Origin of the sequence: Oceanicaulis alexandrii DSM 11625 (genome assembly GCF_000420265.1) — a bacterium.
Classification (GTDB): Bacteria; Pseudomonadota; Alphaproteobacteria; order Caulobacterales; family Maricaulaceae; genus Oceanicaulis; species Oceanicaulis alexandrii.
Genome location: NZ_ATUP01000001.1, coordinates 2,369,393 through 2,425,237, shown reverse-complemented (window position 1 = coordinate 2,425,237; position 55,845 = coordinate 2,369,393). Strand labels below are relative to the sequence as shown.

Below are 55,845 nucleotides of genomic sequence, written 5' to 3'. Positions count from 1 at the left end.
CGGCAGATCGAGCACGCCGCCCTTCAAGACCAACACAGAGACGACAAAGCTCACCAAGGCGGCGGTGAGCGCCATGGCGAACAGCGCCCCGCTCACGCTGCGCCCCCGAACACCACAGCGCGGCTGGTCCAGTCCGGGTGCTCGCCTGCGATCATACGGGACGCCCTGTCCGCGGACTCCGGCGTTTCGAACATCGCAAAACAGCTCGCCCCTGACCCGGACATGCGCACAAGGCGCGCGCCAGGCTGACGCTTCAGCGCCGCCAGCGCCGGCTCGATAACCGGGCAATGCGCGATCGCGGGCGCCTCAAGATCATTGCCGTCCAGCGCCAGACGATTGAGCGCCGCCTCCAGATCGCCCGCCAGCATGGGCGCTCCGGGAGATAGCGGCTGCGGCGCTGTCGCATCATAGGCCTTGAACACGGGCCCAGTGGGCACCGGCGCCCCGGGATGCACGATCACCCCATGAAGGGCCGGCCAGGCGATCAACGGGGTGACGCGTTCGCCGATGCCTTGCATCCGTAAGGGGCGAGCATGAACACAGGCCGGCACGTCCGCGCCGACCACCGTGCCGATCTCTGCAAGTTGCTTGAGGGAAAACCCCAGATCCCAGACCCGGTTCAACACGCGCAGCGCCGCCGCCGCATCTGAAGACCCACCGCCGAGCCCCGCCGCGACCGGCAAATGCTTGTCCAGCGTCAGATGGGCGCCCAGCTCGGGCTGGTCCGCCGCAGCGCGCAAGGCGTAGGCGGCTTTCAGCACCAGGTTTTGCGGATCCGACTGCAGGCCATCAGCCCCCGGCCCCGTAAGGCTGAGCGTCAGTGTGTCAGCGGGCTGCGCGCTCAACGCATCGCCCCAGTCCGCGAACACCACAAGGGAGTCGAGCGGATGGTAGCCGTCAGCGCGCGGCGGACCGACGCGCAGGCTGAGATTGACTTTGGCGGGGGCGAATTCACTGGCTGCGTCTGTCATGACGCCGCTCTCATGGCAGATCGGGCGGCCCGGCGTCCAGTCCCAGCTCCAGCCGGCGCTCGATCAGCTCACGCTCGCCCTCATCCAGATCCAGCTCCAGCGCCCGGCGCCATTGGAACTCCGCCTCCAGCTGACGGCCGGCGGCGGCGTAGGCGTCGCCCAGATGCCAGTTATTGGTGGCGCTGTCCGGGCTCAAGGTGACTGCACGCTCCAGCCAGTAGATCGCATCACGCAAATTGCCGAGCTTGTAATGCCCCCAACCCAGCGAATCCGTAATGGCGCCGTTGGACGGGTCCAGCGATACGGCCCGCTGGACCATGCGCAGCCCGCGTTCGAGCTGCTCACCCTTCACGATCAGATTATAGCCCAGATGATTGAGCACCAGCGGCTCGTCGGGCGCCTGCTCCAGCGTGCGTTCGAACAAGGGCTCCGCCACGTCCCAGCCTTCGACGATTTCGGTGCAGGCCGCCTGGTAGAACACATAGCGCCAATCCGCTTCGCCACGCTCTTCCCGCGCTTGTTCAACCACATGCGCGTAAATCGGTATGGCGTCGCTACAGCGATCGGTCACGCGGAGCATATCCGCCAGCAAGAGCTGATGCGGGATGGTTGGACTTTGCTCGACCAGCGCGCGCGCCTCATCCACCAGGCTCTCGCGCTCCTCCATCCGGAATTGCAGCCAAATCCGATTGACCTGGACGCCCTCATACAGCGGGCCGTCGTCGATCTTGGCGTATTCAGCCAGCGCCGCCTCTTGCAGATCGAGACTGTCGAGCATCTGGGCGATGGTCAGGGTGTTGTAATGAAAATTCGGGTCCAGACGCTGGATCACGCGCAGGAACAGCACCGTATATTCGCCGCCCGCCCGGTTGCTGACGATGGAGGCTGGCGGAAACAGCGCCCGCGCGGCGGCTTCCCGCGCACGCGGAAACCGTGGCGGACGGCCGCCATGGTCCAGACGCGCCAGCGCCGCTTCCACATCAGGGCGCTCGACTGAGCGGATCTCCAGCGCCTCTTCATAAAGCGAGCGCGCCGCATCCACTCGTCCCTGACGCTCCAGAAATGCGCCATACATCAGGGTATTGAAAGTGATCAGGCCAGGCATGCCGGCGCGGGCGTTCTGATAGGCGGCGTCCGCCGCTTCATCCTGGCCCAGATGCTCGAGAACGAGCGCGCGATGCAGCCAGTGCTCGGCTGAGGGTGTTTGCGGCGTCGCCAGACTGATATCGCTTTGCGCCCAGGACACCTCCTGCCCCCGCGCAATGGCGTCCCAGTCTTGAAGAATATCGGTGACGAGGTTTGAAAACACGCCGACGGCGTTGTTCTCCAGCTCAACAGGCTCCCGGCCGTGTCCAAGGCTCAGGGCGCGCCAGTATATGCCGGCGATCTGAGCGGTCTCCGGATCATTGGCGGCCTGCTCGGCCACCTGATCGGCGCGATCGAAATCTCCCGCCACCAGGGCGGCGAAGAAAGCGCGCTGCGAGATCAGCGTCGAGTCCGGCGCCCGGTCTAGCGCCTGAGCGTACAGCTCGGACGACGCTTCCAGATCGCGAGACGAGCCGGCGTAGCGCGCCGCCAGATAGGAGCCGTAGACCGAACGTTCTTCATGACCGAACCCGGCGTCAGGCAAGCTGGCGCACGCGCTCACGCTCAATCCAAGGCCCAGGCCCAAGATCGAGGTCAGCGCGGCGCGAAAGCCGGTGTCGGGGCGCATCTTCGCCCCGCCCTTACATGTTCGGATAGTTGGGACCGCCACCGCCTTCAGGCGTGGTCCAGTTGATGTTCTGGTTGGGATCCTTGATGTCGCAGGTTTTGCAGTGGACGCAGTTCTGCGCATTGATCACGAAGGTCGGCTCTCCGCCTTCGTCCGGCGTCACCCATTCATAGACCGCCGCCGGGCAATACCGCGCGGACGGGCCGCCATAGACATCATATTCGGACGACTTCTGCAGCGCCGGATCCTTGAGTTTCAGGTGGATCGGCTGGTCTTCCTCATGATTGGTGTTCGAGATGAACACCGAGGACAGACGGTCAAAGGTCAGAACGCCGTCAGGCTTGGGATAGTCGATCTGCTTGCATTTGTCGGCGGGCTTGAGCGCCTCTGCGTCACTGCCGCCATGGCTGAGCGTGCCGAAGATCGAGAACCCGAACAGATAGTTGGTCCACATGTCCATACCGCCCAGCGCGACGCCCAGCACCGTTCCGAACTTCGTCCAGAGCGGCTTGGCGTTACGGACGGTCTTGAGTTCTTTTTTCACCCAGGACTTGTCATAGGCTTCAGCGTAAGCGGTCAGCTCGTCGCCCTGACGCCCTTCGGCCAGCGCGTCGAACGCAGCTTCAGCGGCCATCATGCCGGTCTTCATGGCGTTATGGCTGCCCTTGATGCGCGGCACGTTCACGAACCCGGCCGAACAACCGATCAGCGCGCCGCCCGGGAAGGTCAGCTTGGGCACGGACTGATAGCCGCCCTCGGTGATCGCCCGCGCGCCATAGGACAGACGCTCGGCGCCTTCAAAGATCGGCGCGATGTCAGGGTGGGTCTTGAAGCGCTGGAATTCGCCGAACGGGAACAGGTGCGGGTTCTTGTAGTTGAGGTGCACCACAAAGCCGACCGAAACAAGATTGTCACCGAAATGATAGAGGAAGGAGCCGCCGCCCGTGGAATTGTCCAGCGGCCAGCCCATGGTGTGCTGCACGCGGCCCTTCTTGAAATTCTCCGGCTTGATGCGCCAGAGCTCTTTCATGCCGATGCCGAATTTCTGCGGGTCGCGGCCTTCGCTGAGTCCGTATTTGTCGATCAGTTGCTTGGACAGCGAACCGCGCGCGCCTTCGCCGATCAGGGTGTACTTGCCGCGCAGCTCCATGCCGGGCTGGTACATGTCCTTGTGACCGCCATCGCGCGCGACGCCCATATCGCCGGTGATCACGCCTTTGACGACGCCGTCTTCCTCGATGAACTGGTCCGCCGGGAAACCGGGATAGACCTCAACGCCCATGGCTTCAGCTTTTTCAGCCAGCCAGCGGCACATGGTCGCCAGCGAGCCGACATAGCAGCCATGATTGTGCATGAAGGGCGGCATGCCGAAGCCGGGGATCGTGGCGGAGCCCGCCTCGCCCAGCGCCATGAAGACGTCTTCGGTGACTTCCGTGTCGAACGGCTGGCTTGGATCATTGCGCCAGTCCGGCAGCAACTCGTCCAGCGCCTTGGGATCGAAAACGACGCCTGACAGGATGTGCGCGCCGACTTCGGAGCCTTTTTCAAGGACGGCGATGGTCAGATCCTGCCCGGTTTCTTCGCAGCGTTGTTTCAGACGAATCGCCGCCGCAAGACCGGCTGGGCCAGCCCCTGCGATGACCACATCGTATTCCATGGATTCGCGCTCAATCGCCCCGTCGGCCATGTCGTCTCCTCAAGTCTCAGCCCCTGCCGCGCTCATTCGCTGGCGCCGCATTCTCTTTCGTATTAACCCAGGCTTGCGTTATGAGCTAGGGTGAAGCCTCACACAGTCCATATCGGAAAAACACGTTCCATGACCGCGCCCCTCTCCCCCGAAGATGTCCGTGCTCTGAAGAGCCTGATCGGATGGTGGGATCAATCGGGCGTCGAGGCGCTGCCGCCCCTGCCCGCGCCCAAAGCGGCTGCATCCTCCAGCATCGCGCCGCCGCCCGCCGCCTCTGAAGCGCGCGCCACCGGCGCCCAGGCGCGTCAGGCCGGCTTTGGCGCCGCGCCGACTCAGGACGGTCGCGCCCTGGCGCAGGCGACCCAGTCCGTGGACGAGCTCAAGCAAGCGCTCGACGCTTTTGACGGCTGCCCGCTGAAAGCCACCGCCACCCAGCTGGTGTTCGCACGGGGCAATCCCCAGGGCGATGTCATGGTGGTGGGCGAAGCGCCAGGCCGGGATGAAGACCGCGAGGGCGTCCCCTTCGTGGGGCCCGCCGGGCATTTGCTCGACAAGATGCTCAGCGCCATCGGCCTGGATGACACGCGCGCCCTGATCACCAACGTGGTCTACTGGCGTCCGCCGGGGAACCGCAAACCCACCGACGCCGAGATCGAGGCCTGCCGCCCGTTCGCCGAGCGCCATATCGAGCTGGTGAAACCCAAAGCCCTTGTCTTTGCCGGCGGCATCGCCGCGCAAAGCCTGTTGCGGTCCAAAGACGGGATCATGACGCTGCGCGGACGCTGGCATGACTACACGCTCAGCGACGGGACGGTGATTCCGGCCCTGCCGATGTATCACCCCGCCTTCCTGCTGCGTCGCCCGCAGGAGAAAGCCAAAAGCTGGCAGGATTTGCTGAGCCTGAAGGCGAGATTAAATGCTTAAAAACAAGACTTGTTTCATTATTGGCGCTGGAGCGAGCTTGTCGCTAAAATTTCCCTCCGGGAAAGAACTCCTAAATGACATTTGGACATCAAGCCATATAACATTTGAGCTTAATAATGTTGTGGAGAGCAAAACTAGAGATCCCAAATTTGCCTATATAATAAAAGAGGCAGCAATTAGAAATTTGATACCATCAGATTCAGCAAATATTTATCGTGAATTTAAGACAAGTCTAAAAGGCATGCCGTCGATAGATGATTTTATAGAAACAAGAAAAGATCAACACATCACAACTTATGGAAAAATTTCAATTATTCATCATATTAGGGAGCGAGAAAGAAAATCAGATTTATATTTAGAAAATCATACCCACCCGATCTTTACAGAAAAAATGAGAGAAACTTGGCTTTATAGCCTATGGCTTTTACTCATACGCGGCCACGACAAAACAACAATAGAAAAAATATTTGAAGACTCATATTTTATTGTTTTTAATTACGACAGATGCATTGAAGAATATTTCTCCCAAGCTCTAATGTCTACATATAGTTTAGATCTAAATACAGTTAAACGAATCATGTCGACTATGAATATAGTGCACCCATACGGCGTCGCCGGTAAAGATCACAACGAAATACCTCATTATGTGCGCTCAGATTTTGGTCAATCTCTATCTGCTGACGAAACCATTGATCTATCGAATAAAATATTGACCTATTCTGAATCGATTAACAGCGATACAGAACATGAAATTCAATCATTTATCGAAAATTCTGAGGTAGCAGTTATACTTGGATTTGGCTTCCACGATCAAAATTTGCGCCTTATGAGAACAGCTTCGAATAATGTAAAAGAAATTTATGGGACAGCTTATGGCGAGTCTGATTTCTCAATTTCGCAAATAAAATCAGCTCTTTCTGTATTGTTTCCAAAATCAAAAACAGCAATACTTTCCAAAATAACTTGCGAAGAAATGATGTCTTCACATTTTCGAGGACTGGCCCTTTACGACCTCTAAGTCTGACGCCTCGTCCACATCCCGCAAGGGACGCAGCCTCTTCACCCGCTCCAGACCATGCAAGCTCAGCTGCCGCAGCAGATCGCTGCGCGTCTCTTCATGGGACCAGCGCATGCCGTCAAAAAGCATGTCCGGGGCCGGACCGTTCAGCGCCAGCAGCCAATAGCCGCCATCTTCCGCGGGGCCGATCACGGCGTCATTGCGTTTCAGACCTGAGAAGGCTGCGGCGATGTCGTCGCGAGTAATTTGCGGCGCGTCCGATCCGATGACGCAGACCGGCGCGCGATGCGCAAAAACGCGGGCCTGACGCGCGCCCAGATCGCCGCCGCCCTGCAATGCACGCGGCAGATCATCCGGCCAGACATTGGGAAAGCGGCGGTCAAGCGCCCGGTCCGGGCTGAGGGTGATCACGGTCTCCCAGCGCGGATCCTGCAGACGGCGCAGCACCGTCGCGGTCATGGCGCGATGCCGACGCCACGCCTGCACCTTGCCGATGCCCTTGGCGAGGCGGGTCTTGGCGCCGCCGATCACCGGCGCCTTCACGAAAACCACCAGAACAGGGCGCAGCGTCATCGGTAGGCTTTCGCGAGGTCAGAGGGTTTGGCGCCCAGATAATACCGCGCCAGCAGAACAAGATTTTTCAGGGAGCGGCGACGATAGCCTTCCGCCCGGAACTTCTCGGCGCTGGTCTCCGCCCGCGCGTTCAAAGGCCAGAGCCGGTGCTTGCCGATGCGCCGCACCAGATCCACGTCCTCAAACAGGGGCCAGGGCTTGTACCCGCCCAGACGGTCATAAAAATCAGCGCGGATCAGCAGGCCCTGATCGCCATAAGGCAGGCCGAACGTCTTGCAGCGCCAGGCGACCGCGCGTTCCAGCCGCCGGGCGCGATGGGACATGTCATCCAGCGTGAAGCGGAAATACGCCGCCCGGTCCCGGTGCGCATTGGCCGCCATGTAGGCTTCGACCTCATTGGACCAGCCCGGCGACAGGCGGGTGTCCGCGTGCAGGAAGAGCAGCCAGTCCGACGCCGCGATCTGACGCCGCGCCAGGGCCGCGCCCTGCGCCAGCTGAGCACCGCGCCCCTTGGCGCCGGTCACCACCTGGCATCCGGCGCGGCGAGCAATCTGCACCGTGCCGTCCGTTGATCCGCCATCAGCCAGAACCCAGCCCGCCGACAGCCCCGCGCGTTCGGCCTCGGTCAGGCTCTGCAGCGTGCGCTCAAGATGGGCGGCGGCGTTCAAGGCGGGGAGAATGGTGATGATCTGACTCATGAGGGTGAGAAACTCCGGTGGGCGGCTTGAGTCAACATGAAAATGTTCTTGCTATGTTCCACTCGGTGAGTCACCGTCAGCCCATGACCGCACGCTTTGTTCCCGCCCGGGGCATGAGCCCCCTTCCCGAGCCGCTGCAACCGCGCGGACGCGCCGCCACATCCAATGCATCGGGGCGGTTCGAGCGCGAGACCCGCGAACCCTTTGACGATGGCTGGAGCGAGACCGACCCCGCGCCCAAACAGATCCGCACCACGCTGATCAAGGATTCCAGCCGCACCATCATCTCCACCAATGACAGCCCGGACATCTCGTTTAACCGGTCGATCAATCCGTATAGAGGCTGCGAACATGGCTGCATCTATTGCTATGCGCGGCCCAGCCACGCCTATTGGGGCTATTCCGCCGGCGTCGATTTTGAGAGCGTCCTGTTTTTCAAGGCGGGCGCCGCGCGTCTGTTAGAACAGCAATTTCGCAAGCCCGGCTACCAGGTTGAACCCATTGTGATCGGCGCCAACACCGACGCTTACCAGCCGATCGAGCGGCAATTGCGGCTGACGCGCTCCATCCTTGAAGTCTGCCTGCGTTTCAAGCATCCCGTCAGTCTGATCACCAAATCCGCCGCCATCACGCGCGATCTCGACATCCTGTCCGAGCTTGCGGAACTGGGGCTGGTCAAAGCCGCGATCTCGCTGACCACCCTCGATCACAAACTCGCCCGCGCCATGGAGCCGCGGGCCGCCACTCCCAAACGCCGCCTCGAAGCGATGGAGGCGTTGTCAAAGGCCGGAGTGCCGATGACAGTGATGACCGCGCCGGTCATTCCAGGCCTCACTGATCACGAAATCGAAGCGTTGTTAAAGGCGTCCGCCAACGCCGGCGCGCAAACGGCCGGCTATGTGCTGCTGCGCCTGCCGCTGGAGGTGCGCGACCTGTTTTACGACTGGCTGAAAAAGGTCAAACCGGACGCCGCCGACAAGGTGATCAACATGGTGCGCGATACGCGCGGCGGCGCCGATTACAGTTCGGACTTTCATATCCGCGGGCGCGGCGAAGGCCCCATCGCGGAGATGATCTCCAAACGCTTCCGAGCCGGGGTGCGCCGCTACGGCCTTCAGAAAGACCGGGTCAAACTGCGCTGCGACCTGTTCGAACGCCCGCTCGACACCGAAGATCAGCTCAGCCTGTTTTGATGGACTGACCCGGAATGATGTTTTCTCCTCCCCTTATCGCTGGCGTCGACGAGGCCGGACGCGGGCCGCTGGCGGGGCCGGTGGTGTGTGCGGCGGTGATCCTGCCCGACGGGTTCTCGGCGCTTGATCAACTTGATGATTCAAAAAAGCTCAGCGAGAAGCGCCGCACGGCGCTGGCGGCGATCATTCGCGCCGAAGCGCGGGTGGGCGTCGGGGTCGCCGAACCTGTGGAAATTGACCGGCTGAATGTGCTGCACGCCACTATGGCGGCGATGGTGCGCGCGGTGGAGAGCCTCGGCGTGCGGCCCGATGAAATCCTGATCGACGGCAATCGCGTGCCGGACGGATTAAAATCTCCGGCGCGGGCGATTGTGGGCGGCGACGGGCTGGAGGCGTGCATCGGCGCGGCCTCGATCATCGCCAAGACCCTGCGCGACCGGATCCTGGTCGAATCAGAAAACCGCTTTCCCGGCTTTGGCTTGGCCGGGCACAAGGGCTATCCCAGCCCCAGCCATAAAGCCGCGCTCGAAAATCTGGGACCCACGCCCATCCATCGGTTAAGCTATGCCCCGGTACAGTCGGCCAGACAGGCGCGCGGCGTCTGGCGCAGCACATAATGAATCGGCCTTAACCATCGGGTAAGCCGAAACGATTCACCCCTCAGGGAATCAGCGCTGTTGCGAACAGAAGGGCGATTGAGGTGTCAGTCATTCCAAATAACAAAATTCCTGTCGATACCATCCTGGAAGGCGATTGCGCCGAAGTGATGAAAACGCTCCCGGACGAAAGCGTGGATCTGATCTTCGCCGATCCGCCCTACAATCTGCAGCTGGGCGGCGATCTGCACCGGCCGGACAATTCCAAGGTGGACGCGGTCGACAATGACTGGGACCAGATCGGCGATTTCGACGCCTATGATCTGTTCTCCTGCGCCTGGCTGGAAGAGGCCCGACGGGTCTTGAAACCCAATGGCGCCATGTGGACCATCGGCAGCTATCACAATATTTTCCGCGTCGGGTCTTTCTTGCAGGATATGGGCTTCTGGATCCGCAATGACGTGATCTGGCGCAAATCCAACCCGATGCCGAACTTCAAGGGCACGCGCTTCACCAACGCGCACGAGACCCTGATCTGGGCGTCCAAGACCAAGGACGCCAAGCCGACCTTCAACTACGCCGCCATGAAGGCGCTGAATGATGGCGTGCAGATGCGGTCTGACTGGACCTTGCCGATCTGCGCCGGCGGCGAACGCCTGAAAAACAAGGAAGGCAAGAAAGCCCACCCGACCCAGAAGCCCGAAAGCCTTCTGCATCGGGTGCTACTGGCCACCTCCAACCCCGGCGACCTGGTGCTCGATCCGTTTTTCGGCACCGGCACCACGGGCGCGGTCGCGAAGAAACTCGGCCGTCATTACATCGGCATCGAGGCCGACCCGACCTATGCCGACGTGGCGCGCAAGCGCATCGCCGCGATTAACCCCACCAGCGAAGACCTGTTGCAGGTCACACAGTCCAAGCGCGCTTTGCCGCGCATCGCCTTCGGGTCGCTGGTTGAGGCCGGCCTTCTGAAGCCGGGCGACACGCTGTACTGCGCCCAGGGCCGGCGCACCGCGCAAGTGCGCGCGGACGGCACGGTGATTGCAGGCGGCCAGGCCGGCTCGATCCACCAGATGGGCGCCCATGTGCAAGGCGCGCCGTCGTGCAATGGCTGGACCTTCTGGCATGTGCGCCAGGGCGGCGCCCTCGCCCCGATCGACGTGCTCCGCGCCCGCATCCGGTCCGAACTGCAGGTCTGAACAGAAGAACGACGCCGACACCCCTAAACGCCCGCACGGCTCATCGCCGCGGCGGGCGTCGTGCTGTCAGAGCAGCCGCGTCTCAAGCCCCAGCTTCGCCGCTTTCATCATCACGCTGGGCAGCCCCGCCTCTTTCAGGTCGCGCACGGGCGCCCAGACGCCCTCGTCCGGCGTCCAACCCTCAGGCGCGGTCGCGCACAAGACATCCAGCTCCAGCGCGAAATGCGTGAACACATGGCGCACCTGTCCAGCGTTTCGCCAGTCCGCCTCAAACGGCGCCGCGCTCTCAAGCTCCGCCTCTGACGGCGCGTTGTCGCCCCAGTCCGTGCCCGGCACTTCCATCATGGCGCCCAAGAGCCCGGTTTCAGGGCGGCGACGCAGCCAGATTGCGCCCTCGCGCAGCACATGAAAACAGGCGCCGCGGCGCACCGGCTTGGGTTTCTTCTTCTCTTTCAGCGGGTAGCGGGTCTGATCGCCTTCAGCGCGCGCCGCGCACCAGCCCGACCACGGACAGATCGCGCAATCAGGTGATTTGGGCGAACACACTGTGGCGCCCAGATCCATGATCGCCTGGGCGTAATCTCCCGGACGCTTCGGCGAAGCCAGGCCCGAAGCGATTCCCTTGATCTGCGGTTTGGCTTTCGGCAGCGGCGTCGGCATCCGCACCAGCCGGGTCAGCACCCGTTCCACATTGCCGTCCACCACGCTGGCGGGTTGGTCAAAGGCGGCGGCGCGAATGGCGTTGGCGGTGTAATCGCCCACCCCCGGCAGCGCCAGCAACGCCTTGAGGTCGGATGGAAAAACACCGTCCAGCTCAAACGCGACGACCTGCGCGCAGGCGTGAAGATTGCGGGCGCGGGCGTAATAGCCCAGCCCCGCCCAGGCCGCCAGGACATCCTCTCGCGGCGCCGCCGCCAGATCGCTCACCTGTGGCCAACGCTCTAAAAACCGCTCCCAATAGGGCGTGGCGTGAGGAACCGTTGTCTGCTGCAGCATGATTTCCGACAGCCAGATCGCATAGGGATCAGCGATGGCGCCCGCCGCCCGGTCGTCAGGCCGGATGCGCCAGGGCAGGCTGCGGCCTTCGCGGTCATACCAGTCCAGCAGTGCGGCGCGCATGGGGGCTGCGGGCAGATCCGGGATTTCAAACTCGGGCACGGCGTGTTCTCTCATGCTTGCCAGCAGCGGCTGCGGGCGCGATGCTGCGCACCATGAAGCGACCGCCCCGCACGTCAACGCCTAACCGGCATCTCATCGCCCGCCGCACCGGCGATCCGCGCGACCAGGCGGAGGCGGCGGAGTGGATGAAAGAGCATCGGGGGCGCCCGGCCATCAAGCCGCCGCCCACGGCCGGCCGCGCCGTCAACGCGCTGATCAAACCGCTGGCGAAACAGTTTTCCGGTCCCACCCGGCATGAGCTGGACGCGCAGTGGAGCGAAATCGTTGGTCCCCAGCTGGCTCAATTCACCCGTCCCGAGAAATATCAGGGCGGCGCTCTGGTGATCCGCGCCCGCGGCCCGGCGGCGGCGCTGGTGGAAGCGCAATCGGCGCAAATCCTGGCGCGAGTGGCGACCTATTCAGGAAAAAAGCCCCAAAAACTCAAGATCATTCAAGGTCCGCTCAACCCAGAACCGAAGAAGGCCAAAGCCCGACCTGACCGGATTGTGAAGGTCAAAGCTGAGTCAAAACGAACGCTGACCCTTGAAGAAACGCTGGAAAACTGGCGCAAAGAGATTGAACGCCGTGAAGGCGTGCGCTTGCCGCCTACATCATCAAGCGACTGACGCAAACTGGAGACGCCTCGTGCTTTCACTCACTCGCCGCAGCCTGACTGCGCTCGCCGCCGCCCTGGTTCTCTCTGGCGGCGCTCTGGCGCAGAACGCCACCACACTGACCGAAGCCCAGGCCGGACTGGTGCGCGACACCGACCATGTGAAAGGCGACGCCGACGCGCCGGTGACGTTTATCGAATACGGCTCGGTCGCGTGCGGCCATTGCGCGACATTTCAAGAGACCGGCTACCCTGCCGTGCGCGAGGCGATTGAAGCAGGCGATGTCCGCTTTGTCTTCCGCGAGGTGATCACCGGCCCGCCCAATATCGCGGTTGCCGGTTTCGCGCTGGCCTATTGTGCGCCGGATGATCAATATTTCGAGGTGGTCGACACCCTGTTCGCCAATCTGGGATCGATTGTGGCCGCCATGCAGGAGGGGACGGCCCAGTCTCGCTATGAAGAGATCGCCGCCGGCTTCGGCTTCAGCCCGGAAGACGTCACCGCCTGCTTCTCCAATGAGGACGCGATCGGATCTGTGCAAACCGCCAACCGCATGGCTGCGGAAGACGGCGTGCGCTCCACTCCGTACTTCATCATCAATGGCGACCGGCTGATCGCCGAGCAAGGCGAAGCCGGCTATGTCTACACGGTGAACGGCGCGCCGCTGACCGATTCAGACGGCGAAATCCCGGCCAATCTCGAGGCTGACACCTTCCGTCGCATTATCACGCTGTATAAGGGCGGCTGAGACCGCTAAGCTGCCGCAAACGCAAGACCCCGGCGCCCCAGGGCCCGGCCAGACACACCGATTGGAGTTCAACCCGTGACGACTTTCACCCGCCGCGCCCTCACCCTCGCCGCCGCCGCTGTCGGCGCCGTGATGCTGACCGCCTGTTCAGGCGGCGACGCCCCGGATGGACGCTCCTCTTATGAGCGCGAAGGCGACCGCGCCGTTGGGGCGGTCGATGCGCCGGTCACGATCATCGAATACGCCTCCACGTCCTGCGGGGGCTGCGGCGCGTTTTACGAACAGGGCAAACCCGCCATCGATGACGGCGTTGAGCGCGGTGATGTGCGCTTTGTCTTCCGCGAAATGCTGACCGGCCAGCCCAATCTGGCCCGCGCCGGCTTCATGCTGGCCCGTTGCGCGCCCGAAGATCAGTATCTTGATGTGATCGACTTGTTGTTTGAGCAGCAACGCGCCCTGTTCAGCGCCATGCAGCAAGGCAACGCCCAAGGCCAGTTTCAGACCATCGCCCGCACCGCCGGCTTCACGGACGAGGAATTCCGCGCCTGCATGACCAATCAGGACATTCTGCAAGCGGTGGAAGACGCCAATGACCAGGCCGTGCGCGATGGCATCGGCGCGACCCCTTCTTTCATCATCAACGGTCAGATGCTCGACGCCCAGAACAGCGCCAATGGTCAGGTCTACGCCGTGAACGGCGAAGTCCTCACGGACGACGAGGGCGAAATCCCGGCTCAATTTGACCGCGACACCTGGGACCGAATCATCGCCCTATTCAAAGCGCGTGCGGAGGGCTAGCCTTCCCGCGCAGACCTTTTGCAGGCGGTCTCCCCTCAGATCGCCTGCGAAAGGTTTGAGCCGAAAACGCTTTCGGCAGGGATGGCGGCGACTGACAGACCGGAAAACCGGCGATCAGCGCCAGTGGAGGTCTGAGGTTGAAGTTCACCCAGCTGCGCCTGGCCGGCTTCAAATCGTTTGTTGACCCGACCGAGCTGCGGATCGACGCCGGACTGACCGGCATTATCGGTCCCAATGGCTGCGGTAAATCCAACCTGCTTGAAGCCCTGCGATGGGTGATGGGCGCCACCTCCGCCAAATCCCTGCGCGGCGGCGGCATGGAAGATGTGATCTTCTCCGGCACCGACAGCCGGCCCGCCCGCAATCACGCCGAAGTCACACTGGTCGTCGACAATTCCGACCGACGCGCGCCCGCCCGCTTCAACGAGCATGACACGCTTGAGGTCGTCCGCCGCATCACACGCGGCAAGGGCTCTGGCTATACGATCAATGACGAGGACGTCCGCGCCAAGGACGTGCAGTTGCTGTTCGCAGACGCCGGCACGGGCGCGAACTCGCCCGCCCTTGTGCGGCAGGGCCAGATCAGCGAGCTGATCAACGCCAAACCTGAAAACCGCCGCCGCGTGCTGGAAGAGGCCGCCGGCGTCGCCGGTCTGCGCGCCCGCCGCCGTGAAGCGCAACTCAAGCTCAACGCCGCCGAGACCAATCTCGACCGGCTGCTGGAGATCGTCGAGGATCTCGACAGCCGCCACAACGCGTTACAGCGTCAGGCCAAGCAGGCGGGCCGCTATCGCGACCTATCCCAGACGATCCGCAATTTTGAAGCCCTGCTCTGGATGCGGCGCTGGAAAGAGGCCGGTGAAGCCGTCGAAACCACTCGCGCGCGCCTGAAAGAAACCGAGGCCGAGGCCGAGCTTGCGCTGCGCGCATCTGCGGGCGCCATGATCGAAGCGGAAAAAGCGCTAAGCGCTGTCCAGCCCCTGCGCGAGGCCGAGGCCGAAGCCGCCGCGGCGCTGCGTCATACCGAACGCGCACGTGACCAGCTGGACCGCGATATCGAGGCCGCCCGCGCCGCCATCGAGCGCAACCAGGCGCGCCTTGTGGAACTGAGGCAGACCCAGAGCCGCGAAACCGAACTTCTGGATGAAGCGCGCACCGCCCGCGAACGCCTGCACGGTCAGCTCAAACAGGCGCGCGATCAGGCCGCCCATGACGCAGACGCTCAGAGCCGCGCCGAAGCGGTGCTGGATGATGCGGACAAGGACCGCGCCAAGGCGGAACACGCGCTCGACGCCGCCGCCAACGCCGTCGCCCAGATCAAGGCCAAGCGCGACGGCGCTCAGCGGGAACTGGATCAGGCCGAGCGACAGGTTCGCACGCTGGAAGCGGAAGCGGATAACGCAAAAGCGACGCTTGACCGGTTTGATGATGTGGTCGGCCCCGATCTTGACGGGCTTCAAGGCGCCGTGGATGACGCGACCCGCAACGCGGAAGCGCTCGCCGGTCAGCTCACCGAGCTTGAAGCGCAGGCGGACACAGCACGTGAAAGCGCCCAGACCGCTCGCGAAGAGGTGCAGCTGGCCCAGGCCGATGCACGCGCGCTGGAGCGTGAGATCGCGGGGCTTGAGCGCCTTCTAGACACCTCTGACGCTGAAGACCGGGCGCTCGATCAGGTGCGCGCCAAAGCGGGGTATGAGCAAGCGCTGGCGGCCGCGCTCGGCGACGATCTGGAGGCGGGCCTGAGCGCCAGCGCCGCCCGGCGATGGCAAGGCGCAGATATTGATCCGCCCGCCCTGCCCGAGGGCGCATCGCCCTTGCTTGATCATGTTGAAGCCCCTGCCGCGCTGCAGGCGCGTCTGAAAGCGGTGGGCGTGGTCGAAGCCGAAGCGCTGGATGCGCTGGCGGCCCGGCTGTCGCCCGGTCAACGGCTGGTTACGCTGGACGGCGCCCTGCGCCGCTGGGACGGCTTCGCCAGCGAGGCGGGCGCGCCCTCCGCGGCGGCTGTGCGGCTGGAAACCCGCAATCGGCTCTCTGAACTGACGCCCCAGCTTGAGACCGCGCGTCGGGGCGCTGAACGCTCTCAGACCGCCGCCGAGGAGGCGCAACAGGCCCGCCTGAACGCGGATGCGGCGTTGAACCAGGCGCGCTCCACCCTCAAACAGGCTGAAAACCAGCGCCGGGACGCCGAGCAGGCCCTGTCCGCCGCCCGCGCCCAGGCGGCGCGCGCCGAGGCGCGGCGCGCCGGTCTGGTGGAATCGGTCGGACGCGCGCAAAGCCGGCTTGAAACCGCCCGCAAGCTGCATCTCGCGGCCCAACAGGCCCAGGCCGAGATTGCGCAAGATGATGACGGCCAGGACGCGCTGACCGCCGCCCGTGCGCGCGCAGATCGCGCCCGCGGCAAAGCCGCCGACGCCCGCGCGGCGCTTGAATCGGTGAAACGCGAAGCCCAGGGGCGCCGTCATCGCATCGCCTCGCTGGAGCGTGAAGCCGCGGACTGGGACCGCCGTCATACCCGGTCGTCCGATCAGGTCGAGGCGCTGAAAACCCAGATCGCCGACACCGAAGCGGCCCTTGAAGCCGCCTCCACCCAGCCTGAAACGCTGGAAGGCCAGCGCGACGCCATTCTGGATGCGCTGACCGAAGCCGAATCAAAAGCCGCAACCGCACGCGAAGCCGTTCTGAACGCCGAATCGCTGCAGCGCGAAGCCGACGCCGCTTTACGGGAAGCGGAAAAGATCAGCGCCACCGCCCGTGAAGCGCGCGCCGCCGCCGCCGCTCGCCTGACAGCGGCCGAAGAACGGCTGACCGAAACGGTAGAACGGCTTGAAGACGCCACCGGCGAAGAGCCGCGCGTGCTGGAGCGCCGCGCGGCGGGCAGCGAGTTTGCGGAGCTGTCGTCCGATGAGCTGGAGCGCCGTCTGGATGACGCCCGGCTGACCCGCGAGCGCCTGGGCGCGGTCAATCTCCGCGCGGACGAAGAAGCGCGCGAGCTGGATGCTGAACGCACCCGGTTGTCCAAGGAGCGTGACGATTTGCTGGAAGCGGTCGCGCGCCTGCGCAAGGCTGTCGACACCCTGTCACGGGAAGGCCGGGCGCGGCTGCTGGACGCCTTTGAAGTGGTCGACGGCCATTTCCGCACCCTGTTTGAAACCCTGTTCGGCGGCGGCGCGGCGGAGCTGCGCCTGACCGAGAATGATGATCCGCTGGAAGCCGGGCTTGAGATCTTCGCCTGTCCGCCGGGCAAGAAGATGGAGACGATGAGCCTGATGAGCGGCGGCGAGCAGGCGCTGACCGCCACGGCGCTGATCTTTGCGGTGTTCCTGGTGAGCCCCGCGCCGGTCTGCGTGCTCGACGAGGTGGACGCGCCGCTCGATGACGCCAATGTGGATCGTTATTGCGCCATGCTCGAACAGATGCGGACCATGACCGAAACGCGCTTTCTGGTCATCACCCACAACCCGGTGACCATGAGCCGGATGAACCGTCTGTTCGGCGTCACCATGGGCGAAAGGGGCGTCTCGCAGCTCGTCTCGGTCAATCTGAGCTCGGCTGAAGAGATGCTGGCTGCGGAATAATAGTGAAGCCCCTTAAAAATCAGCGCGTTAACTTGTCCGCAACCTTGCTTGACAGGGTCTGGGACCGCTTATAGGGTGCGCGCGCCTACCGGGACTACCTCCTGGTAGCCGTCTGTCATCATGGCTCATCGAGACGAACTGAACCAGAACGCACCCGATCCCAACGACTTCGAGCGGCGTTTGAACGCCAAGCTTGAGGCGCGTCGGGTGAAGGAAGCTGAGACCAAAGCCTCGGGCTGGGGTCAGGGCGTTCGCTACGGAACGGAGTTCGCTGGGGGGGTTCTCGTGGGGGCTGGTCTGGGTTATTTGACCGACCAGTTCTTCAACTGGACCCCTTGGGGCCTGCTGACGGGTGTATTATTGGGTTTCGCAGCGGGCACTTTAAATGTAGTTCGCGCTGCGCAGAGCATGAACCAGAGCGACGACGCCTCATCCTGAGGCATCCGGCGCACGGGTTTGAAGTTAGAAACGCGGCGCGCGCGCCGTAGCACAAGGGGCCGGGTGTGGCTGACGCGACGAACCCGATCAAACAGTTCGAGATCCATTCGATCGCCGATTTTTCCATCGGCGGCTGGAATCTCTCATTCACGAACTCCAGCTATTTCATGGTTGTGTCCGTGGTGATGGTAGCCGGGCTTTTGTCCCTGGCCATGTCCAAGCGCGCGCTGGTGCCGGGCCGGTCCCAATCAGTCGCCGAGCTTCTGTATGAATTCGTCGCCGGCATGATCCGCTCAACCGCGGGCGACGCCGGTCTGAAATTCTTCCCCTTCGTGTTCACCCTGTTCGCCTTCATCCTGATGGGCAACATGCTGGGCATGCTGCCGTATTTCCCGGCTCCGGGTTTCCACGGCTTCACCTTCACCTCCCACATCATCGTCACCTTCGCGCTGGCGCTTGTGGTGATGGCGATCGTGATCGGCTATGGCGTCTACAAGCACGGCCTGAAATTCTTCTCGCTGTTCTTCCCGTCCGGCGTGCCGTGGCCGCTTTACATTCTTCTGACCCCGATCGAGATCATCTCGTTCCTGTCACGTCCGGTGACCTTGGGGGTTCGTCTGTTCGCCAACATGCTGGCGGGACACATTCTTCTGAAAGTGTTCGCCGGCTTTATCATCATGCTGGGATCTGTGGGTGCGCTGGGCATTCTTGGCGCTGTCGCTCCGCTGATCATGGTCGTGGCGTTGACCGCGTTGGAATTCCTGGTGGCGTTCCTCCAGGCCTACGTGTTCGCCGTTCTGACCTGCATCTACCTTTCGGACGCATTGCACCCTGGTCACTAGGGCGTTCGACAAGACCTTACCTATCCATCCGCACCGACCACCTACGAGGAGTATCAACATGGAAGCGGAAGCCGCGAAATACATTGGCGCTGGCCTGGCCACCTTCGGCATGCTGGGCGCCGCTCTGGGCGTGGGCAACATCTTCTCCAGCTTCCTGGCTGGCGCCCTGCGCAACCCGTCCGCAGCTCAGGGCCAGTTCGGCAACCTGATCTTCGGCTTCGCCGTGACTGAAGCGCTGGGCATCTTCTCGCTGCTCATCGCGCTGCTGCTGCTGTTCGTGGTCTAAGACCACCGACCAAGCAGTCCTCGTTCCGGCCGGAAGGCGCACGATCCGTCGTTGCGTCATTCCGGCTTGGAGCGTTTTACAGGCTACGAGCTTACGGTAAGCTCGGGCTAGTTTAGCCTTTGCGCAAGGGAGGCCGCCGTGCTGGCGCCGGAGTCCCAATCTGAATACGCCGAAGGCGCCGGACACGCAGCGGAAGCCGCGTTCCCGCCCTTCGACCCGACCTATTTCGCATCGCAGCTGTTCTGGCTGGCGATCAGCTTTTTCGTCCTGTACGTCCTGCTGAGCCGCTTTGTCCTGCCCCGTATCGGCGGGGCCATTGAAGAACGCCGCGATCGCATCGCTGACGATCTCGACACCGCCGCGCAACTGAAAGCGCAGGCTGACGAGACCGTTCGCGCCTACGAGAAATCCCTGGCGGACGCCCGCGCCAAGGCGCATTCGGTGGCTGCAGAAGCGAAAGCCTCAGCGGACGCTGAAGTGGCTGACGCCATCCGCAAGGCGGACGCCGAGCTGGACGCCAAGCTGGACGAGTCAGAGACCCGCATTCGCGCCTCTCGCGACGCGGCTCTTGGCGAAGTGCGCTCCATTGCGGCTGGCGCCGCCCTGGTCGCCGTCGAGCACCTGGCCGGTCTTGAGGTGTCTGATGATGACGCCGCCAAAGCCGTCGCAGCGGTGAAGGAGTAAGTCATGAACTACCTCCTGTCTGACACCAGCTTCTGGGCCTTTGTCGGCCTGATCCTGTTCTTCGTCGTGATCATCTTTGTGGGCGCGCCGAAAATGATCGGCAAGGCGCTCGATGACCGCGCGGACCTGATCCGCAAGGAACTCGATGAAGCCCGCCGCCTGCGCGAAGAAGCGCAGGAGCTGATGGCCACCTATGAGCGCAAGCAGACTGAAGCCGCGGCTGAAGCTGAAGCGATCATCAAGCAGGCCAAGGCGGAAGCTGAATATCTGCGCGAGAACGCCAAGAGCGAAATCGCCCAGCGCGTCGAGCGTCGCACCGCCATGGCGGAACAGCGCATTGCTCAGGCCGAGGCTCAGGCCGCCAAGGAAGTCAAAGCCCTGGCCGCCGATCTGGCGATCGAGGCCGCGCAGCACCTCTTGTCCAAGAAGCTGAGCAAGACCCAGCGCAACGCCCTTCTGAAAGCCGACACCGCGGCCCTGAAGGACCAGCTGAACTAACAGCCTCGACATGACGATCTTAAAAAGCCCGCGAAATGCTCGCGGGCTTTTTTGTGTCTGAAATCATCCGGTGTGTATCGAAGCAGCCCGCTCAGGCGCGCTCAAACCCCAAGGCTTCGTAGAACGCGATCGCTCCCAGATTGCCGGGAACGACCTTGAGGCTGATCTCTTCTAGCCCCCTCGCCGCCAAGCGCTCGCCAATCTCGGCCACCAGGGCCGCGCCGACGCCTTGTGTTCGCCAGGCGTCATCGACAGCCAGATCCTTGATGAACCCTGTGGTCCACGCCTGTATGACGCCTGCAAGCGTTTCAGAGCCCGTGTCTATCGCCACAAGGCATAATTCAGGATCAAATTCTGCGTCGCTCTGCACAGACTGGCGCCAGTCCTCGGCCTCCAGACGTTCCCCCTCTCCGCCACGATAGGCGTGATTGAGCAAGGCTCTGGCGGCAGCCGCTTCGTGCTGGAAGTCGAGAGGTCGTATGACGAGGTCAGGCGAAGACGTCGGGGAGAGTGGGATATCCTCAAGCGACCTCACCAGCCGCAAGCCGGTAAAGCCCATCTCTCCTAGTCCTTATGGAACCGGTCGAAGATGTGCTTGACCCGCTCCCAGACACCGGGATGGCGCTTGAGCCAGTCGGTGATGAAGGTGTGGGCGCGCTTGGACGTCATCGCCAGCAGGATCAGACCAATGATGGCCAGCGGCAGACCAAGCGGAATAGGCAGGAAAAACAGCGGGATGGAGATCGCCAGCAGAAAGATCGCCAAAGCCACGGCAATCGCGCGCAACACCACCAACAGAACGCTGGTCACGCCATTGACGCCGTTTCGCGCCCAACCGTTGGGGGTGTCGTTCATCGCCACCTTGGGATCTACCTTGTCGTTTTCCACGCTCAATCCATACCTCGTACGCTAATGTCGAGGCGGCCGCCATCCGGTTCAACCCGTACCGGATGGCGACTCTCACATTCTTGCAGCTGGAAATGTCGATTTCAGGGCAGTGTGGCGCAATGCCCTCATATCGAGTTCGGTCTTACTCCGCTGCCTGCACCTCATCAGAGGGCGGCGTCCAGCGCAGGACAGGCTGACGGGCGGCCCGGGTCTCATCCAGACGTTTGGCTGGCGCAAACCGCGGCGCAGCGGTGAAGCGCTCGGTTTCACCCGCTTTCGCCGCGTGAGCCAATGCCTCCAGCGTGTCACAGAACCGGTCCACGCTGGCCTTGGATTCAGACTCGGTCGGTTCAATCAGCATGGCCCCGTGCACGACCAGCGGGAAGTACATGGTCATGGGGTGATAGCCCTCATCGATCATGGCTTTCGCAAAGTCGAGCGTGGTGACGCCGGTGTCTTTCAGGAAGCGGTCGTCAAACAGCGCTTCGTGCATGCACAGCCCGTCAAAGGACGGCGTCATGACGTCTTTCAGGCGCGCCAACACATAGTTGGCGTTCAGCACGGCATCCTCGCTGGCCATTTTCAGGCCATCCGCGCCATGGCTGAGCATATAGCTCATCGCGCGGGTGAACATGCCCATCTGACCATGGAAAGCGACCATGCGGCCGAACGGCTCAGCGCCCTGGGCCTTGGCGTCCGCCTCGTCCTCGACCATGCGCCAGCTGTCGCCATCCTTGATGACGAACGGCAGCGGCGCGAATTTCGCCAGCGCGTCAGACAGCACGGTCGGGCCGGAGCCGGGACCGCCGCCGCCATGGGGCGTGGAATAGGTCTTGTGCAAGTTGAAGTGCATGGCGTCGACGCCCAGATCGCCCGGGCGCACCCGGCCAGAAATGGCGTTGAAGTTGGCGCCGTCGCAATAGAAATACCCGCCCGCCTCGTGCATCAGGTCGGCGATCTCGCGGATGTCGCGCTCAAACAGGCCGCAGGTGTTGGGGTTGGTCAGCATGATCGCCGCCACGTCATCCCCAAGCTTGGCCTTGAACGCCTCCATATCCACGCGGCCATCAGGGCCAGCGGGGATGTCGTCGCAATGGAAACCGCACTGGACGGCGGTGGCCGGGTTGGTGCCGTGCGCGCTCTCAGGCACCAGCACGCGCCGGCGATGGCTCTCGCCGCGGGCGTCGAGCGCCGCGCGGATCGCCATCATGCCGCACAGCTCGCCATGGGCGCCCGCTTTCGGGCTCATGGCGACGGTGGGCATGTTGGTCAGCGTCATCAGCCAATGGGCCAGCTCGCCGATCAGCTCGAACGCGCCCTGAACCGTGGATTGCGGCTGCAGCGGGTGAATGTCGGAGAAGCCCGGCAGGCGCGCCAGCTTCTCGTTCAAACGCGGATTGTGCTTCATCGTGCACGAGCCCAGCGGGTAGAGCCCGATATCAATGGCGTAATTCTTCCGGCTCAGGCGCACATAATGGCGCATGGCTTCAGGCTCGGACAGGCCCGGCAGGCCCAGATCGCCCTCGCGCTCCAGCGCGCCCAGACGCGAGGGCTTGCCCTTGGGCGCCTCGAAATCAACGCCGGTCTTGTCATAGGTCTGCCGCTCAAAGATCAGCGGTTCCGCCTGATCAAGCCCTTTGGAGCCTGAGAACGTGTCCTCGTATGCGCCGGGATCAGGCGTATGCAGCGGACGGGACGGACGGCCTTGAGTATTCATCGCCATGATTACAGCACCTCTTTCAGAGCCGCTTCGAATGCGTCGAGATCGCTTTCGGTGTTGGTTTCAGTGGCCGCGACGATCAGCAGATCGTCATAGCCCTCGCCCGGATACAGCCGGCTGGCGGGAACCCCGCCCAGAACGCCTTTGTCCGCCAGCGCTTCCACCACGTCCGCCGCCTTCTTCGGCAGGCGCAGGGTGAACTCGTTGAAGAAGGCGTCGGTGACCAGCTCCACGCCGGAAATCGCGCTCAGACGGTCCGCCAGCTCGCAGGCTTTCTCATGGCTCAGCTGGGCCATGGTGCGAAGCCCGGTATCGCCCAGAAGCGACATGTGGATCGTCCAGGCGAGCGTCATCAGGCCGGAATTGGTGCAGATGTTGGAGGTCGCCTTGTCGCGGCGGATATGCTGTTCACGCGTGGACAGCGTCAGCACATAGCCCCGGCGTCCGTCCGCATCCACGGTCTCGCCCGCCAGACGGCCGGGCAGGTTGCGGATGAAATTGCGATCGCCGCGGCAGGCGAACAGACCCACATGCGGGCCGCCGAACTGCAGGCCGACGCCGATGGACTGGCCTTCGCCGACCACGATGTCCGCGCCCATGGCGCCGGGCGTTTTCATCAGGCCCAGCGACACCGCCTCGGTGAACACCGCGATCAGCAGCGCGCCTTTCTCGTGGGCGGCCTTGGCGATCGGCTCAAGATCATGGACCTGGCCGAACACGTCGGGGTTCTGCACCACGACGCACGCCACATCATCAGGGATATCGGCGGCGATATCGTCCAACCCGCCCGGCTTGGCCGCATCGTCGCGGATCTCGATATCCATGTATTTGGCCAGCGTATGGGTCGCGGCGGCGTAGTGAGGATGCAGATTGCCGCTGAGGATCGCCTTGGAGCGCTTGGTGATCCGGCACGCCATCAGCACCGCCTCGCCGCACGCGGTCGAGCCGTCATACATGGAGGCGTTCGCCACTTCCATGCCGGTCAGGAGCGCGACCTGGGTCTGAAACTCAAACAGGGTCTGCAGCGTGCCCTGGCTGATTTCCGGCTGATAGGGCGTGTAGCTGGTGAGGTATTCCGAGCGCTGGATCAGATGATCCACGCTGGCGGGAATGTGGTGCTTGTACGCGCCCGCCCCCACAAAGAACGGCGCTTCGGACGCGGCGACGTTCTTGCGCGACATCTTTGTCAGAAGGCGCTCGACCTCCATCTCGCTCTTGTGGAGCGGCAGGTCCACCGGCCCGTCCAGGCGCACCTTCTGGGGCACGTCCTCAAACAGGGCGTCGACAGAATCCACACCGATCGTATCGAGCATCTCGGCCCGGTCAGCGTCGGTCAGCGGGAGATAGCGCATGGCGATCCACCTTCCTTCATAAAGCAGGTCGGACGGCTCTGAAGTCGAGCCGCCGGTCTAGTCGCTGCATGTAGATCGACGCCGTCCGGCGTCGAGGCTTAACTGATGTGTTCGGCGTAGGCCGCGTCATCCATCATGGCGTCGAGCTGGCTCTTGTCAGACAGCTTGATCTTCACGAACCAGCCTTCGCCGTCCGGCGCTTCGTTGACCTTGGCGGGCTCGCCTTCCAGCAGCTCGTTGACGGCGATGATCTCGCCCGACACCGGCGCATAGACTTCAGAAGCGGCTTTCACGCTTTCCACAACGGCCAGCTCATCGCCCGCCGAGACGGTCTTGCCCACTTCGGGCAGCTCGACAAACACCACATCGCCCAGCTGTTCGGCGGCGTAGGCGGTGATGCCCACGACGCCTTCTTCGCCGTCAACACGGATCCATTCATGGTCTTTGGTAAATCGGGTGCTCATCAGACGTCTCCTCCAGAGCGAAATCGTGCGGGATCAACCGCGATAAAAACGATGCGGCGCGAAGGGCGTTTTCACCACTTCAGCCGGGCGCGCCTTGCCGCGCACCATCAAATCAACCTGCGTGCCGGGCGCCGACAGATCGGTGCGCACAAAGCCCATCGCGATGGGAGCGCCGACAGTCGGACCAAATCCGCCCGAAGTGACGACGCCGACAATCTCGCCATTCACGGCGATCTCGGTGCCTTCACGCGCCGGGGCGCGGTCTTTCAGCGCCAGACCCACGCGCTTTTTCGCGGGCTTTTCGGCGATGTCTTTCAGGATGCGCGCAGCGCCGGGGAAATCGGCGCGCTCGCGACGCGATTTGGCCACCGCCCAGATCAGACCGGCCTCGATGGGCGAAGTCGTCTCATCCATGTCATGGCCGTACAGGCACAGACCGGCTTCCAGACGCAGGGAATCGCGCGCGCCCAGACCGATCGGCTTGACCCGCTCATCACTCAGAAGCTTGCGGGCGAAATCGCTGGCGTGTTCGTTGGCGACGGAGATTTCAAACCCGTCCTCGCCGGTATAGCCCGAGCGCGAAATCATCAGGCGCAGGCCGTCGATTTCAAACCAGCCCGCCTGCATGAACACCATCTTCGCCGCGTCCGGGCAAAGGTCGGCCATCACGGCGCCCGCCTGCGGGCCCTGCAGCGCCAGAAGCGCGCGGCCATCAAGCTCGACCAGCTCGGCGACGCCTTTAGTCGCCTCGATGATGTAATCAAAGTCAGAGCGCTTGCAGGCGGCGTTCACCACCAGGAACAGCCCTTCATCATCGGGGCGGGAGACCATCAGGTCGTCCTTGACCCCGCCTTCAGGGTTCAGGAGCAGCGTGTATTTCTGTTCGCCCTGCGGCAGCGCCGCAAGGTCCGCCGTAATCAGCTTCTCAAGCGCGCTTTCATCGCCGATCAGCCGCGCCTGACCCATATGGGAGACGTCAAACAGGCCCGCAGCCTCGCGCGTATGATTATGCTCGGCCATGACGCCGTCATACTGGACGGGCATCTCATAGCCGGCGAACGGGACCATTTTGGCGCCCAGTTCGACGTGAAGATCATAAAGCGGCGTGCGGTTGAGCGTGTCGGTCATGTCTGGCCTCAAGCATGCGGGTTGCGTGCGTCGCGCGGCTCATGCCGGCTCCGAATCGCCCCCGCTGTCTTGATGACCTGAGAGATTCCCGCGTCGCGCCTTCAAAAACAGGCGCGCGCATTGCTCCTTCGGTGGGGCGTCTGAACGTCAGCGCCCGCTTTCCAGCGTTAGGTCTTAGGCTTGCGGTCCGTTAGCCTGAGCGTTTCCGGGGCGGTTGCGCCTTCGGCGCCGGCGTCTTCGGCCGGTCTCTCCCGCAAGTGACCTCATGTATCCCCGCTGCAGCGCGCCTCACGGCGGGTCTGCACCGACGCGCAAACCTAGCGTTTGACGGATATGAGTCAATCGCGATTGGGCGCTGCAGCATAAGCTTTTGTTCCCGCAGCTGCGCATGAAACGGCCCGCCAGAAGACGGGCCGCAATTCATGTCTGGCTTGACCTTGCTTCGGTCCGGGCGGGATCGGACAGGCCCTGCAAAAGCCGAAAGTGGGCCGCGCCTTCTCTGACCTAAGGGTGGGTCTTTGAAGAGAAGAAGGCGCGGCCCACACAGCGCGCGCGGGGAGAACCGGACGCGCTGGAACCGCACCCGGATCTAGGTCCGCTCGATGACGTTCTGACGGCGCACCCGCTCCTGATGCAGGGCGACAACGCGCGGATCATTCATTTGCTGAAGCGCTTGCGCCGTGGTGCGCGCCTGGCAATCGCGGGCGATCCGCACATCCAGCAGCCCACGTGCGTCATGGACATTGCAATAGCGCTCGACCTGGTTTGCGAGCCGGTCCAGGACCATTTCGCGTCCTTCCGGTGATGACAGCATCCAGCGATCATACTCAAAGTTGAATGTCTGGGCGTTTGAGGGGGCGCAGATCACAACAGCCGTGACAGCGGCGGCGACAAGGGTTCTGACAGAGATCATTCGGTACTCTCCTGCGTTTGTTGAGCCGGCGAGAGCGCGGCCTGTCCAGATGACGAGAGCGAGACTGGTCTGAGCCACGCCACAAATCCTGAGCGTGATATGCGCCAGTCCTGAAAAATTATAAGATGCTATTTTAATTGAGGTTTTTTTCTAATTATGAGGAGCAAAAACCGTGCATCGCCCTGCACTCTGACTACAATCGCCGAACATGCTGACTTCAGGGGGCGCGGCGTTGACCGACACGACACATAAGGATGCAACTGACGCAGAGGCGAACGCTGCGCCGCTGCTTCTGGCAGGCGGACGGCTGTCCCTTGATCCGGTCGGGTCCAGGGTTCTGCTGGATGGCAAGCCGATTGAACTCGGCGGGCGCAGTTTCACCCTGTTGCACACGCTTATGCGGCACCCCATGCAGCTTCTGGCCAAAGACAGGTTGATCGAACTTGTATGGGAAGGTCGCGCTGTCTCCGATGCGGTGCTGACAACGGCTGTGCGCGATCTGAGAAGAGCCCTCAACGATAGCGCCAGACGCCCCTTATGGGTCAAAACCGAACATGGTCGGGGCTATCGTTTCATCGCAGATGTGCAGGCGAAAAGGTCACTGCCCGAACCATCGCCCACAACCGGCGCAGACCTCTCAATGCCAGAGCAACGTGAATCGCGTGCAGCAATCGCAACCCAGACCGCAACGCCCTTGGCTGACTCACCTTTTCGCCGGCTCCCTCCCTCTTGGCTCATCGCAGGGATTGCCGGGCTTGGACTTGTGATCGTATTGGCGGCCAGTGTCTTTCTAGGCGAGCGGACATCGGCCACATCCGCGATAAACCGCTCGGTGGCCGTGCTCGATTTTGAAAATCTGAGCGCGGAAGACGACACAGCCTGGTTCGCAAACGCCTTGTCAGAAGAACTGACCAGCGCCCTGACCCGAGTATCGGACCTGCGTGTTGCTTCTCGGCGTGCGACGTTTACCGCGTCCCAGGACAGCCAAGACCTTCAAGACATCGCCCATCATCTCGGCGTGGCGAACATCCTGGAAGGCACAGTGCGCATTTCAGGCGATCAGGTCCGTGTCACGGTCTCGCTTGTTAGCGCGAGTGACGGGGCGCAGGTCTGGTCACAGAGTTATGACCGCGACTTCAATCATCTGCTCAGCCTTCAGACTGACATTGCGACAGCCGTGGCGAACACACTCGATACCGCGCTTGATCCGGATACGCTCGTGCGCATGGCTTCAGTAGGGACGGAGTCAATCGCGGCCTATGAAGCGTATATGCGAGGGCAAGCCCTGATGGCGCAGTTCTGGCAGACCGGACGCTCTGAGTCCTGGAGCCGGGCGCAGCCCTTGCTCGACAGGGCGCGTTCAATCGATCCGGACTTCGCTCAGGCCCATGCAGCGTCTGCGCTCGTGTTCAAATATTCCAATACGCCGTCCCTGGTGATGCGCGCAGACGCCCTGAGCGGAGAGGCGTACAGACAGGAATATGCGGCGCGCATGGATGCCGCCATCGCCGCCGCTCGCGACCCGATTGAAGCGGCGTCCTATCGTGCATTGCGAGACTTTGAACTGTTTGAACTGGATGCTGCGCGTGAGGCGCTCGCGACCTATCTGACAGCACGCCCGTACGATATTGACGCCAACTTCCAGCACAGCAACACCCTTGTAATGCTGGGCCGACATGAAGAGGCGCAACAGGTCATACGACGGCTTGCAGAGATTATCCCGCGTGAGGATGCGACAAACCGAAGCCTGCTGATTCAGCATGCCCGAAAATCGCGGGATTTCGAATTTGCCGCGACCCTTTCGCGCGAAACCCTGACCGACCACCCGTTCTTCGGCGTCGCTTTGGTGGAGGCCCATTGGGCGTTCCTTTTCATCGACGCGGTTGATGAAGCACGTGAGGTCGCGGCTCGAATTGAAGCCAGCCAGGTTGGACGGATCGCCCAGATGAGCATACGGCTCAATCAGTTCTGCGCGGATGGAAATCGTGAGGAGGCTGTCCCGATCGCCGCGGAGATGACGAACCATCCCCGCTCTTTCATAGTCGCCTGGTACGCCTACCGAGCCCTTGGCGATGATGACGCCGCCTATGGCCGCTTGCTTGAGCTTGACGCCCCCGGCACGCCGCCGTCGAGGTTGCGCACCCTGTTATTGAACGATCCGTCCTTTGACCCGGCGCGCTTTGAGCATCTGTCCGCAGCTCTGGTGGAGGCTGGCGGACGGCTGACGGAACCCACGCAGCCGGCCGTACGGTGCCCGCCCGCCTGACGCGCTTTTTACATCCGCTCGGGCACGTCAATTCCAATCAGGCCGAGCACGATCTCGAGCTGTGTGAGCGTGGTCCCGGCCAGGGTCAGGCGCGAGGCGCGAATGGCCTCGTCCTTTTCCGGCAGGATCGGACAGGCGGCGTAAAAGCCCGAAAACGCTTGCGCCAGCCCATAGGCGTGTTCGCACAACACGTTCGGGGCCCGGTCCCGCTCGGCGCGGCCAAGTGCGCTTTCAAACGCGTCCAGACGACGGATCAGCGCCGCCTCAGCCTTGTCCGATATCGTCACCGCGCCGGGTTTGATCCCCTGCTCGCCGGCCTTCTTCAGCAGCGATTTGATGCGCACGGCCTGATATTGCAGATACGGCCCGGTCTTGCCTTCAAAGCTGACAAAGCGGTCCAGATCAAAGATGTAGTTGGTGGTGCGCACATTCTGCAGATCGGAGAACTTGATCGCGGCGTTGCCCACGGCGCGCGCCACATCTTCAAACTCGTCTTCAGTCAGCTGTGCGCCCAGCCCCGCCTCGTTCAGGCGCGCCCGCGCCCGCTCGCGGGCTTCACTGATCAGATCGGCCAGACGGAAGGTGCCGCCGGCGCGGGTGCGCAGACGTTTGCCGTCGGTCCCGTTCACCGTGCCGAACTTCACGTGCTCCAGCGCGCCCTCTTCCGCAAGGCCGGCCTTATAGGCGGCGCGGAAGACTTGTTCGAAGTGATCAGACTGGCCCAGATCAACCACATAAAAGGTCAGCTCGGGGTTTTGCTGCTGTTTGCGATCCAGAATGGTCGCGAGATCGGTGGTCGCATAAAGCGCCGAGCCCTGACTTGAGACCAGGATCAGCGGCGCCAGCTCTTTCTTGTCGTCCTCACGGGCGACGCGCACGATCCAGGCGCCGTCGCTCTGCTCGGCCACGTCGCGCGCCTTGAAGTCCTCGACCAGCCCCGGAATCAGATCATTGACGTCGCTTTCGCCCTTCCACAGGTCGAAATGAACGCCCAGCGCGCCGAAATCATCTTTCAGCGCCGCAATCGACACATTGATGAAATGGCGCAGCAGCGCGCGATAGCCCGGTCGCCCGGCCTGCAGTTCAGCGGTCGCCTTGCGCGAACGCGCATTCCGCTCGGGGTCATCCTTGGCCTTGGCGGAGGCCTGCGGATAGAGCCGCGCCAGATCGTCGATGGTCACCGGGGGTTCGTCCGGATACGGCCCCGTGAAATCAGCGTCGTAATAGACAAGGTCCGGCTGCTCATCCTGCAGCTCGGTGACCAGATGGCCCATCTGAAGGCCCCAATCACCCAGGTGGATGTCGGAGGTGACGTCATGACCGCGAAAGCGCATCAGGCGCTGCAGGCTGTCGCCGATCACCGATGACCGCAAATGGCCCACATGCATGGGCTTGGCCACGTTCGGTCCGCCGAAATCAATCATCACCCGCTTGGGGGCCGCGCTCTGACGGCCGCCCACACGGGCGTCGTCCGCCAGGCCATGGGCGCGGATCGCGTAGAGCGTGCTGGCCGGGGTGATGTTGAGAAAGCCGGGCCCGGCGATCTCGATCTCCAGCTCCGGGTGCTGCGCGTCGAGCTCAGCCTTCACGTCTTCGGCGACGGCGCGCGGGGCTTTCTTGGCCTGTTTGGCCGCCGCCATGGCGCCATTGCACTGATAGGGCGCAAGATCGGGACGGTCGGATTCAAACACCGTCCCCAGATCGGCGGAAAGGCCCACGGCCTCGAACGCAGCGCCGACAGCGCTGGTCAGTTGTTCGACAATCGAAGTCATAACGTCTCGAATATTTTAATCGTCTTGCCCGGCCCGGACACGGAAGCGCAGACCGCTGCGATTGAATTCCAGCTGTTCATCGGTCAGCTCAAAGCCCACCAGAATTTCATAGTTGGAGCCCGAAGTGGTCGGTGACACGCGCGGCAGGGAAATGGAGTTGAACTCCTCGATCACTTCCACACGATCTTCACCGGGCTCGAACGTCACGGTGATGGGGAAGGTCTGGCGCTCAATCACAACCCGGTCCGTCCGGGTGACCGCCACGAACATCTCATAGGTCTTGGTCATGCCCTGCGCCGCCGGTCCGCGGCCAAATCCCAGGCGCACGCCCATCTCCATCTCGATGGGATCCGCGTTGCGATCGGTGTAACGGCAATTGCTGGCGACATTGAGAATCTCGCCGGTGAACCCCACATTTTCAAAGACAGCGGTCTCGCCATTGATTTCCACCAGCCGGTGGGCGTCATACAGCGCCAGCGCGTTCGGGCAGGGCCCCGGATTGGGATCCGGCTCCGAAATGGTGTCACGCAGGGTGGAGCACCCGGACAGGACCAGAGCAGCGACGGACAGGCTCAGAACGGACAGGCGCATGAATAACCTCAAGGCGTTCGGATGGCGAACCATCTCAGAGGACGGCATGCCCCCCTTCGCGGGGCGCACGGTGTCTGCTAGAGCAGTCTGTACGACGCGCGCGCGGACAGGGCAACGCCCCGCCGCCTTTCCCCGCAGAGGAAATCCATGACCGACAAACCCGTCTTGACCGTCCAGCTGGCCTCTCCGCGCGGGTTTTGCGCCGGTGTGGATCGTGCGATTCAGATTGTGGAGAAAGCGCTCGAGCGCTATGGCGCGCCGGTTTTCGTGCGTCATGAGATCGTTCACAACAAACATGTGGTCAATCGGCTGGAGGCTATGGGCGCGGTGTTCGTCAAGGAGCTCGACGAATGTCCTGACGATCGCCCGGTGGTGTTTTCAGCTCATGGCGTGCCGCAACGCGTCCCCGCCGAGGCCGCTCGCCGCGAGATGCTTTATGTGGACGCCACCTGCCCGCTGGTGAGCAAGGTGCATGTGGAGGCGCAGCGTCATCACAAATCCGGACAGGAAATCCTGCTGATCGGTCATGCCGGCCATCCCGAAGTGATCGGCACCATGGGTCAGCTACCCGACGGCGTGATGCATTTGATCGAAACGGTGGAGGACGCTCAAACCTTCGAGCCGAAAGACCCTGACAATATCGCCTTCGTCACCCAGACCACCTTGTCCGTCGACGACACCGCCGACATCGTGGCCGCCTTGCAAAAGCGCTTTCCGAATATCGCCGCGCCGCACAAGGAAGACATCTGCTACGCCACGACCAATCGTCAGGCGGCGGTGAAAGCCATCGGCGAAGGCGCCGACCTGGTGCTGGTCGTCGGCGCGCCCAACTCGTCCAACTCGGTGCGGCTGGTGGAAGTGGCCGAACGCGCGGGCGCCAAGGCTGCGCATCTGGTTCAGAAAGCCGAAGAGATCGACTGGTCCTGGCTGGACGGCGTGGAACGTCTGGGCGTCTCCGCCGGCGCCAGCGCGCCCGAAGAACTTGTGGAGGGCCTGCTGTCCGCCCTGGCGCGCCGCTACACCCTGCATATCCGCGAAGTGCGGGTGGCGGAGGAAAATGTGGTCTTCAAACTGCCCAAGGAAGTGGCGTAGGCTCTCCGTCAGGAGGCGCGCATGACCCAGAACAAGACCCAGCCCACGCCCGTTGACGTCGACACATTCCTGAGCGCCGTCGAACCTGAACGTCGGCGTGAGGACGGGCAAGCGCTCAACGCCCTGTTCCAGCGCGTCACGGGCTGGTCGCCCAGGATGTGGGGGCCCAGCATGATCGGTTTTGGAGCCTACCATTATCGCTATGACAGCGGACGGGAGGGGGATTTCCTCGCTACCGGCTTCAGCCCGCGCAAGACCAATCTGTCGATCTACATCATGCCCGGCTATGCCGATTATTCAGACATCCTGAGCCGGCTGGGCAAGCACAAGACCGGAAAGAGCTGCTTGTATGTGTCAAAGCTGGCGGATGTTGATCTGGACGTTCTGAGCGAACTCATTCAAGCCGGGCTTGAGGATCTGGGCCGCAAATGGCCCGTCACGCCCAGCTAGCTTTTGAGAGTCCGACTTGGCCGACAACATTATTCACATCCACACGGACGGCGCCTGTTCGGGCAATCCCGGCCCCGGCGGTTGGGGGGCGATCCTGCACTGGAATGGCCATGAAAAAGAGCTGTCCGGCGCTGAAGCGGACACCACCAATAACCGCATGGAGCTGATGGCGGCGATCGCGTCTCTGGAGGCGCTGAAGAAAGCGCCCTCCAAAGTGCGGCTGGTCACAGACAGCACCTATGTGCGTGACGGCGTGACCAAGTGGATTCACGGCTGGAAGCGGAACGGCTGGAAAACCGCCGCAAAGAAACCGGTCAAGAATGACGACCTCTGGAAGCGGCTCGATGCGATCGCGTCAAAGCATGACGTCACCTGGGAATGGGTGAAGGGCCATGCCGGCCATCCCGAGAACGAACGCGCCGATCAGCTGGCGCGCGACGCGATCTCAACGCTTTAAAACCGAAAACCCCGGCCCGGCGAAGCGCCGGCCCGGGGTCTGTGTCAGGTCAGGCGCTCTGGCTCTTAAAGCGCCTTGAGCACATGCTCGGCGGAGGACACTTCAAAATTGCCCGGCTCGTCCAGGAAGAAGTGCTCAATCACCTTGTCGTTGACCACCAGCGCATAGCGTTGGGACCGTTTTCCCATCCCGAACGCCGAGCCGTCCATTTCAAGGCCGAGCGCCGAGGCGAAATCGCCATTGCCGTCCGCGAGCATGAGGACAGCAGCGCCCGCGCCCTGGTCCTTGCCCCAGGCGCCCATGACGAACACGTCATTGACCGAGGTGCAGGCGATCCGGTCCACGCCCTTGGCCTGAAGCTCGGACGCTTTCTCGATGAAGCCCGGCAGGTGCTTGGCTGAACAGGTCGGGGTGTAGGCGCCCGGCACAGCGAACAGCGCTACGCGCTTGCCGGCGAACACGTCATCAGTGCTCATCGGCTGGGGGCCGTCTGCGGTCATGGTCATGAAGGTGACGTCAGGCAGGGTGTCGCCGGCTTTGAGGGTCATGGGGAGGCTCCAGATGGGACGGTTGACTGGCACCAGACTTAAGACGCCCCCTGCCCCGCGACAAGACGGCGCGCACGCGGGCAGGGCTGGACAATCGCCGCGCTTGGGGAAAAGCTGTGGGCATGGATGCGCCCCAACCTCATACCCAATCTGGATATCTGGGCGGAAAGCTGTTGATCGCCAGCCCCTTGATCGGCGATCCCAGGTTTGACCGCACGGTGATCTATATGTGCGCGCACGATTCCGAGACCGCCATGGGCATTATCCTCAATCGCCCGATGACAGGCTTTCGATTGCCTGACCTGCTGGACCAGCTGGATGTGGCGGGCGGCGCGCAGGCGGCGGACGCGCCGGTGCTGGAAGGCGGGCCGGTGGATCGCGATCGCGGTTTCGTTCTGCACACGCTGGATGTGGCGTGCGGACCGGCGACGGAGCGGGTCGGCGAGGATCTGGGGCTGACCGCCACGCAGGAAATCCTCAATGCGCTGGCCTCTGACGCGGCGCCCGCCCGGGCGCTGATGGCGCTGGGATATGCAGGCTGGGCGGCGGGTCAGCTGGAAGACGAAATCAGCCTGAACGCCTGGCTCGTCGCGGACGCCGATCACAGCCTGATCTTCGACGACCAGCCCGAAGACAAATGGGCGCGCGCGCTCAACAAGCTGGGCGTGACGCCGGAATTTCTGACCGCCGCCAGCGGCAACGCCTAATATTTTCGAATGACCACATTCACCGTTGACTTGGCGCCGGAATTCCGTTCAATGAATACGGAATTCCCCTCTGACGTGTCCGGTGATCGCATGTCCCTGCAAAGACACCGCAAGCGATCGATTCGCCTCACCCGGGTCCGCAACACCGTTGCGAAGGCCTTTGTTTTTGGCGTTCTGGGCATGGCGGTTATTCTGTTTCCGCTCGCGTTGACGTCAGGTTCCGTCAAGGCGCTGTGGTATTTCTAGCCGCAGACGAGCTGATACTGTCTGACGCCTGAACCGCTCAGACGCCCGTTGTCCGGGCACACTGAAACCGGCCTTTCAACCCATCTGTGACGACGCGGGCTGCATCCTGTGGCGCGAGCGCCTGCGCATACAAAAATCCCTGGCCATAATCACAGCCGAGATCGAGACACAGGGCGTGCGCCGCGTCGGTTTCCACGCCCTCCGCGACCACTTGCATGCCATAGCTCTCGGCGATCCGGACCACGGATGAAATGATGGACCGGGCGGAGCCGTCCGTCAGGGCGGCGCGAATGAAATACTGATCGAGTTTGACCACATCAAAGGCAAACCGGTCGAGACGCGCCAACGAGGAGTACCCGGTGCCGAAATCATCCAGCACGATCGGCACGCCCTGATCACGCACCGCATTGAGCGTGCGTTCGGCCGCGTCCGGGTCCATCATCACATCGGTTTCATTGACTTCCAGCTTGAAGCCGCCCGCCGGCAGGCCCGCCGCGTTCACCGCGTCCAGCAGACGCTCTGCAAACCCAGGGGCGCTGACTTCGGTCGCTGTGGCGTTAGCGGTGACGAATAGGTCCAGATGGCCTTGAAACGCGGCGCGCCAGGCCGACAGATCCAACGCCGCCATGGCGCGTACATTGTCGCCCACAGCCTCGATATATCCATGGGACTGGGCCAGCGGCATGAACTCTTCAGCGCCCAAGACGCCCACCCCCGGACGATCCCACCGGGCCAGCGCTTCAAATCCCGCCAAAGCGCGCGTTTCAAGCTCGACCACGGGCTGATAATAGGCGCAGACCTCGCCGGCGTGCAGCGCCTCAGCCAGGGCGGTCTCCATATCCATGTCGGCGCGCACGCCCGCCGAACCGCCCGCCGGCAGCATAAGGCCGCGCCAGGTCATCGCATCGCCCTGCCCGATCAGCCGCACATAGCGCACCTGATGGTCATCTCCGAGCACTCGCAGTCGCAGATCACAAGCGCCGGCGCGTCGAAGAACGTCCAGACGCGGCTGATCCGGCGGGGCCAGCCTGTTGCGAAGCTGGCTGAAACCGCCCTCGACGCTCAACTCACTCAGCCCGAGTGACGGGGTTTGCCCCCCGAGATGCAAAGTGTCGTTCAGAAGTCCGATCTCAACGGACAACGCCCCGGCCGCCGCGACAGCGTCTTGATAGGAACGAAGCGCGGCGGGGTCCGTCACCGGATCGGATCCGACTTCAGGATGGCGAATTTCAGATGGTCCCGCCATTCTCCGTAGATCTTCAAATACCCTCGCGACACGCCTTCAGGCGTGAACCCGACCGAGATCAGCAACAAGCGTGACGCGTCGTTATCCAGCCGGGTCGCCGCCTCGACACGATGCAGGCGCAAGGTGTTGAAGGCATGCCCCAGCACCCGCCGGACAGCAGCGCGGGCATAGCCTTTGCGCACATAGGGCGAGCCGATCCAATAGCCGATATCGGCCGCCTGCAGAACGCCGCGGCGGACATTGTTGAGATTGCAGGCGCCGACCAGCACGTCATCCGACGCCCTGAAGATGAAAAACGGATAGCCGGTCCCGTTCTCGACATCGATCTGATAACGGCGCAGACGCCGTTTGAACGCGGACTTGGACAGCTCGTCTTCCGCCCAGGCGGGTTCAAACGGTTCGGTATGCGCCCGGCTGGCCGAGCGCAGCTTGGCCCAGGCCTCGTAATCGTCGAGTTGGGGATGGCGCAGCCTGAGCCCTTCGGACCACAAAACCGTCTCTTGCATGTCTTCTCGCCAGAGCGCCATCTGGGGGTGTCCTTCGCCGTCCGTTTACGCACCGCGCCATGTCAGGCGGCCAGCCTGTATATGATACGCGAAGTAAACAGCCAGCAAAGCCAGCGTCATGGCGAACCAGGTAATTGCATACGCCAGGTGCCGTTCAGGCGGGGTCTGGGTCAGATAAGCGGGCGGCTCGCCCGTGCTTTTCGCCAGCCAGTACTGTGTATTCAGCGTCTCAGCCTCAACCTCGAGCACACGGCTCATGCCGACGGGATCAAAGGCGTAGAACATGTTCGCCTCGACATCTGAGGGCGGAGTGAAAACCCCCGTGCCCAGAGGCGTTTCAAAGCGCAATGCGTCAGCTTGAGCCAAGACTGCAGGCGCGCCGTCATCCGCGCGAGTGGCGGTTTGCAAGCCTTCAAACCCGGTCTCAACCAGAACCCGCTCTTGCCCGTCACAGACGCGTACGGCGGTGAACAGACGCCAGCCAGGCGCGCCTTGCGTATTGCGTCCGGACACGCGAACAATCCTAGCCGCTGCGTCCACATCAGGCTCAATCGCCCGGCGTCCCGTCTCAGCCAGGCCCTGACACACGCCTTCAGACACAGTGATGGGCGGAGCGTCAGCCGTCGCCGCGTACTGGGCCAGCAACTCCACTTTCCAGGCGCGCCGATCCAGTTGCCAGCTGCCCAGCCATAACAGCAAGGCCAGCGCCGGCAGCATCAGAAGGGTCAGGACGGGATAGGGGCGAAACCTCGCCATGACATTACGCCGCGTCGGTATCGGTACGGGAGGGATCCGTCCCCTCGCCCACACGCTCAGTCTCGACCGGGTCGAGATCAAGCTGGGCTTCATGGGCGTTATGCTTCCACTGCAGGGCGAACAGGGTCGCCTTGAAGGGCGGCAGGATCAGCAAGGTCAGAAGGGTCGCCAGCGGCAGCCAGACCAGCATGTGCACCCAGACGGGCGGTGAAATCGCCAGCTCCATTGCCAGGGCGGCGGGCACGACGATGAAACCAACGATGGACATCACGAAAACGGCGGGGCCGTCCCCTGAGTCTTCGCTGGAGAAATCAAGGCCGCAGACGCCGCAAGCGTCCGCGACCTTGAGATAGCTCTGAAACAGAGCCCCTTTGCCACAGCGCGGGCAGCGCCCGAGCAGGCCGGCGAGGAAGGGGCTCGTTTCAGTCATTAATGGCCAACCCCGTGCACGGTGCCGAGACCGGCGAAGGCCACATAGACGAAAGCGAACAGGAACAGCCAGACCACGTCCACGAAGTGCCAGTACCAGGCTGCCGCTTCAAAGCCGAAATGCTTCTCTTTGGTCCAGTGGCCCATCAACAGACGGATCAGGCAAACCGCCAGGAAGATGGTGCCGATGATCACGTGCGCGCCATGGAAGCCGGTGGCCATGTAGAAGGTCGCGCCATACAGGCTGCCGGAAATGCCGAAGGCGGCGTGGGAGTACTCATACGCCTGAAGCGCCGTGAAGCAGACCCCGAGGACCACGGTAAGCAGGGTGCCCAGCGTGGCGCCCTTGCGGTCACCATGCTGAAGCGCGTGGTGCGCCCAGGTCACCGTGGTGCCTGACAATAGCAGAACCAGCGTGTTGATCAGCGGCAGGTGGAAGGGATCAAAGGTCTGGATGCCCGGTACGCCGGCTTCCCAACCTGAATAGTCAATGCCCAGGACTTCACCGGTCCAGCCTGCGCCTGCCCGATCGCCATGGAACAGCGCCATGTCGAAGAACATCCAGAACCAGGCCGCAAAGAACATCACCTCGGAGACGATGAACAAGAGCATGCCATAGCGCAGGCCCAGATCCACGACCGGGGTGTGGTCGCCTTTCTGGCCTTCCTTGATGATGTCGCCCCACCAGCCGAACATCACATAAATGATGATCGCGAAGCCCAGCATCATCAGGACCGGAGAGCCCTGCTGGAGGAAGAAGTAGAAGATCGACTCTTCGTTGGTCGACAGACCCTTCATGAAGACGACCGCGCCAAACGTCAGCACGAACGCGCCAAGAGAGGCGACGAACGGCCACGGGCTGGGATCAACGAGGTGATAATCGTGTTTAACGGCTGCGCCGGCCATGAGAGTCTCCCGCCAGTAAGTTCCGGGTCAATTTCCAAGCGCTTCTATAAGGGCGCCCGTCCCGGTATTCAATTCATCACACGCTTGCGCGCTACTGGGCTTCAGCGTCCGGTCCGGACGCCTCTGCAGTTTCATAGACCCGCTCGTCGCCGCTTTCCCAGAACGTATAGGACAGCGTCATCGTGCGGATATCGTCCAACCGGTCATCTTCGTCCATAAGGGGATCTACGAAGAAGATCACCGGCATATCCATGGATTGCCCCGGATCGAGCGTTTGCTCGGTGAAGCAGAAGCATTCCAGCTTGGAAAAATACGGCCCCATCTTGAACGGGGTCACATTATAGCTGGCGATGCCCGTCACGGGGCGATCAGAGGTGTTTGTCGCGCGGTAGAACGCCAGGGCCGTCTCGCCGGCGCGCACCGTCATTTCGTTTTGCAGCGGCTCGAACTCCCAGGGGAAGTCCCGCGAGCGCGAGGCGTCAAAGCGCACCGTCACTTCGCGATCCAGCACCTGGCCCGGATCGTATTGAACGACCTGGGTCGTGCCGCCATAGCCGGTCACCCGGCAGAACAGGTCATAAATCGGCACCGCCGCGTACGCCATGCCGACCATGCCCAGAATGATCCCGCCGCACAGGGCGAAAACCTTGGTGTTCTTGTCGAGCTTGGAAAACATCAGCGGTCAGCCTCCCATATTATAATTGGTCGCCAGACGGACCATCGTGGTCACGAAGATCAGTCCGACAAACGCGAACAGGCCCAGAGCGATGGCGCGATTGCGATTCTTGCGCGCCGCCTGTTGCTCTTCGGTCAGAACCACCGTCTCCGCATCCGACTCCGCCTTGGCGGCGGGTTGAGGCGATTGCAGCGTCGTTTCAGGGTCGCTCATCACGCGCCTCCCAGGAGGGCCAGAACCGGCTTGTAGCCGCCCGCGCCATGCTCGACGAGCAAGGCGGCGAACAGCAAAGTGAGGTGGGCGATGGAATAGGCGAACAGATCGCGCGCAGCCTTGTCGCCGGCGCGCACCGCATACAGCTCGTCCTCGGCCGCATTGGCGTCGCCCGCGCGCGACAGGAACACCCGAACCGCCAGCAGCGCGAACAGCGCGCCGCCCAGGCCCACAGCGCCCGCATAGATCCAGCCGCCCAGCCCCGTGACGATCGGTCCAGCGGTCGCCGCCAGATAAAGCGCGGTGTAGATCAGAATCTGGATCCGGGTGGACTTCGCGCCCTTGGCGACCGGCATCATCGGCACGCCGGCGGCGGAATAATCGCCCGATTTGTAAAGCGCCAGCGCCCAGGAATGCGGCGGCGTCCACAGGAAGATGATCAGGAATAGCAGGACGGCGTTCAGGCTGACATCGCCGGTGGCGGCGGCCCAGCCGATCATCGGCGGAAAGGCGCCCGCGGCGCCGCCAATGACGATATTCTGCGGCGTCGAGCGCTTCAGCCACATGGTGTAGATCACCGTGTAGAAGAAGATCGAGAACGCCAGAAGACCCGCGGCGACATAATTGGTAGCCAGCGCCATCAGCAAGACCGACGCCAGCGCCATGACGCCCGAGAAGACGTAGGCTTCGCTGGCGGGCACGCGGCCTGTCGGCACCGGACGGCGCCGGGTGCGCTTCATGATCGCGTCGATATCCGCGTCATAGGCCATGTTGAACGCGCCAGCCGCGCCAGCACCGACGGCGATGCACAGCATGGCGATGGCGGCGGTCAGGAAATTCACGCTCACAGGCGCAGCCGCGAACCCCGCCAGACCGGTGAACACCACCAGGGTCATGACGCGCGGCTTCATCAGCGAGACATAGTCTCGCCAGGACGCCAGCTTTGCGGCGTCCGAAGGATCGCTGGGCGGCGCTGCGTCAGCAGCGCCGCCCTTGCGAAGATCAGCGGAGAGGTCGGTCACGGTGTTCGTTTCCGGTTCCGTCAAATCGATCAACCAACCGCTACTTGATGCGCGGCAGTTCGTTGAACTGGTGGAAGGGCGGCGGAGAGGACAGCGTCCACTCCAGCGTGGTTGCGCCTTCGCCCCACGGGTTCGCTTCGGCCGGGCGGCGACGCATGATCGACTCGATCAGCACCAGGAAGAACGCGGCCATGCCGACCAGCATCACGACATAGCCCATGGACGAGACCATGTTCCACATCGCATAGCCGTCTGCATAATCCACATACCGGCGCGGCATGCCCTGCAGACCCAGGAAGTGCTGCGGGAAGAAGATCAGATTGGCGCCCACGAAGAAGAAGAAGAACTGGATGTTCGCCAGCGTCTCGTTGAACTTGATGCCAAAGATCTTCTCATACCAGTAGTAGAAACCGGCGAAGATCGAGAACACCGCGCCCAGCGACAGCACGTAGTGGAAGTGCGCCACCACGTAATAGGTGTCGTGCAGCGACTGGTCGATGCCGGCGTTTGACAGCATCACGCCGGTCACGCCGCCCACGGTGAACAGGAAGATGAAGCCGATCGCCCAGATCATCGGGGTGCGGAACTGGATGGAGCCGCCCCACATGGTGGCGATCCACGAGAAGATCTTGATGCCTGTGGGCACCGCAATAATCATCGTCGCAGCCACGAAATAGGCTTTCAGGTTCACGTTCAGGCCCACGGTGTACATGTGGTGCGCCCACACGATGAAGCCGATGAAGCCGATGGCGACCATGGCGTAGGCCATGCCCAGATACCCAAAGACCGGCTTGCGCGAGAAGGTGGACACGATGTGGCTGATCATGCCGAAGCCGGGCAGGATCAGGATGTACACTTCCGGGTGACCGAAGAACCAGAACAGGTGCTGGTACATGATCGGGTCGCCGCCGCCGGCGGGATCAAAGAAGGTGGTGCCGAAGTTACGATCGGTCAGCAGCATGGTCAGGGCGCCGGCCAGAACCGGAACCGAGAGCAGCAGCAAGAACGCCGTCACCAGCATCGACCACACGAACAGCGGCATCTTGTGCAGGGTCATGCCCGGCGCGCGCATGTTGAAGATCGTGGTGATGAAGTTGATCGAGCCCAGCAGCGAGCTGACGCCCGCGATGTGCAGCGAGAAGATCACCATGTCGAAGGCCGGGCCGTTATGCCCTGACGTCGACAAGGGCGGATACATCACCCAGCCGCCGCCAAAGCCGTCATCCCCGCCTGCGCCCGGCACGAACATCGAGCTGAACAGCAGGAGGAAGGAGAAGGGCAGCAGCCAGAACGAGATGTTGTTCATCCGCGGGAAGGCCATGTCCGGCGCGCCGATCATCAGCGGCACGAACCAGTTGCCGAAACCGCCGATCATGGCGGGCATGACCATGAAGAAGATCATGATCAGACCGTGCATGGTCGTGATGACGTTGTAGTTATGCTCGTTGCCCCAGAATCCGTTGTTGAAGACCTGAAGGCCCGGCTCGGCGAGCTCCCAACGGATCAGGCCGGACATGGCGCCGCCCACAACCCCCGCGAAAATCGCGAAGATCAGGTACATCGTGCCGATGTCCTTGTGGTTGGTGGAATACACCCAGCGCTTCCAGTCCCAGATGCTGGGGGTGTGATCGTCGTGATGCGCAGCAGCGTCTGACATCTGATCTCTCCTTACTGGACGGAAGCGAGGCGAGCCCCGCCACGCACGTCGTTATAATAGGCGGCCAGGACGTCCGGCGCCGTGTAGGGGTCATTGTTGGCCGCATCGACCCAGGCGGTGAAAACCTCTTCGGGCACCACATGGACTTCGATCGGCATGTAAGCATGGCGCAGGCCGCACAGTTCAGAGCACTGGCCGTAATAGATGCCCGGCTCGTCGACCATGAACCAGGTTTCGTTCAGACGGCCCGGAATCGCGTCCATCTTGATGCCGAAAGCCGGCATGGCCCAGTTGTGGATCACGTCAGACGCGGTCACTTCCACACGCACGGTCGCGCCGGTCGGCACCACCACCGGAAGGTCGGTGCTGAGATTGCGCAGCGCGGCGAACGGATGGCCGGCGATATCTTCGTCCGCAAGCATGTTGGCCACGTAATCAAAGCCGCCATGGTCGGGATAGGTGTAGGTCCAGTTCCACTGGTTGCCCGTCGCCTTGATCGTGAAATCCGCTTCGGGAATGACGTCCTGCAAGTAAAGCAGTTTGAAGGACGGCACCGCGATCACGACCAGGATCAGGATCGGGATGCCTGTCCAGATCACTTCGACCAGCGTGTTATGGCTGAATTTCTTGGCTTCAGGGTTGCGCTTGCTGTTGTAGCGCACCATCACCCAGACCAGCAGGCCGAGAACGACCAGCGTGATGGCGGTGATGATCCACAGCACCATGGTGTGGAAAACGTCGATGTTTTCCTTCACCGGAGTGACCGCTTGCTGCAGCCCCAGATTACCGTCGATCGGCGCGCCGATGACGGTCGCCGAAGCGCCGGCGGTCGTTAAACAAAGGGCGGCGAAGGCGCCCAGCATGGCCGAGAATCGCATAATTTCCCCAAAGTCCTGGTTCTATCGTCCAATTGGCGACGTCTTGCGAGATACGCTCAAACGCCAGATGCGGCGACTCGTCGCCACAGTGCTCGTTGCGCACGATATAGACTGCAATCACAGGCGAGCCAATCGAGCTTAAGCGCCTTTTTGTCGCACTTGGCGCCCTTTTTCCACCTCCTTCTGCGTATGAATGTCTGGCCCGTTGATTTAGGCTTTGCTAACCTTGTTGCTCATTATGAAGTCTGAGGGGGCCAGATTGATGTCGACACACAGTTTTCAAACCCGCCAGAACAAGCCGCTCATACAGGCGCTCACCGGCGGCGTGTTCGGTCTGGCCATGGCGGCCCTGCTGGCCTTCGCGATCTCCTTCGCCTTTTCCGGCCGCGCCCTGGGGCAAGCCGATGAAAGCCCGTCATTCGAAACAGACGCGCGTTATGAGTGTGAGGCTGGCGCACGGGACTCCGGCGCGACCGGTCGCGCCCTCGGCGCTTGCGATCTTCTTCTTCGTGATGCGTCGGTCAGCGGCGAAACCCGCGCGCGCGTTCTGACCAATCGCGCCGTCATGCTGCTCGCGCGCGGCCAGAACGGGCAGGCGCGCTCTGACCTTGAAGAAGCGGTCGAGCTGGCGCCGGAGCTGGCCGAAGCCTGGCTGAACCTGTCCGCCGCGCAAATCACCACCGGTTCAGCGCAGCAGGCGATCGAGACCGCACGTCAGGCCGAAGAGCTGGGCGCCAGCCCGGCGCTGGTCGCCTTCAACACCGCCATTGCTCTTGAGACTCTGGGCCGGTTCGAGGACGCCTACGCCGCCTATAATCAAGCTGCGCAGCAAGATCCCGAGAACATGACCCTCGCCGCCCAGCCCGGCCGGTTCATCTGGCATCAGGGCTGATTGAAACGGGGCAACCTGCCCGCGCCCCTCGCACTCGCAATGGTGAGGGTCTATGTATGACGGCGTACCGCCACGCGCAGGAGCCGTCATGACCACTGATCCGTTTTCCGCTTTTGAATTTGACGCTGATGATGCGGGCCGCGTGCTCGACGAGGCGCTGGTCGGCGCGGATGATGGCGAGCTGTTTCTTGAGACCTCTACGGCGGAAAGCCTCGCCTTTGATGATGGTCGGTTGAAAGTCGCCAATTTCGACGCCGAGCGCGGCTTTGGCCTGCGCGGCGTTTTTGGCGAAGCCTCCGGTTTCGCGCACTCCTCCGATCCAACCCTGGCCGCGCTCAAGCGCGCCGGGGAAACCGCAAACGCCGCCCGTCAGGGCCGCGATGCGGTCATGGCGCCCTCTCCCGCCCGCGCCAACCAGACCCTTTATCAAGATGTGGACGTGATCGCGCAGCCGGGCTTTGAAGCCAAGTCCGCCCTGCTGGCGGAGATCGACGCGTATTGCCGCGCCAGCGATCCTGAAGTGGTGCAGGTGTCCGCCTCGGTGTCCGCCTCGCGCCGGGTGATCGGCATTGTGCGGTCCGGCGGCGATGTGCGCAGCGAAGTGCGCCCGCTGGTGCGCGTGAACGTCTCCGTCACCTGCGAACGCAATGGCCGCCGCGAAACCGGCTCCGCCGGGGCTGGCGGTCGCGCCGCGTTTGATCAGTGGATCGCGCCGGGCGCCTGGAAAGGCCTCGCCGACGAAGCGTTGCGCGTGGCCAAGGTCAATCTTGAAGCCGTCGACGCCCCGGCGGGCGAATGGCAAGTGGTGCTTGGACCGGGCTGGCCGGCCATCTTGCTGCATGAGGCGGTGGGCCATGGCCTTGAAGGCGATTTCAACCGCAAGGGCAGCTCCGCTTTCTCCGGCAAGGTCGGTCAGCAAGTGGCGTCCAGGGGCGTGACAGTCGTCGATGACGGCACGATCCCCGATCGCCGCGGCTCGTTGAGCTTTGACGATGAAGGCACGCCCACCGGACGCACCGTGCTGATCGAGGACGGCGTGCTGAAAGGCTATATGCAGGACCGGCAAAATGCCCGCCTGATGGGGGTGGAGCCCACCGGAAACGGTCGCCGCGAGAGCTACGCCCACCCGCCCATGCCGCGCATGACCAACACCATCATGGAAGCGGGCGACGCCGATCCGGGCGAGATTCTGGACAGCCTGAAAGACGGCGTCTACGCTAAGAATTTCGGCGGCGGCCAGGTGGACATCACCTCGGGCAAGTTCGTCTTCCGCTGCACCGAGGCCTATCGCGTGCGGGACGGCAAGATTTGCGAGCCGATCAAGGGCGCGACCCTGATCGGGGACGGCCCGACGGCGCTGACTAAGATCTCCATGATTGGCAATGATCTGCAGCTCGATCCCGGCGTCGGCACCTGCGGCAAGGCCGGACAGGGCGTGCCCGTGGGCGTGGGGCAGCCGACCTTGCGCATTGACGGCCTGACGGTCGGCGGCGCGGGTTAACACTGGGCGCCTTTCGGTTAACCCACCTTACAAAGTAGTCACTTACCGCCTTGTAATAAGATATTTCACGCAATGCCCTCTAGCTTGCGCCTGACTTTGATTTGCAAGACTGGATTGATGATGACTTTTCGAACGGCGCCGCTCGCTTTCCTTTTGGTGATGACCCCGGCCGCGCTGGCCGATGATGCGCCTGAGCCTGTGGTCGCTGAAGGGGAAGCAGACGGCGCCATTCTCGCCTATCCGGCCAGCTTCTTCACCGAGTTCAGCCCGGTGACCGCGCGCGACATGGTCAATCGCCTGCCCGGCTTTTCCCTGTCGGACGGCGACACCAACCGGCGCGGCCTGGCGGACGCATTCGGCAATCTGCTCATCAATGGCGTGCGTCCCTCAGACAAGACGCTGGGGCTGGGCACGGTCCTGCAACGCATTCCAGCGGCTCAGGTGGTGCGCATCGAACTGATCCGCGAACCCCTGCCCGAATACGAAATGCGCGGCTTCAGCCAGCTCGCAAATGTCATTCTGGTCGAGGGCGCCGGGACGCGCGCCAGCTTTGATCACACCCTGACCCTGAATAATTCGTCCAGACTGGCGTCGGAATTCCAAAGCGCCGTCACGCGCCCTGTCGGATCGGGCGAGCTGACCCTGGGGCTGAACTGGGAGACCTGGGGGCCGGCCAATGACCGAACGGTTGAAACCACTCGTCCGGACGGCGTGCGGTTGTCGCGCGAGCACTACAATGATCAAAGACGCTATCGCGAGATCGAACCCTCGATCAGCTATGCGGGGCCTTTGGGCGAGAACACCCAAGTGCGCGTCAATGCGAACGCCGAGTTTGTCGCCTGGCGCCGCATCATCTCCGGCTTCGCCTATGACTATGTGAATGATGCGCCGGTTCCGGCCGCCTATGTGGAACAGAAAAACGACGAGCGCAGCTGGCAGGCGGGCCTGTCATCCACGCTGGAGCATCGCTGGTCGGACGGACTGAATTCGACCACGACCTTCCTTCTGACCCGGTCAGACACCGATAACGGGCCGGAAGTGGAAAGCGTGAACACGTTTTCAAACGGCATTGAGCGGGTCCAGGTCTTCTATCAGAACGCCGAAGAGGAAACCGCGCTGCGCCAGAGCTTTGACTGGACGCTGACGGAGGCCCACTCGCTAACCTTCGGCGCCGAGGCCGCGTTCAATGCGCTCGACGCCAGCCTGGCCCTGTTTGAAGATCTGGGATCGGGCTTTGAGGAAATCCCCCTGCCGGTCAGCGACACCCGCGTTGAAGAAGTGCGCGGCGAAGCGTTTGCGGACGCTGTCTGGGTGATCAATGACGCGTTCTCTCTGGAAGGCGGTCTGCGCTATGAATATAGCGAGATTTCCCAGTCTGGCTCCGCCGGTCAGTCGCGCACCTTCACCTATCTCAAGCCGCGCGGCAGCTTCACCTGGCGTCCCGGCGACCAGCGCCGCATCCGCATCGGCATTGAGCGCAATGTGGACCAGCTTGATTTCGGCAATTTCGCCAGCTCGGTGGACCTCAACTCCGATCAGGTTGATGTGGGCAATCCCGATTACCGCCCCCAAACCGACTGGACGCTGGAGGCGGAGTTCGAGCAGCGCTTCAATGAAGACGCCTCGGTGACGCTGACTCTGGGCCGCGTCTGGGTTCAGGATCTGGACGATTATATCGCCATCATCACCCCGACCGCGGTGTTCGATGCGCCAGGCAATATCGGCGATGGCGCGCTGAACCGGGCGACGCTGGAATGGACCAGCCCGCTGGGCTGGCTGGGCCTTCGGAACGCGACGCTGGACGGCTTCGTGGAATGGTATGACAGCAATGTCGATGATCCGGTCACCGGTGTGGAGCGCTCCTGGTCCGGCATTGCGGAATGGGAGGTGAGCTTTGATTTCCGCCAGACCTTCCCTGAGCGCCAGATGGCCTGGGGCTGGGACTATTTCTACCTGTCTGACCGCTCATCCTACCGGGTCAGCCGCTTCACCAACATCCAGAACCCGGCCGGCGATCTGGATGTCTATGTGGAGACCACGCGCTGGTTCGGCCTGACCACGCGTCTGGGGGCGAACTTCATTCTCGACACCACCGACAAGCAAGATCGCATCCTGTATGACGGGTCCCGCGCAGATGGCGTCGAACGCCTGCACCAGCAGCGATATTTCGACCACGGCCCGCAGATCTTCCTCAGCGTGCGGGGGGCTTTCTGACGCTTCTGATTTGTAATCCCGGCGCGGCGCACGATCTGATAAACTTATAACAGCAGGGCGAAGCGCCGGGCGATGCGTGATCCGGCGATCCTGCTGGGAGGAGGTCGTATGAAGGCCGCCAAGCGCGCTTTCACCGCGGCGGCGCTGTCCTTGGGACTCGCCGCCAGCGCCATGGCTCAGTCAAGCGTGATCGAGTTGGAACGCACCGCATCAGGCTATTTCGTCGCGCCGGTTTTTATCGGGACTGACGGGCCCTACCCGTTCGCGCCGGACACCGGCGCCAGCCACACCGCCATCGCCCAGAGCCTGGCGGAAGCGCACGGCTTCATCAGCACGCAAGACCGGCTGGACGCGGTCCAGACCCTGACGGCGGAGGTTCAGGCTGAACGTCATGGTCTGGTTGATCTCAGGCTGGGACCAGTGCCTCTGGGCGAGATCGACACCGTGGTCACCCCCACCCCGCCCGATCTTGAGCTGGAACTGTTCGGACTTCTGGGCAGCAACGCCTTCACAGGTCACGTCATCAAGCTCGACTACCCCCAGGCGCGCCTCACCGTGAACGCGCAACAGCCCCGACACGCTGACGCCCGCATCGATCCCGTCCGGCAAGTGCTGGTGGGCGCCGCGCAAGCGCGCCGGATCGAGGACGACATCGCGGTGCTGATCGATACCGGCTCGCCCATCACGCTGGTCAATCATGCGCTGGCGCGGCGCCTGAACCAGCGCACCCCCGTCAGCGTGGTGAATGTGGGCAATATGACCCGTATTCCGAACCCTGTGGAAACCGAAGACCGGGTGATCCTCAGCCAGTTCCGCATGGGCGGCGTCTGCCTGCGGCGAATCGCGGTCAGCGAGGCCGATCTCGATGTCTTCCGCGCCATGGGCTGGGACAACCGGCCCGCCATGATCGTGGGCTTGGACCTGTTGCAGAGCACCGCCCTGACCATCGATTTTGAGACCGGTCGGGCTCAGATCGATCCCGGCCCCGAAACCTGGCGCTGTCCCGGTGATCGCCGCGCCCAGCTGAGCCATTAAAAAAGCCCCGGAGTCAGGCTCCGGGGCTTTTCTCAGTGCATGAGACCGCGTTTACAGCAGGTCGCGGGCGTCCTGATCGGGGCCGGCGGCTTCTGCCTTGGCGCTGATCTGGTCTTCCGCACGGCCATGGCCCAGGCCCTTCAGCCAGAAGCTGAGCAGGCCGAAGATCACGCCCAGTGCGATCGCGAACATGCCGATCGAGCCGAACACGGCGGCATAGCCGTTGAGCGCCGCTTCAGGATCGAGCACCTGGCCCGCCACGGTGTCGGTGGCGGTGAAAGTGGCGATGATCCCCGCCACATATTGCGCGAACGAGCTCGACAGGAACCAGCCCGCCATCATGGTGGAGACCACTGCCGCCGGGCTGAGCTTGGTGATGGCCGACAGGCCCACGGGGCTCAGGCAGAGCTCGCCGGTGGTGTGCAGCAGATAGGCGCCGGCGAGGAAGATCAGCGGCACGCGATAATCATCGCCCGCAAAGTTCACGCCCCAGACCAGCACCATGAAGCCCAGGCCCACCTGAACCAGCGCGAGGCCGAATTTCAGCGGCGTATTGGGGTTCTTCTGCAGCTTGGCGAGGAACGCCCACAGGGCTGCAAACGCCGGTGCGAACAGCAAGATAAAGCCGGCGTTGAACGACTGCACCTGGCTGGCGGTGATCGAGGCCGAGCCCACCGACAGATCGGTGTTGCGCGCGGCGAACAGGTTCATGGACGAGCCCGCCTGCTCAAAGAGCGCCCAGAACACGACCGACACCATGATCAGGATCAGCGCCAGGATCAGGCGTTGCGCCTCCACCTTGGTGCAATTCTTGGCCATGTAGACGCCCATATAGCCCAGAAAGCCCAGGCCGCCGATGAGCAGGAAGAGCGCCAGCAGATCCTGTTCGCCCATGCCCGGCAGGGTGAAGCGGATCGTGTGCGCCTGAACCATGAACCAGACCACGACCACGGTGACCAGACCGACGCCGTAGAGCAGCCATTCGGTGTTGAGCGGACCCAGCGCCTTGGCTTTCAGTTTTTCGCGGCTGGGCGGATTGCCCACATGGTCGATGAGGTTCTTGCCCGGAAGGAAGAACAGGGCGCGGCCGCGCACGAACACGACAAAGCCCAGCGCCATGCCGAGACCGGCCAGACCGAAGCCGGCCCACCAGCCCACGGTCTCGCCCAGCATGCCGCACAGAATGGCCGCCCAGAACGAGCCCAGATTGATGCCGTAATAGTACAGCGTGAACCCGCCATCGCGGCGCGGATCGTTCTCTTCATAGAGCTGGCCGACAATGGAGGAGATGTTGGCCTTCAGGAAACCCACCCCCACGATGATCAGCGCCAGCGCGAAGTAGAAAATGTTCAGGAAGGTGCGATCACGCTCGGCTTCGAGGATCTCGAACTCGCCCTGGGGCAGAAGCGACGGAATCGACGCCGAGGCCGGCAGGTCCGCGACCAGGAAATCGCCTTCGCCATTGGCGGAGAACTGGTAGAGCTCGCCGTCCACTTCCAGCGCGACTTCACGCATGGAGCCGCGGCCTTCAGCCACCAGCTCGTATTGCTGACCCTGATAGCTCAGCTGTTGGGTCGCGGGCTCGCCTTCAATCCCCATGGTGGCGTGACCGGCCACCAGCAAAAGCGCCCCGAAGGCGATCGCCTTGCGGTTGCCTAAGTACCGGTCGGCCAGATACCCGCCCAGAAGCGGCAGCAGATAGACGAGCGCGGTGTAGGCGCCGTACTGCGCGCTGGCGAGGCTGTCGTTAAACAGGAAATGCTGGGTGAGATAGAAGATCAGCAGGCCGCGCATCCCGTAATAGGAAAACCGCTCCCACATCTCCGCGAAGAAGAGAATATGCAGGCCCTTGGGATGCTTGCGCATCTCCAGAAAGACCGGAATGGCGGTGGCGATCGTGATCACGATCCCCGCCAGAACAACGATATTCATGTGCTGAGGTCCTCCCCATCACGGCCCGACGCCCCTCATGCGCCAGTGAATACAGGGCCGTGATCAACTTCATGAAGAAAATACTACCGCGCAAAACACCACGCGAGACGCGGAGTCGCAAGGGCCTTGCGGCAGTGGGGGTATTGGGGGAGGCGGGAGGGCTTTACCTTATTCTTGGCAAAGGGGAGCGAGATGAAGGTAGAGCAACTTCAAAGTTAGGCATCTTTCTCGATAGAGTGTGAGCATGGCTTCGAGAAAACCCATCGCCACAGCACGCCGCTTGCGTAAGGACATGACTGATGCGGAGTGTAAACTCTGGTCCTTGCTGCGCCAACGGCCTGAAGGACTAAAATTTCGACGCCAGCATCCGATCGGCGCCTATGTGGCCGACTTCGCTTGCCCGGACATTGGCCTGATCATCGAACTCGATGGTGGCCAGCATAATCTTCCCGCTCATCAGCTACGCGACCAACGCCGCACAGAGTGGTTGGAAAGCCAAGGCTGGCATGTCCTGCGGTTCTGGAACACGCAGGTCTTTGAAGCACCCGACATGCTGGGCGATCAGATCCTGCAAATCGCCCGCACCCTGAAACAACGCTGACACATCCCCTCTCCCCCTTGAACAAGGGGGAGAGGCAGGGTGAGGGGGTACGTCTCAATCTGTGAGGCATGAGAGGGATGAAGCGCCGAACACCCCTCACCTGACCTCTCCCCTCAGGGAGGGGAGAGGGATTGGGTTGGCGATGAAAGCGAAGAGATATTCTGGTTCTCAGCCACGCTGGCCTGGGAATTCAGCAGACAGCCTAATACGCCGCCTCGTCAAAGATCGGCTCTACGCTTTCACCCCAGGCGGTGTGATAGCGCTCGAGCAGGCGTTCGGCGGGGCTGACGCCCGTCTTGGCGATCTCGTCGAGATCATCCAGGAACAGGGCCTCGTTCTCGCCATGGGCGTTCAGGCGCTGGCGCGCTTTCAGGCCGGCGCGGGAGATGGCGAGCGCCTGTTTCGCGATCTCTTGCAGTGTCGTGTTGCGGAACGGGGTTTTCAGCGCCGTCTTCGCCGCGCCCAGGCGCATGGCGTCACGCTCGTCCGCGGTCCAGTCCTTCACCAGATCCCAGGCGGCGTCGAGGGCGCTCTGGTCATAGAGCAAACCCACCCAGAAGGCCGGCAGCGCGCAGAGGCGGTTCCACGGTCCGCCGTCGGCGCCGCGCTGTTCAAGGAAGGTTTTCAGGCGCACTTCGGGGAAGAGCGTCGAGAGATGATCTTCCCAGTCTGAAATCACCGGCAGCTCGCCGGGCAGGATCGGCAGCTCGCCTTTCAGGAAATCGCGGAAGCTGAGGCCCGACGCGTCCTGATAGACCGAGTTGCGCTTGACGAAATACATCGGCGCATCGAGCGCCCAGTCCACATATTGCTCATAGCCAAAGCCCTCTTCGAAGGCGAAGGGCAGCATGCCGGTGCGGTTATTGTCGGTGTCGGTCCACACATGGGCGCGATAGCTGAGATAGCCGTTGGGCTTGCCGTCGCCGAAGGGCGAATTGGCGAACAGCGCGGTGGCGATGGGCTGCAGCGCCAGCGAGACGCGCATCTTCTTGACCATGTCCGCTTCAGAGCTGAAATCGAGATTGGTCTGCACCGTGCAGGAGCGGAACATCATCTGATGGCCCAGCGTGCCCACTTTGGGCATGTAGGCTTTCATGATGTTGTAGCGGTCCTTGGGCATCATCGGGGTCTCTTCCAGAGACCATTTCGGCGAGAAGCCGAGGCCCAGAAAGCCCGCGCCGACCTCGTCGGCCACCTCGCGCACTTCGCGCAAATGCCCGTTCACCTCGCGGCAGGTCTCGTGCAGGCTCTCCAGCGGCGCGCCGGACAGCTCGAACTGCCCGCCGGGCTCCAGCGTGATCGAGCCGCCGTCGCGCTTGAGCGCCACCGGCTTGCCGTTTTCCTCGACGGCTTCCCAGCCAAACCGCGTCAGGCCCTCCAGAAGCTTGCGCACGCTGGGGCCGTCGCTCTCATAGGGCAGCGGGGCATGGTCTTTCAGCGCGAAGCCGAACTTTTCATGCTCGGTGCCGATGCGCCATTGATCTTCAGGTTTTTCACCCGCGGCGATATGGCCGATGAGCTGGGATTTGGTCTCGATCCGGGGGCCTTCGCCGCCTGCGTTATACGTGCCGCTCATGGGTGGTGGTCTCCCCGCCAAGGCAAATCAGTGTGGCCGCACAGTTAGGGGGCCGATCTCCCTACGGCAAGCAGGGAAACCGGTTTTCGGTCACAAGCGTGTGAAGGCGCAGGCGCGAAATCACCAATCGCCGAGCATGGATTGCCAGACCGACAAGGCCGCAGCGACGGCGGTGTCGGCGCGCAGAATGCGCGGGCCCAGACTGACAGGAAGGACGGAGGGCTGCGCGTGCAAAAGCGTGCGTTCCTCAATGGAAAATCCGCCTTCAGGCCCGGTCACCAATGCCCATTTGCCGCCGCGCTCCCGCCCCGACAGCGCCTCGTGAATCGGCAAGGCCCGGCCATGCTCTCCGCCCCAGGGTTCAGTCTGGCTGTCCCCGCTTTCATCAGCGAACATCAAGGTGCGGTCCGGCTCCCAGTCCTTGAGCATCCGGGTCAGGCTGACCGGGTCTGAAATCTGCGGGATGTCCAGACGCTCGGTCTGCTCGGCGGCTTCGCGCGCCAGCGCCTGCAACCGGTCGGTGCGCACCCGGTCTGACTGGGTGCGTTGGGTGATCACAGGGGTGATCGCGGACACGCCCAGTTCGGTGGCTTTTTCGACGATGAAATCGGTGCGCGCCTTTTTCACGGGCGCGAAGAACAGCGCCATGTCCGGCGTCGCGCACTGGCTGCGGCGCTGTTGAACGATTTGCAGGCTGGCGCGTTTCCTGTCAGCGCTCTCCACTTCGGCGCGCCACTCGCCGTCGCGGCCATTGAACAGCCGCACGCCATCGCCCGGTTTGCGGCGCATGACATTGACGAGGTAATGGGCCTGGTCCCGGTCAAGGTCCAGAAGGGCGCCGTCGCTTAGCGGCGCATCGATGAAAAGGCGCGGTTCGACACTCATGAATTGCGTTCTAGCGGCCCGTCGCCCACGTTCAAGCTCTGTCTTGCGCCTGAAGCGCAAGCCCGGAACCCGCACCTGAAACCGCCCCGGCCAAAGGAGCCCGCCATGAAATCCATCAACCCCTATACCGGCGACACCGTGTTTGAAGCGCAGTCCCACGGACAGGCGGCGATCGAGGCGGCCCTGACCCGCGCCGTGAACGCGGCGCCAAAGCTCAAGGCCATGGGGATGGACGCAAGGCTCGATGCTCTGCGCCGGGCCGCAGACATTCTAGACGATCAGCGTGACGCCATCGCCGAGCTGATGACCCGCGAAATGGGCAAACCGATCAAGCAGGCCCGCGCGGAGGTCGAGAAATGCGCCTGGCTGTGCCGCTATTACGCCGATGAAGCGCCGGACATGCTCAAGCCCGATCCGATCGAGGCGCCCGAAAAAGGCCAGTGCAGCCTCTATCACCTGCCCATCGGGCCGGTCTTCGCCGTGATGCCGTGGAATTTTCCGTTCTGGCAGGTGTTCCGCTTCGCCGCGCCCAATCTCGCCGTGGGCAATCCCGGACTCTTGAAGCACGCCTCCGCCGTGCCGGGCAGCGCGCTGAAGATCGCCGAAGTGCTGGACAAGGCAGGCTTTCCCGAAGGCGCGTTCCAGACGCTGCTGATCGGGTCGGAGAAGACCGAAACCATCATCACCGATGATCGCATCCGCGGCGTCACCCTGACCGGCTCTGAAGGCGCGGGCTCGGCGGTGGCGTCTCTGGCGGGCAAGGCGATCAAGCCGTCGGTCATGGAGCTTGGGGGCTCTGACGCCTTCATCGTCATGCCCAGCGCCGATCTCGACACCGCGGTGGAGACCGCCGTCACCGCCCGGACCCAGAACAATGGCCAGTCCTGCATCGCGGCGAAGCGCTTCATCATCCACCAGGACATCTATGAGGAATTCACCGCCAAGTTCGTGCAATCCATGAAGGCGCTCAAAATCGGCGATCCGATGGACGAAAGCACCGATATCGGCCCGCTCTCGAGTGCTGACGCCGCCGATGAGGTTTATGACCTGGTGCGTCAGACGATTGATGGCGGCGCGAAAGTGCTGCTCGCGCCGGAGCGCAAGGATCGCGCCTTTCTGACGCCGGGCGTTCTGGCGGACATCCCGCGCGGCACGCCGGGCCACGACTCCGAGATTTTCGCGCCGGTGGCCCTGATGTTCAAGGCCGAGGACGTCGATCACGCCATCGCCATCGCCAACAATCACCCCTATGGCCTCGGATCGTCCTTCTGGTCGAAAGACAAGGCCGAGATCGAGACCGCCTGCACAGATCTTGAGGCGGGCTCCACCTATGTGAACCAGATGGTGGCGTCCGATCCGCGCCTGCCCTTTGGCGGCGTGAAAAAGTCCGGCTATGGCCGCGAACTGGCGCGCGACGGGCTGCTCGCCTTCACCAACCCCAAGACCATCGCCATCACAGGGCTCGACTAAAACCTGTGCGCCAGGCGGGTGGAAAATCTGCCCGCCTTGCGACCTTCAGGCTCTTTCGAACCGGCGCGCGGCGCGCTATCGATGCACGATGACCATCGCCCCTGATCGCCGCGTCGCTGACTCCGTGCCCACATCCTGGGTGGATCACGCGCCATCCGCCCTGCGCCCGTATCTGCGGCTGGCGCGCTATGACCGGCCTGTGGGCTTCTGGCTGCTGGCGATCCCGTGCTGGCAGGGTCTGGCGCTGGCGAGCGTTCAGGCGGGGCTTGATTGGCTTGATCTGTACTGGGCGATCCTCTTTGGCGTGGGCGCGATCGCCATGCGCGGGGCCGGCTGCACCTATAACGACATCATCGACCGCGATATCGACGCCAAGGTCGCCCGCACCGCTGATCGTCCGCTGGCGGCGGGCACGGTCAGCCTGAAACAGGCCTGGGCGTTTCTGATCGCGCAGTGCCTTGTGGGTCTTCTGGTGCTGATCCAGCTGCCCCTGCCCGCAATCCTCACTGGGCTCGGCGCGTTGGCGCTGGTGGCGGGCTATCCGTTCATGAAGCGCATCACCTGGTGGCCGCAGGCCTGGCTGGGGCTGACCTTCAACTGGGGGGTGCTGGTGGCGGGCGCCACGGCGCTCGGGACACCCTT

General features: G+C 62.8%; 57 protein-coding genes and 1 riboswitch (2 of these 58 only partly in view). Of the genes, 27 read left to right on the top strand and 30 right to left on the bottom strand.

The genetic code is table 11. The features are described from left to right. The 4 genes in view from G405_RS0111595 to G405_RS0111580 are tightly spaced (at most 13 nt apart) and all read right to left on the bottom strand, a layout consistent with a single transcriptional unit that may run on beyond the window. Nucleotides 1–96 carry the beginning of an MraY family glycosyltransferase gene (locus G405_RS0111595; RefSeq protein ID WP_022701693.1) on the bottom strand. Its footprint begins 915 nt before the window's first position, so only the first 96 of its 1,011 coding nucleotides appear in the window; its start codon is at nt 94–96; its stop codon lies off the left edge, out of view. Next, nucleotides 93–971, bottom strand: coding sequence for a 4-(cytidine 5'-diphospho)-2-C-methyl-D-erythritol kinase (locus G405_RS0111590; RefSeq protein WP_022701692.1), 879 nt, complete (start codon nt 969–971; stop codon nt 93–95). Before G405_RS0111590 ends, G405_RS0111595 begins: the two co-directional genes overlap by 4 nt. A gap of 10 nt (nt 972–981) precedes the next feature. Then, entirely contained in the window at nt 982–2,685 is a 1,704-nt protein-coding gene (locus G405_RS0111585) for a tetratricopeptide repeat protein (protein ID WP_022701691.1), read from the bottom strand. 13 nt (nt 2,686–2,698) lie between these two features. Then, nucleotides 2,699–4,372: an electron transfer flavoprotein-ubiquinone oxidoreductase gene (locus tag G405_RS0111580; RefSeq protein WP_022701690.1), complete on the bottom strand. Its 1,674-nt coding sequence runs from the start codon at nt 4,370–4,372 to the stop codon at nt 2,699–2,701. Between the two features lie 129 nt (nt 4,373–4,501). On the opposite strand from G405_RS0111580, the gene G405_RS0111575 reads away from it, so the two are divergent. Together G405_RS0111575 and G405_RS17020 are read left to right on the top strand one after the other, a co-directional pair. Beyond that, nucleotides 4,502–5,296 (top strand): uracil-DNA glycosylase, encoded by a 795-nt coding sequence (locus tag G405_RS0111575; protein ID WP_022701689.1) that lies wholly within the window; start codon nt 4,502–4,504, stop codon nt 5,294–5,296. After that, nucleotides 5,289–6,314 carry a hypothetical protein gene (locus G405_RS17020; RefSeq protein WP_156861489.1) on the top strand — a complete coding sequence of 342 codons (1,026 nt, stop codon included), beginning with the start codon at nt 5,289–5,291 and terminating at the stop codon, nt 6,312–6,314. The genes G405_RS0111575 and G405_RS17020 overlap by 8 nt, the downstream gene beginning before the upstream one ends. Here G405_RS17020 and G405_RS0111570 read toward each other — a convergent pair. Together G405_RS0111570 and G405_RS0111565 are read right to left on the bottom strand one after the other, a co-directional pair. Then, nucleotides 6,279–6,887 carry a TIGR04282 family arsenosugar biosynthesis glycosyltransferase gene (locus tag G405_RS0111570; RefSeq protein ID WP_022701688.1) on the bottom strand — a complete coding sequence of 203 codons (609 nt, stop codon included), beginning with the start codon at nt 6,885–6,887 and terminating at the stop codon, nt 6,279–6,281. The two genes, G405_RS17020 and G405_RS0111570, sit on opposite strands and share 36 nt — an antisense overlap. Further along, on the bottom strand, nt 6,884–7,585 hold the full coding sequence (locus G405_RS0111565; RefSeq protein ID WP_022701687.1) for a TIGR04283 family arsenosugar biosynthesis glycosyltransferase: 702 nt from the start codon (nt 7,583–7,585) through the stop codon (nt 6,884–6,886). The genes G405_RS0111570 and G405_RS0111565 overlap by 4 nt, the downstream gene beginning before the upstream one ends. 53 nt (nt 7,586–7,638) lie before the next feature. Here G405_RS0111565 and G405_RS0111560 point away from each other — a divergent pair, with 53 nt between their 5' ends. The 3 genes from G405_RS0111560 (at nt 7,639) to G405_RS0111550 (ending at nt 10,573) form a co-directional block, all read left to right on the top strand. Continuing rightward, nucleotides 7,639–8,778, top strand: a complete 1,140-nt coding sequence (locus tag G405_RS0111560; protein ID WP_022701686.1) for a PA0069 family radical SAM protein — start codon at nt 7,639–7,641, stop codon at nt 8,776–8,778. Nucleotides 8,779–8,795: 17 nt separating this feature from the next. After that, the gene (locus G405_RS0111555; protein WP_199285746.1) at nt 8,796–9,395 is read left to right on the top strand and encodes a ribonuclease HII; all 600 of its coding nucleotides are present in this window, start codon (nt 8,796–8,798) and stop codon (nt 9,393–9,395) included. A 149-nt stretch (nt 9,396–9,544) separates the two neighbouring features. Beyond that, nucleotides 9,545–10,573: a site-specific DNA-methyltransferase gene (locus G405_RS0111550; RefSeq protein ID WP_199285741.1), complete on the top strand. Its 1,029-nt coding sequence runs from the start codon at nt 9,545–9,547 to the stop codon at nt 10,571–10,573. A gap of 66 nt (nt 10,574–10,639) precedes the next feature. Here G405_RS0111550 and mutY read toward each other — a convergent pair whose 3' ends face one another. Further along, entirely contained in the window at nt 10,640–11,746 is a 1,107-nt protein-coding gene (gene mutY / locus G405_RS15910; protein ID WP_084683475.1) for an A/G-specific adenine glycosylase, read from the bottom strand. A 38-nt stretch (nt 11,747–11,784) separates the two neighbouring features. Between mutY and G405_RS15905 the strand changes: the two genes are divergently transcribed. The 9 genes from G405_RS15905 (at nt 11,785) to G405_RS0111500 (ending at nt 20,214) form a co-directional block, all read left to right on the top strand. Continuing rightward, nucleotides 11,785–12,357, top strand: a complete 573-nt coding sequence (locus tag G405_RS15905) for a DUF721 domain-containing protein (RefSeq protein WP_160092104.1) — start codon at nt 11,785–11,787, stop codon at nt 12,355–12,357. A gap of 19 nt (nt 12,358–12,376) precedes the next feature. Next, nucleotides 12,377–13,093, top strand: coding sequence for a thioredoxin domain-containing protein (locus G405_RS15900; protein WP_022701681.1), 717 nt, complete (start codon nt 12,377–12,379; stop codon nt 13,091–13,093). Between the two features lie 75 nt (nt 13,094–13,168). Beyond that, on the top strand, nt 13,169–13,891 hold the full coding sequence (locus G405_RS16625; RefSeq protein ID WP_022701680.1) for a thioredoxin domain-containing protein: 723 nt from the start codon (nt 13,169–13,171) through the stop codon (nt 13,889–13,891). Between the two features lie 137 nt (nt 13,892–14,028). After that, nucleotides 14,029–17,466, top strand: coding sequence for a chromosome segregation protein SMC (gene smc, locus G405_RS0111525; protein ID WP_022701679.1), 3,438 nt, complete (start codon nt 14,029–14,031; stop codon nt 17,464–17,466). Between the two features lie 120 nt (nt 17,467–17,586). After that, a complete protein-coding gene (locus G405_RS0111520) occupies nt 17,587–17,904 on the top strand; it encodes an AtpZ/AtpI family protein (protein ID WP_022701678.1) in 318 nt (105 codons plus the stop codon). 65 nt (nt 17,905–17,969) lie between these two features. Continuing rightward, the gene (locus tag G405_RS0111515) at nt 17,970–18,746 is read left to right on the top strand and encodes a F0F1 ATP synthase subunit A (RefSeq protein ID WP_022701677.1); all 777 of its coding nucleotides are present in this window, start codon (nt 17,970–17,972) and stop codon (nt 18,744–18,746) included. Between the two features lie 58 nt (nt 18,747–18,804). Further along, nucleotides 18,805–19,032, top strand: a complete 228-nt coding sequence (locus tag G405_RS0111510; RefSeq protein ID WP_009803216.1) for a F0F1 ATP synthase subunit C — start codon at nt 18,805–18,807, stop codon at nt 19,030–19,032. Between the two features lie 138 nt (nt 19,033–19,170). Further along, a complete protein-coding gene (locus tag G405_RS0111505) occupies nt 19,171–19,716 on the top strand; it encodes a F0F1 ATP synthase subunit B family protein (protein WP_022701676.1) in 546 nt (181 codons plus the stop codon). Nucleotides 19,717–19,719: 3 nt separating this feature from the next. After that, the gene (locus tag G405_RS0111500) at nt 19,720–20,214 is read left to right on the top strand and encodes a F0F1 ATP synthase subunit B family protein (protein WP_022701675.1); all 495 of its coding nucleotides are present in this window, start codon (nt 19,720–19,722) and stop codon (nt 20,212–20,214) included. A 91-nt stretch (nt 20,215–20,305) separates the two neighbouring features. Here the strand turns inward: G405_RS0111500 and G405_RS15890 are convergent, their stop codons facing one another. The 7 genes from G405_RS15890 to G405_RS0111465 form a co-directional block, all read right to left on the bottom strand. After that, nucleotides 20,306–20,773 (bottom strand): GNAT family N-acetyltransferase, encoded by a 468-nt coding sequence (locus tag G405_RS15890; protein ID WP_022701674.1) that lies wholly within the window; start codon nt 20,771–20,773, stop codon nt 20,306–20,308. Between the two features lie 5 nt (nt 20,774–20,778). Beyond that, complete coding sequence (locus G405_RS0111490) at nt 20,779–21,102, bottom strand: hypothetical protein (protein ID WP_156861485.1); 324 nt, start codon at nt 21,100–21,102, stop codon at nt 20,779–20,781. 142 nt (nt 21,103–21,244) lie between these two features. Beyond that, the gene (gene gcvPB / locus G405_RS0111485) at nt 21,245–22,825 is read right to left on the bottom strand and encodes an aminomethyl-transferring glycine dehydrogenase subunit GcvPB (protein ID WP_022701672.1); all 1,581 of its coding nucleotides are present in this window, start codon (nt 22,823–22,825) and stop codon (nt 21,245–21,247) included. Between the two features lie 2 nt (nt 22,826–22,827). Beyond that, nucleotides 22,828–24,174 (bottom strand): aminomethyl-transferring glycine dehydrogenase subunit GcvPA, encoded by a 1,347-nt coding sequence (gene gcvPA, locus G405_RS0111480; RefSeq protein WP_022701671.1) that lies wholly within the window; start codon nt 24,172–24,174, stop codon nt 22,828–22,830. A gap of 98 nt (nt 24,175–24,272) precedes the next feature. Further along, nucleotides 24,273–24,638: a glycine cleavage system protein GcvH gene (gene gcvH, locus G405_RS0111475; RefSeq protein ID WP_022701670.1), complete on the bottom strand. Its 366-nt coding sequence runs from the start codon at nt 24,636–24,638 to the stop codon at nt 24,273–24,275. Nucleotides 24,639–24,671: 33 nt separating this feature from the next. Further along, nucleotides 24,672–25,766, bottom strand: coding sequence for a glycine cleavage system aminomethyltransferase GcvT (gene gcvT, locus G405_RS0111470; protein WP_022701669.1), 1,095 nt, complete (start codon nt 25,764–25,766; stop codon nt 24,672–24,674). Between the two features lie 173 nt (nt 25,767–25,939). Next, a riboswitch (glycine riboswitch) is annotated at nt 25,940–26,030 on the bottom strand. Nucleotides 26,031–26,355: 325 nt separating this feature from the next. Beyond that, nucleotides 26,356–26,679 (bottom strand): UrcA family protein, encoded by a 324-nt coding sequence (locus G405_RS0111465; RefSeq protein ID WP_022701668.1) that lies wholly within the window; start codon nt 26,677–26,679, stop codon nt 26,356–26,358. A 232-nt stretch (nt 26,680–26,911) separates the two neighbouring features. Between G405_RS0111465 and G405_RS0111460 the strand changes: the two genes are divergently transcribed. After that, nucleotides 26,912–28,945: a FlgO family outer membrane protein gene (locus G405_RS0111460; RefSeq protein WP_022701667.1), complete on the top strand. Its 2,034-nt coding sequence runs from the start codon at nt 26,912–26,914 to the stop codon at nt 28,943–28,945. 8 nt (nt 28,946–28,953) lie between these two features. Here G405_RS0111460 and argS read toward each other — a convergent pair whose 3' ends face one another. Together argS and G405_RS0111450 are read right to left on the bottom strand one after the other, a co-directional pair. Then, the gene (gene argS, locus G405_RS0111455; RefSeq protein WP_022701666.1) at nt 28,954–30,717 is read right to left on the bottom strand and encodes an arginine--tRNA ligase; all 1,764 of its coding nucleotides are present in this window, start codon (nt 30,715–30,717) and stop codon (nt 28,954–28,956) included. A gap of 15 nt (nt 30,718–30,732) precedes the next feature. Continuing rightward, a complete protein-coding gene (locus G405_RS0111450) occupies nt 30,733–31,356 on the bottom strand; it encodes a hypothetical protein (protein ID WP_022701665.1) in 624 nt (207 codons plus the stop codon). A gap of 99 nt (nt 31,357–31,455) precedes the next feature. Between G405_RS0111450 and ispH the strand changes: the two genes are divergently transcribed. From ispH to rnhA, 3 genes are read left to right on the top strand one after another with little or no spacing between them, the layout of a single operon-like run. Further along, the gene (gene ispH, locus G405_RS0111445; protein WP_022701664.1) at nt 31,456–32,400 is read left to right on the top strand and encodes a 4-hydroxy-3-methylbut-2-enyl diphosphate reductase; all 945 of its coding nucleotides are present in this window, start codon (nt 31,456–31,458) and stop codon (nt 32,398–32,400) included. Between the two features lie 21 nt (nt 32,401–32,421). After that, nucleotides 32,422–32,850, top strand: coding sequence for a DUF1801 domain-containing protein (locus G405_RS0111440; protein ID WP_022701663.1), 429 nt, complete (start codon nt 32,422–32,424; stop codon nt 32,848–32,850). A 16-nt stretch (nt 32,851–32,866) separates the two neighbouring features. Continuing rightward, the gene (gene rnhA, locus G405_RS0111435) at nt 32,867–33,307 is read left to right on the top strand and encodes a ribonuclease HI (protein ID WP_022701662.1); all 441 of its coding nucleotides are present in this window, start codon (nt 32,867–32,869) and stop codon (nt 33,305–33,307) included. Between the two features lie 65 nt (nt 33,308–33,372). Here the strand turns inward: rnhA and G405_RS0111430 are convergent, their stop codons facing one another. Beyond that, nucleotides 33,373–33,855, bottom strand: coding sequence for a peroxiredoxin (locus G405_RS0111430; protein ID WP_022701661.1), 483 nt, complete (start codon nt 33,853–33,855; stop codon nt 33,373–33,375). A 122-nt stretch (nt 33,856–33,977) separates the two neighbouring features. Between G405_RS0111430 and G405_RS0111425 the strand changes: the two genes are divergently transcribed. Then, on the top strand, nt 33,978–34,562 hold the full coding sequence (locus tag G405_RS0111425) for a YqgE/AlgH family protein (protein WP_022701660.1): 585 nt from the start codon (nt 33,978–33,980) through the stop codon (nt 34,560–34,562). 9 nt (nt 34,563–34,571) lie between these two features. After that, complete coding sequence (locus G405_RS0111420; protein WP_022701659.1) at nt 34,572–34,808, top strand: hypothetical protein; 237 nt, start codon at nt 34,572–34,574, stop codon at nt 34,806–34,808. Between the two features lie 37 nt (nt 34,809–34,845). Here the strand turns inward: G405_RS0111420 and G405_RS15885 are convergent, their stop codons facing one another. The 10 genes from G405_RS15885 to coxB form a co-directional block, all read right to left on the bottom strand. Next, complete coding sequence (locus G405_RS15885; RefSeq protein WP_022701658.1) at nt 34,846–36,054, bottom strand: EAL domain-containing protein; 1,209 nt, start codon at nt 36,052–36,054, stop codon at nt 34,846–34,848. Beyond that, nucleotides 36,003–36,581: a GNAT family N-acetyltransferase gene (locus tag G405_RS0111410; RefSeq protein WP_022701657.1), complete on the bottom strand. Its 579-nt coding sequence runs from the start codon at nt 36,579–36,581 to the stop codon at nt 36,003–36,005. Before G405_RS0111410 ends, G405_RS15885 begins: the two co-directional genes overlap by 52 nt. Before the next feature lie 24 nt (nt 36,582–36,605). After that, entirely contained in the window at nt 36,606–37,316 is a 711-nt protein-coding gene (locus G405_RS0111405; RefSeq protein WP_169447519.1) for an SURF1 family protein, read from the bottom strand. Nucleotides 37,317–37,320: 4 nt separating this feature from the next. Further along, complete coding sequence (locus G405_RS15880) at nt 37,321–37,746, bottom strand: DUF983 domain-containing protein (protein ID WP_022701655.1); 426 nt, start codon at nt 37,744–37,746, stop codon at nt 37,321–37,323. Beyond that, nucleotides 37,746–38,651: a cytochrome c oxidase subunit 3 gene (locus tag G405_RS0111395; protein WP_022701654.1), complete on the bottom strand. Its 906-nt coding sequence runs from the start codon at nt 38,649–38,651 to the stop codon at nt 37,746–37,748. The genes G405_RS15880 and G405_RS0111395 overlap by 1 nt, the downstream gene beginning before the upstream one ends. 91 nt (nt 38,652–38,742) lie before the next feature. Continuing rightward, nucleotides 38,743–39,327, bottom strand: a complete 585-nt coding sequence (locus G405_RS0111390; RefSeq protein WP_022701653.1) for a cytochrome c oxidase assembly protein — start codon at nt 39,325–39,327, stop codon at nt 38,743–38,745. Between the two features lie 6 nt (nt 39,328–39,333). Beyond that, complete coding sequence (locus G405_RS0111385; RefSeq protein ID WP_022701652.1) at nt 39,334–39,540, bottom strand: hypothetical protein; 207 nt, start codon at nt 39,538–39,540, stop codon at nt 39,334–39,336. Then, the gene (cyoE, locus tag G405_RS15875) at nt 39,540–40,562 is read right to left on the bottom strand and encodes a heme o synthase (RefSeq protein WP_233346030.1); all 1,023 of its coding nucleotides are present in this window, start codon (nt 40,560–40,562) and stop codon (nt 39,540–39,542) included. The genes G405_RS0111385 and cyoE overlap by 1 nt, the downstream gene beginning before the upstream one ends. A gap of 40 nt (nt 40,563–40,602) precedes the next feature. Next, the gene (ctaD, locus tag G405_RS0111375; protein WP_022701650.1) at nt 40,603–42,219 is read right to left on the bottom strand and encodes a cytochrome c oxidase subunit I; all 1,617 of its coding nucleotides are present in this window, start codon (nt 42,217–42,219) and stop codon (nt 40,603–40,605) included. 11 nt (nt 42,220–42,230) lie between these two features. Then, the gene (gene coxB, locus G405_RS0111370) at nt 42,231–43,097 is read right to left on the bottom strand and encodes a cytochrome c oxidase subunit II (protein WP_022701649.1); all 867 of its coding nucleotides are present in this window, start codon (nt 43,095–43,097) and stop codon (nt 42,231–42,233) included. Between the two features lie 262 nt (nt 43,098–43,359). On the opposite strand from coxB, the gene G405_RS0111365 reads away from it, so the two are divergent. The 4 genes from G405_RS0111365 to G405_RS0111350 all read left to right on the top strand — a co-directional run bounded on the left by G405_RS0111365 (nt 43,360) and on the right by G405_RS0111350 (nt 48,739). Then, entirely contained in the window at nt 43,360–43,989 is a 630-nt protein-coding gene (locus G405_RS0111365) for a tetratricopeptide repeat protein (RefSeq protein WP_022701648.1), read from the top strand. Between the two features lie 88 nt (nt 43,990–44,077). Further along, nucleotides 44,078–45,490: a metalloprotease TldD gene (tldD, locus tag G405_RS0111360; protein WP_028284755.1), complete on the top strand. Its 1,413-nt coding sequence runs from the start codon at nt 44,078–44,080 to the stop codon at nt 45,488–45,490. Between the two features lie 117 nt (nt 45,491–45,607). Beyond that, the gene (locus tag G405_RS0111355) at nt 45,608–47,704 is read left to right on the top strand and encodes a TonB-dependent receptor plug domain-containing protein (RefSeq protein ID WP_022701646.1); all 2,097 of its coding nucleotides are present in this window, start codon (nt 45,608–45,610) and stop codon (nt 47,702–47,704) included. A 108-nt stretch (nt 47,705–47,812) separates the two neighbouring features. After that, a complete protein-coding gene (locus G405_RS0111350) occupies nt 47,813–48,739 on the top strand; it encodes an aspartyl protease family protein (RefSeq protein WP_022701645.1) in 927 nt (308 codons plus the stop codon). Nucleotides 48,740–48,790: 51 nt separating this feature from the next. On the opposite strand, the gene G405_RS0111345 is transcribed toward G405_RS0111350, so the two are convergent. Further along, nucleotides 48,791–50,671, bottom strand: a complete 1,881-nt coding sequence (locus G405_RS0111345) for a peptide MFS transporter (protein WP_022701644.1) — start codon at nt 50,669–50,671, stop codon at nt 48,791–48,793. Between the two features lie 244 nt (nt 50,672–50,915). Between G405_RS0111345 and G405_RS0111340 the strand changes: the two genes are divergently transcribed. Further along, a complete protein-coding gene (locus tag G405_RS0111340) occupies nt 50,916–51,272 on the top strand; it encodes an endonuclease domain-containing protein (protein WP_022701643.1) in 357 nt (118 codons plus the stop codon). A gap of 202 nt (nt 51,273–51,474) precedes the next feature. On the opposite strand, the gene G405_RS0111335 is transcribed toward G405_RS0111340, so the two are convergent. Beyond that, complete coding sequence (locus G405_RS0111335; RefSeq protein WP_022701642.1) at nt 51,475–52,848, bottom strand: glutamate--cysteine ligase; 1,374 nt, start codon at nt 52,846–52,848, stop codon at nt 51,475–51,477. A 120-nt stretch (nt 52,849–52,968) separates the two neighbouring features. Further along, nucleotides 52,969–53,733 carry a 16S rRNA (uracil(1498)-N(3))-methyltransferase gene (locus G405_RS0111330; RefSeq protein ID WP_022701641.1) on the bottom strand — a complete coding sequence of 255 codons (765 nt, stop codon included), beginning with the start codon at nt 53,731–53,733 and terminating at the stop codon, nt 52,969–52,971. Nucleotides 53,734–53,838: 105 nt separating this feature from the next. Here G405_RS0111330 and G405_RS0111325 point away from each other — a divergent pair, with 105 nt between their 5' ends. Both G405_RS0111325 and ubiA read left to right on the top strand, forming a co-directional pair. After that, nucleotides 53,839–55,203 (top strand): NAD-dependent succinate-semialdehyde dehydrogenase, encoded by a 1,365-nt coding sequence (locus G405_RS0111325; protein ID WP_022701640.1) that lies wholly within the window; start codon nt 53,839–53,841, stop codon nt 55,201–55,203. Nucleotides 55,204–55,291: 88 nt separating this feature from the next. Then, nucleotides 55,292–55,845 carry the 5' portion of a 4-hydroxybenzoate octaprenyltransferase gene (gene ubiA, locus G405_RS0111320; RefSeq protein ID WP_022701639.1) on the top strand. 373 nt of this gene lie beyond the right edge of the window, so 554 of the gene's 927 nt are visible here — the first part of the coding sequence; it begins with the start codon at nt 55,292–55,294; its stop codon lies beyond the right edge, outside the window.

Excerpts from the sequence above, each read along its gene's own strand:
- G405_RS15880 (WP_022701655.1), bottom strand. The coding sequence starts at position 37,746 with ATGACTGAAACGAGCCCCTTCCTCGCCGGCCTGCTCGGGCGCTGCCCG.
- G405_RS0111420 (WP_022701659.1), top strand. The coding sequence starts at position 34,572 with ATGACCACATTCACCGTTGACTTGGCGCCGGAATTCCGTTCAATGAAT.
- G405_RS15905 (WP_160092104.1), top strand. The coding sequence starts at position 11,785 with ATGAAGCGACCGCCCCGCACGTCAACGCCTAACCGGCATCTCATCGCC.
- mutY (WP_084683475.1), bottom strand. The coding sequence starts at position 11,746 with ATGAGAGAACACGCCGTGCCCGAGTTTGAAATCCCGGATCTGCCCGCA.
- G405_RS0111345 (WP_022701644.1), bottom strand. The coding sequence starts at position 50,671 with ATGAATATCGTTGTTCTGGCGGGGATCGTGATCACGATCGCCACCGCC.
- G405_RS0111465 (WP_022701668.1), bottom strand. The coding sequence starts at position 26,679 with ATGATCTCTGTCAGAACCCTTGTCGCCGCCGCTGTCACGGCTGTTGTG.
- G405_RS0111440 (WP_022701663.1), top strand. The coding sequence starts at position 32,422 with ATGACCCAGAACAAGACCCAGCCCACGCCCGTTGACGTCGACACATTC.
- G405_RS0111430 (WP_022701661.1), bottom strand. The coding sequence starts at position 33,855 with ATGACCCTCAAAGCCGGCGACACCCTGCCTGACGTCACCTTCATGACC.
- gcvT (WP_022701669.1), bottom strand. The coding sequence starts at position 25,766 with ATGACCGACACGCTCAACCGCACGCCGCTTTATGATCTTCACGTCGAA.
- G405_RS0111405 (WP_169447519.1), bottom strand. The coding sequence starts at position 37,316 with ATGGCGAGGTTTCGCCCCTATCCCGTCCTGACCCTTCTGATGCTGCCG.
- G405_RS0111590 (WP_022701692.1), bottom strand. The coding sequence starts at position 971 with ATGACAGACGCAGCCAGTGAATTCGCCCCCGCCAAAGTCAATCTCAGC.
- G405_RS0111510 (WP_009803216.1), top strand. The coding sequence starts at position 18,805 with ATGGAAGCGGAAGCCGCGAAATACATTGGCGCTGGCCTGGCCACCTTC.
- ctaD (WP_022701650.1), bottom strand. The coding sequence starts at position 42,219 with ATGTCAGACGCTGCTGCGCATCACGACGATCACACCCCCAGCATCTGG.
- G405_RS0111520 (WP_022701678.1), top strand. The coding sequence starts at position 17,587 with ATGGCTCATCGAGACGAACTGAACCAGAACGCACCCGATCCCAACGAC.
- coxB (WP_022701649.1), bottom strand. The coding sequence starts at position 43,097 with ATGCGATTCTCGGCCATGCTGGGCGCCTTCGCCGCCCTTTGTTTAACG.
- G405_RS0111325 (WP_022701640.1), top strand. The coding sequence starts at position 53,839 with ATGAAATCCATCAACCCCTATACCGGCGACACCGTGTTTGAAGCGCAG.
- G405_RS0111450 (WP_022701665.1), bottom strand. The coding sequence starts at position 31,356 with ATGCCGTCCTCTGAGATGGTTCGCCATCCGAACGCCTTGAGGTTATTC.
- G405_RS0111500 (WP_022701675.1), top strand. The coding sequence starts at position 19,720 with ATGAACTACCTCCTGTCTGACACCAGCTTCTGGGCCTTTGTCGGCCTG.
- G405_RS0111585 (WP_022701691.1), bottom strand. The coding sequence starts at position 2,685 with ATGCGCCCCGACACCGGCTTTCGCGCCGCGCTGACCTCGATCTTGGGC.
- G405_RS0111575 (WP_022701689.1), top strand. The coding sequence starts at position 4,502 with ATGACCGCGCCCCTCTCCCCCGAAGATGTCCGTGCTCTGAAGAGCCTG.
- gcvPB (WP_022701672.1), bottom strand. The coding sequence starts at position 22,825 with ATGGCGATGAATACTCAAGGCCGTCCGTCCCGTCCGCTGCATACGCCT.
- G405_RS0111570 (WP_022701688.1), bottom strand. The coding sequence starts at position 6,887 with ATGACGCTGCGCCCTGTTCTGGTGGTTTTCGTGAAGGCGCCGGTGATC.
- G405_RS0111425 (WP_022701660.1), top strand. The coding sequence starts at position 33,978 with ATGGATGCGCCCCAACCTCATACCCAATCTGGATATCTGGGCGGAAAG.
- G405_RS0111355 (WP_022701646.1), top strand. The coding sequence starts at position 45,608 with ATGATGACTTTTCGAACGGCGCCGCTCGCTTTCCTTTTGGTGATGACC.
- G405_RS0111330 (WP_022701641.1), bottom strand. The coding sequence starts at position 53,733 with ATGAGTGTCGAACCGCGCCTTTTCATCGATGCGCCGCTAAGCGACGGC.
- argS (WP_022701666.1), bottom strand. The coding sequence starts at position 30,717 with ATGACTTCGATTGTCGAACAACTGACCAGCGCTGTCGGCGCTGCGTTC.
- G405_RS0111580 (WP_022701690.1), bottom strand. The coding sequence starts at position 4,372 with ATGGCCGACGGGGCGATTGAGCGCGAATCCATGGAATACGATGTGGTC.
- tldD (WP_028284755.1), top strand. The coding sequence starts at position 44,078 with ATGACCACTGATCCGTTTTCCGCTTTTGAATTTGACGCTGATGATGCG.
- gcvH (WP_022701670.1), bottom strand. The coding sequence starts at position 24,638 with ATGAGCACCCGATTTACCAAAGACCATGAATGGATCCGTGTTGACGGC.
- G405_RS0111410 (WP_022701657.1), bottom strand. The coding sequence starts at position 36,581 with ATGGCGCTCTGGCGAGAAGACATGCAAGAGACGGTTTTGTGGTCCGAA.
- G405_RS0111385 (WP_022701652.1), bottom strand. The coding sequence starts at position 39,540 with ATGAGCGACCCTGAAACGACGCTGCAATCGCCTCAACCCGCCGCCAAG.
- G405_RS0111350 (WP_022701645.1), top strand. The coding sequence starts at position 47,813 with ATGAAGGCCGCCAAGCGCGCTTTCACCGCGGCGGCGCTGTCCTTGGGA.
- G405_RS0111555 (WP_199285746.1), top strand. The coding sequence starts at position 8,796 with ATGTTTTCTCCTCCCCTTATCGCTGGCGTCGACGAGGCCGGACGCGGG.
- G405_RS0111550 (WP_199285741.1), top strand. The coding sequence starts at position 9,545 with ATGAAAACGCTCCCGGACGAAAGCGTGGATCTGATCTTCGCCGATCCG.
- G405_RS0111335 (WP_022701642.1), bottom strand. The coding sequence starts at position 52,848 with ATGAGCGGCACGTATAACGCAGGCGGCGAAGGCCCCCGGATCGAGACC.
- G405_RS0111565 (WP_022701687.1), bottom strand. The coding sequence starts at position 7,585 with ATGAGTCAGATCATCACCATTCTCCCCGCCTTGAACGCCGCCGCCCAT.
- gcvPA (WP_022701671.1), bottom strand. The coding sequence starts at position 24,174 with ATGCGCTATCTCCCGCTGACCGACGCTGACCGGGCCGAGATGCTCGAT.
- ispH (WP_022701664.1), top strand. The coding sequence starts at position 31,456 with ATGACCGACAAACCCGTCTTGACCGTCCAGCTGGCCTCTCCGCGCGGG.
- G405_RS0111560 (WP_022701686.1), top strand. The coding sequence starts at position 7,639 with ATGTTCCACTCGGTGAGTCACCGTCAGCCCATGACCGCACGCTTTGTT.
- G405_RS0111390 (WP_022701653.1), bottom strand. The coding sequence starts at position 39,327 with ATGTTTTCCAAGCTCGACAAGAACACCAAGGTTTTCGCCCTGTGCGGC.
- G405_RS0111365 (WP_022701648.1), top strand. The coding sequence starts at position 43,360 with ATGTCGACACACAGTTTTCAAACCCGCCAGAACAAGCCGCTCATACAG.
- G405_RS0111395 (WP_022701654.1), bottom strand. The coding sequence starts at position 38,651 with ATGGCCGGCGCAGCCGTTAAACACGATTATCACCTCGTTGATCCCAGC.
- G405_RS0111340 (WP_022701643.1), top strand. The coding sequence starts at position 50,916 with ATGGCTTCGAGAAAACCCATCGCCACAGCACGCCGCTTGCGTAAGGAC.
- G405_RS17020 (WP_156861489.1), top strand. The coding sequence starts at position 5,289 with ATGCTTAAAAACAAGACTTGTTTCATTATTGGCGCTGGAGCGAGCTTG.
- G405_RS15885 (WP_022701658.1), bottom strand. The coding sequence starts at position 36,054 with ATGGCGGGACCATCTGAAATTCGCCATCCTGAAGTCGGATCCGATCCG.
- G405_RS15890 (WP_022701674.1), bottom strand. The coding sequence starts at position 20,773 with ATGGGCTTTACCGGCTTGCGGCTGGTGAGGTCGCTTGAGGATATCCCA.